This is a genomic window from Jutongia hominis, from assembly GCF_014384965.1.
GTDB classification, from domain to species: domain Bacteria; phylum Bacillota; class Clostridia; order Lachnospirales; family Lachnospiraceae; genus Butyribacter; species Butyribacter hominis.
This window is the reverse complement of the sequence record NZ_JACRSW010000027.1, coordinates 230687-288357: the sequence shown is the minus strand read 5'-3', so window position 1 is coordinate 288357 and position 57671 is coordinate 230687. Positions and strand designations below refer to the sequence as shown.

Sequence of the window (57671 nt, the reverse complement as noted above, 5' to 3'; positions counted from 1 at the left end):
GGTACACCAAGTGAAACAGCATGGGGCAACCCAACTATTTCGGCTAATCTGATCAAAGCAGTCAAAAACGCAGGATTTTCTACAATCCGTGTTCCTGTTTCTTATCTTAGCAAGATTGGCAGCAATTCTAATTATACGATTGATTCTGCCTGGCTGAATCGTGTCAAAGAAGTAGTTGATATGTGTATCGCAAATAATTTATACGTTATTATCAACATGCATGGAGACGGTTACAATTCTGTACAGGGTGGATGGCTTTTGTGCAACGGTTCTGACCAGACAACGATCCGTAACAAATACAAAGCCTGCTGGAAACAGATTGCAAACAAATTCAAAAACTATGACCAGCATGTTGTATTCGAATCAATGAATGAAGAATTTGACGGTACTTATGGAACACCAAACACAACATACTATGCAAATATCAACAAATTAAACCAGATCTTTGTTGATACTGTCCGTCAGACAGGCGGCAACAATGCAAAAAGATGGTTAATGATTCCGGGCTGGAACACAAATATTGAATACACAGCCGGAAACTATGGTTTCTCATTACCAACAGACAACTACCGTGACAGCAGTATTTCTTCCAGCGAAAAACGTATCATGATCTCTGTTCATTATTATGATCCATGGGGCTTCTGCGGAGAAGAAAGCACAACCGCTACACAGTGGGGAAGTAAAGCCACGAACAGTTCTAAAGTTGATAGCTGGGGCGATGAATCTTATATGAAAACAAACTTTGAGAAGATGTATAACAAATTCTCAAGCCAGGGATATCCTGTCGTCATTGGTGAATATGGTGCCATTGACAAATCTTCTATTGATTCCCGGAACACTGCATGCCGTGCCGATTTTGCAACAAAAGTCTGCACCTATGCCAAGAAATATGGTATGGTTCCTGTCTGGTGGGACAATGGTGACACAAACAAATATGGATTTGCTCTGTTTAACCGCTATACAGCAGCCGTAACACAGTCTGCAATCATCAAAGCGATCACAACAGTATATCCAAAATCAAGCAGCTCATCATCTTCCATTGATACAAGCAAAACTTATATGTTAAAGAACGTAAATAGTGGTATGTATCTGGATGTATCCGGTGCTAAAGCAGTAAACGGCACTAATGTACTTCAGTATACAGCTTCAAAAGCAAAAAATAATAACACATGGAAATTCGTTTCTAACGGAAATGGTTATTATTACATTTATTCACAACTTGGAAACGGTTCTACATTCCTTTTAGACGTTGCCAATAACAGCAGCGCAAATGGTGCTAATATCGGCATCTGGTCAAATACAAATTGTAATGCACAGTTATACAAGATTGTGAAAAACTCAGACGGAAGTTATAACATCTATACAAAATCTTCCGGTAACAAGAGCTGTATCGAAGTTGTAAATGCACTCACAACAAAAGGGGCAAACGTACAGCAGTGGGTATACAACGGACACAACTGCCAGAAATGGTACTTAGAAGCTGTCAACTAATTTTTCAAAGATATATTTGTAACGTATAAAAAATAACTTTGCAAATCAAACTGCACATAGACAAAATGTTTATGTGCAGTTTTTATCTGCATTAAAAATCATACCCTGTCTTTGCACAAACTGTTTTGTACATGCCAAAAACACTTTTTCTTTTCTTCTTATCTTTTTTATTGTATACTATCCTTTGTTACTGAACTAAAAGACAATGTTTTATAAAAACTTACTATTATGATCATACTTTTATAGAAACCTAGCAGGAAGAATTCGTTTTTTTAAGATACCAAAAGTACATATCACTTAGAAAAGAGGACTATTATGCAAAATAACAAAGAATTTCTAGCAACTGAACCGATCGGAAAATTACTGTTAAAGCTGGCAGTTCCATCTGTCATCTCACAGCTTGTTAATATGCTTTATAACGTGATCGACCGTATCTATATCGGTCATATTCCCGGAGATGGAAGTCTTGCTCTTACCGGTGTTGGTGTTTGTATGCCAATCATTCTGGTCATATCTGCTTTTGCTGCTCTGATCGGTTTTGGCGGAGCGCCAAGAGCTTCGATCTTTATGGGCAAAAACGAAATGGAACAGGCAAAAAAGACACTTGGAAACTGTTTTTCTTTTCAGATCATTATTTCTGTGATCTTAACCGCATTACTGCTTTGCGGCAATCGTTTCTTTTTAATGGCATTTGGTGCAAGTAAAAACACAATCTCTTATGCCGTTGATTATATGAATATCTATGCTTTAGGAACGATTTTTGTACAGCTTACACTCGGCATGAATTCTTTCGTTACGGCACAGGGCTTTTCAAAAACCGGAATGCTTACAGTTGTGATCGGTGCTGTCTGTAATATTGTGCTTGATCCAATCTTTATTTTTGGATTCCGTCTTGGTGTAAAAGGTGCAGCATTGGCTACAATCCTTTCTCAGGCAGTTTCCTGTATCTGGGTGATCCATTTTCTTTGTGGTAAGAAAACTTTTTTGCGTATCCAAAAGAAATATCTCCGACCGGAAGCAACGATCATCCTTCCATGTCTCGGATTAGGCATCTCTACTTTTGTGATGCAGGCAAGTGAAAGCGTGATCTCCGTCTGCTTTAATGCTTCTTTACTCCGATATGGCGGAGATGTTGCAGTCGGAGCTATGACGATCTTAACAAGTGTAATGCAATTTGCCATGCTTCCTTTACAGGGAATCGGACAAGGTGCACAACCGATCACAAGCTATAATTATGGAGCAAAAAATGTCGATCGTGTCAAAAAAACGTTCAAACTTCTGCTTGGTATCTCGCTGGCTTACTCTGTTTCTTTCTGGGTGATCTTGCAATGCTTCCCTGCTCTTTTTGCCGGAATTTTCACTTCTGATGCTACTTTGGCTGCCTTTACCGCAAAAGCTCTGCGCATATATTGTGGCAGCCTTTTCCTCTTTGGAATCCAGATTGCCTGTCAGATGACTTTTGTTGCGATCGGCAGTGCACTTTGCTCTGTGATTGTAGCCGTTGTGCGTAAATTTGTCCTTCTGCTTCCTTTGATCTATCTGATGCCGCATCTGATTTCCAATAAAACAAATGGTGTATATTTTGCAGAACCGATTGCAGATCTGATCGCAGTCAGCTTTACTGCCATTCTTTTTGCATTCCAGTTTAAGAAAGCATTACAAAAATGCAAGACAGACAGATAGCATATAACCGTCCGTACATAACTTTTATAACGCTTCAAAGTCCATTGCCATCATACCGTATACAATGCTATATAGCATTACCATCAGTCAGAAGGGGGAATCAAAAATGGAAACGACAACACGTAACGAAAAAACACGTCATGAAATGGTGATCAGCAACCCGGATGTAGATGTACGTTTCTATTTATCAAAAGACGAAGGAAGTTATGTTACACCACATTGGCATGACAGCTTAGAACTTGTCTACGTGATCAAAGGCTGTGTTACATTAAACCTTCCGCATGGAATCAGCCAGACAGCACACAGCAATGAGTTCTTTCTTGCTAATCCAAGAGAGATCCATTCTGTATTATCAGAAAAAAACGAGGCTTTGGTCTTACAGATTCCGCAAAAATTCTATGAAAAGTTTCTTTCTCCCCAGTCTTTATACCATTTTGCTGTCAATATGCACCCGGAGAATACAATTGAACAGACCAAATTAGAAAAGATCAAAAAAACCTTTCTCGATCTTTTTATTACTTATGATATCCGGCCGGAGGGCTATCAGCTTCGGTTTTACAGCCTTCTGTACGATCTTTTATTTACATTAGTACATTCCTATTCCCAAAAGATCCAGCCTTCGGAATACACTCATCAGACAAAAATGTTTCATCGCATGAAAGATATCATGGATTATATTGACAAAAACCACCGGAATGCAATCTCTACTTCCACAATTGCCAATCACTTTTCCTACCATCCCGATTATCTTGCACGCTTTTTTAAAAAATATATGAACTGTACGATCACAGATTATATCTATGCGATCCGCATTCATTATGTCGAGCAGGATCTGATCCAGACGCAGCTTCCGATTGCACAGATTTTTGAAGTGCATGGCTGTTCGAACCACCATCTTGCCATGAAATATTTTAAACAACAATGGGGATGCACACCAAGCCAATATCGTAAAAACATACGTTAATACACTCTTTTTCTCGTCAATATCGCAAAAACATGCATTAATACACTCTCTTCCTCATCCATGTCGTAAAAATATACATTAATATCATTTTTTTCCGTCTTTTTATTCTCAAAAAATCGGAATCGTACCATTCACACCTCTGAATCCTCTCTTTTCAACATCGTTTTTCTCCGCTATACTAACCATAGAAACTATCAGACGCAGCCTTTAGACATTTTAACTTCTTATCCTGACAGCAGGAATACTACAATGTCAGCAATTCATAGTATGTATGGATCGTGTTTCTGTTTCATTTTTACTTTTGGGAAGACACGTTGTCTGGTTAGAATATCTGATTTTTTAAGCTTTTTTGCTGATTGGGCGCGGGTCATAACTATAGGGGCGACTCAGTCTGAGTAGCATTGTTGTTTGGGACACGCTCCCGCTTCGCAAAGCCACGTAGCGCACACGTAGCATTGCAAAAAGCAAATACACTTTTTGCAACGCAAGTGGCGACGGTCTTTGAGATTCCCAAACAGCAATGTACATCAGACCGGCCTTGCCCCTATATCAGATGAGAGCGCCCATAATCAGAGCAAAAAAGCAAAAAATCTTAGATATCCTTAGCAGGCAGGAAAGTGCCCCAAAAGTAAAATGAAACAGAATACACGAACAGATACATAACATGCTGACACTGACAGGATCCCGGTTGTCAGGATAAGAAGACGATACGGCAGAGCAGGCTGCGACGGATGAATATGAAAATTGATCATAAAGGAGGAAAACGATGCTAAGAAATCCGATTTTGAAGGGCTTTAATCCCGATCCGTGCATTTGTAAAAAAGGTGATGATTATTATATTGCGGTGTCTACTTTTGAGTGGTTTCCCGGTATTCCGATCTATCATTCCAAAGATATGAAGCATTGGGAGCTTTATACCCATGTATTGACTGATGACAGCAATCCTGATTTAAAAAAACTGCCTTCCGCAAAAGGAATCTGGGCACCATGCCTGACCTATTGTGAAGAAGAAGATCTGTTCTATGTTGTCTATGGAGTAATGAATTCCATGAATGCCAGATATTTTGATGTGGATAACTTTGTGATCACAGCTAAGAATATCGAAGGTCCATGGAGTGAGCCGGTTTATTTGCACTCTTCCGGATTTGATGCATCGATCCTGCATGATGATGATGGCCGGAAATATATTGTCTCACTTGACTGGGAAACAAGAGAAGGCTATGAAAAGCCGGGTGTGATCGCCATTTCGGAATATGATCCGGTCAAAAAAGAGATCATCGGCTATCCAAAAAGGATCTGGAAAGGCGGTACAGACCGAGGATGTATCGAGGCTCCTCATCTGACAAAGAGAAACGGTTATTATTATATTATGTGTGCAGAAGGCGGCACCGGCTATAACCATTGTGTGACCATGGGACGTTCCCGCAATGTCTGGGGACCATATGAAGGCGATCCTAAAAATCCGATCGTCACTTCCAACCCTGTAGTTTCTAATGAACGTCATGATCCTGATCATTTGAAACCGAAATATTTCAACCCTGATACAATGTTACAAAAAGCCGGACATGGCAGTTATGTTGAAACTTCTCTTGGTGAAGTATATCTGGTTCACCTTTGTGCAAGGCCATTCCGACCGGAACTTCGCTGTACGCTTGGACGTGAAACAGCGATCCAGAAGATGAAATGGACCGAGGATGGATGGCTTCGTATGGCAGATAGCAGTAATATCGCAAAAGAATATTGTGAAGAAAGTCAGTTACCGGATGTTTTGGCCAAAGAAATCCCGGATTTTGATGATTTTGATGATGACACACTTGGCAACTTCTACTATGCACCACGAGTCATGCCGCAAAGCTTTGCCGATGTCACAGCACGAAAAGGCTATGTCCGTCTGCGTGGTCAGGAATCCCGCACCTCTCTGAATAAAGTCAGCATTCTTGCCCGTAAATTGACAAGTGTGTATGCTGCGATCACAACAAAAATGGAATTTGTACCGGAAGTTCACCAGCATTCTGCCGGATTGATCTTATATTATGATAATATGAATTATATCAACCTGCGTAAATATTACAGCGAAACATTAGGTCAGAGTGCGATTTCCATTATCGCTTTAGAAAACGGAGAAAAGACAGAATTTGTCAATACACGTATCGGTGTTGAAGATGTTCCGATCTACTTCCGTCTGGAAATCGAAGGAAAACATTCTCAATTCTATTGGAGTTACAACGGAAAAGAGTATAACAAGATTGGTATTCCGTTTGACACAACGAAGTTTTCCGATGAATATTGTAAATACGGTGAATTTACCGGAACAATGGTTGGAATCACCTGTGCTGATCGTGTAAAGCATAAACATTATGCAGACTTTGATTTTTTAGAATACAAAGCTGATGAAAACCGGAATGTAGAATAAAAAGCTGCCAATTTCTTTTTTAAGCATTTTACAATAATCTTTTAAAAGATTTTGTAAAATGCTTTTTTATGGAATAGGAAAATGCTCGTACAGTAGTGGTATATCAACAAGAATTGCTTTAGCAATTCTTGGAGTGCAAAGCGCTGGCTTTGCACTTTTTTATGGAATAGGAAGTTGCTCGCACAGTAGTGGTGCACCAGCAAGAGTGTCAGATCCTGATATTTCATGTTCTGCCTCATTTCCTGCTGATCTTACCCATTTCCCGATAGTATTTTTCTTTTTCCTGATACATTTTCCGGTCTGCTTCTCTTAACAGGTTATCAAATGGTTCTTTTGCATTATGACGATATGCAAATCCAAAAGACATACTGATCTTTTTCAATTCCTGATACATGTTTAACTTCTCGGTATATTGCTCGATCTGCTCCGGCTTTGCCCCCATCAATATGACAACAAATTCATCACCGCCAACCCGGTATACATTCTCTGTTTCAAAACACGCATTTAAAATCTCCACTGCATCACAGATATAGCGGTCACCAAATCCATGCCCCTTCGTATCATTGATCTTTTTTAATCCGTTCAGATCACACATCACGACCATCATAGACTGTTCCTTATCAAATTCTGTATCATAGACCCATTGCATAGCCCTTCTGTTCTTACAATTGGTCAACTGATCATGTGTTGCACTTCTTTCTACCACTTTTGCATAATCACGAAGACGGATCATCATAGAAATTACAAATTCCATCATATTGATCAAAACAGAAGTATTATTCATATAAGCTGCCGGTGGATTATCCACCCCATAGAAACCGATATATTTTCCGTTGATCTCGATTGGTCCCGTTACCAGTGTTTTAATTCCTTGTGGTTTTAAGATCTGATACATCGGTTCACTGACTTTTCTATATTCTTCCAGATCTTGGATCATAATATTATGCGATTTCTCATACTCCCGAAACCAGACTTCCAATGCCCCATCATAAGGTACATTCTTGAGATTATCAATTTCCTGTGTTACACCTTCCCGACACCATTCATATGTATTATCATAAGTGCCATCTCCGTTATCCTCAAAAATATAAGCACGGTCGGATTTCAGATTTTCACAGATATACTTTAAAATCTGATTTATAATATGTTCCGGTGATTCTGCTGACGATGCGTAACGTATCATGTCTGTAATAAATTTCTCATGATTAATTTTTCCCATAGCAAATCCTCCTTCTTTTGTATCTGATTTGTATTCTGCTTTTAAATCCGTACTATCATAAACTAACACTCATCATATTATTACTGTTTTGCAAAAGATTTTCTTTGGAAACATCGTACTGATTCCTGTTTATAAAATGTTTTTTGAATATTATACTGCTACCGTTTTGCGAAATACTCTTTTTTTGATAAAATGATACGCTGCCATCATCGAAACTCCGGTGATCACCCATGAAATCGGATAAATGATCAATAACACCCAGAATGTATGATAAATCCGGCACACTGTTGCGATCCATATCAGACGTAACACACAAGAGCCGACACAAGTGATCACAGCAGGGAGAAGGGAATGTCCGAGTCCCCGCATGGCACCTGCACTGATCTCATAAACAGAGGTCAGAAATTCCAGTGTCGTTACGATCAAAATTCGCTGTACCGCAAACCGGTATACTGCCTCATCGGTTGTATACAAATGTAAAAAGAAGTCTCTTCCCAGCACAAAAATGCAAGATAATGTTCCACAAAAAAGAATGGAAAAGAGCATGGATAACCGAAAGATCTTTTTGCATCTGTCTTTTTGACCGGCACCATAGTTCTGACTTGTAAACGTAACTGCTGCCTGTGCAAAGGCATTGACCATAAAATACGAAAAGAACTCATAGTTTAATGCTGCTGCCGATCCTGCGATCGCATTCGAACCAAAGCTGTTGATTGCACTCTGGATACACACATTAGCGATTGAAAACATCATTCCCTGTAGTCCTGCCGGGATGCCGATCAGCAATATCTTTTTTAACTGTTTGGATGCAATCTTTAACTTCTTTATATCCAGGCGGATCGGTTCCGCTTCATGCAAAAGAATATATATAATAATACCGGAACTGACCATATTGGATATGACGGTAGCAATTGCTACCCCTGCTACACTAAGATGAAACACAATGACAAGAACCAGGTTTAATACAGTATTTACAATACCGGCTGCGATCAGACTGTATAATGGTCTTCTGCTGTCTCCGATACTTCGTAAAATGGAAGAGCCAAAATCATATAACATAATAAAAGGCATTCCAAGCAGATAGATTCTCAAATACAATACTGCCATCTGTATGACATCTTTTGGCGTTCCCATCAAAAGAAGTACCGGTCTGGCAATAAACTGTCCTGCGATCATTACAAAAAGACCGCTAAGAACAGCAACCACGATTGCTGTATGTACCGCAGACTGAATGCTGTCTTTCGCTTTTTGCCCTATATAATGTGCGATCACAACATTTGAACCGAGCGAAATACCGATAAACAGATTGATCATCAAAGAGATCAGAGAGCTGTTGCTTCCTACCGCTGCCAATGCCCGACTGCTGGCAAACCGCCCAACAACTGCCGTATCAACCGAATTAAATAACTGCTGCAAAATACTGCTTGCAGCTAATGGCAAAGCAAAGATCAGAATTTTATTCCATAAAGAACCATGTGTCATGTCCATTGTTTTTCCATTGGTCATACTCATTTTCCTTTCTCTTTATCGCAATATTTCTTTTTTTTGTCAGTTTGACAATATATTTTATTTTACCATACAACAGTTCTAATGTCATATCCAAAAACAGCATAAAATACACAAATAATGGAATATTACACAAAAGAAGGACCTTAAAAAGGATGCCTGCTTACCTGGCACCCTTTCTTGGATCATTCTCCCGATTTTTTATTCTCTGTAGCTCCTCATAAAACCGGTAACTGTTTTTACCGTTCTGTTTGACATAATACAACGCCTTATCCGCTTTTATATAATATTCTTCAAAGTTTCCTCCCTGTCTACACATGCACAGACCGCAGGACAGGGATGCCGGTGAAGTCTCTGCCGTAACATTTTTTGCCGCACTAAAGCTATCAAACAGCTTTCTTATCCGCACGCTCACCTCTGCTTCTGATGCCTCCGGCAGATAGAACAGAAATTCATCTCCTCCCAGCCGGCAGACCACTGCGTTCTCCATGCACTCTGTGAGCATTGCTCCTACCAGCCTGAGAGCACAATCCCCAGCCTTATGCCCATAGACATCATTGATCTTCTTCAGATTATCCATATCGACAAATCCCAGACAGCCATCATGCTTCTGCATTTTCTCAAGGATCAGCTTTTCACCCTTATGACGCATAGGAAGACCAGTCAGATAATCCAGGCTTTCCCTTGCCTCTCTCTGCCTAGCCAGCTCCAGCTCGCGGATGCGGTCCATTGTCTGGATCAGCGTAACGACCAGCAGGACCACCAGTCCGGTTGCGATAAAGATCCCTGACAGTGACACCACTCGATACACCGCTGTCACCTCCAGCATGACTGCAATCATGGCAGCTACCAGTCCGATCAGCGGAAGCTTGTAATGTTTCGCCGTTCCCTTGATGAGATCCCGGCAAATAGTGATAAATATTGTCAGGAACGTTCCTGCGATCACTAGGTGGGACAAGAACATTGTCGAGATAAAATCTGCGATATTCAGTAGCTGTAAGGCCGTGCATATCACAAAATCCACACAGGTGATACACTCTGCCACATGATAGATCTTCCGGTACCTTCCCTGCTGCACACTGTCAATATAGAACATGATCGGAACCGGGCAGAGCATCACAACGAAGAAGCACATATTCGACAGAATAGAAGCATTGGAAACAAACAGCTGGCGCAGCTTCGATTCTCCCAGCATCCACACCGCTCCAAAGATAAGGCAGCCCCACATAACTGAGTCTACCTTACTCTCTTTATTTAACATTGATGCCACTGACATATTGCTGCAGAAACTGTTTCTTTCCACATGGTCTTCCAAAATAATATCCCTGCAGATAATCAACCTTCATTTCTTTCATTTTCAGAAGCCATTCTTTTTCCTCGATGCCTTCTGCGCATATCCTGACGTTAATACTATGTACCATGGAGATGATATTTTTATATAATTCATAATCCCTGTCACTGTTCATCGCCTTGTCAGTAAAATCCCTATCCATTTTCACGTAACTTGGATTCATATCACGGATACAATGAAGATTCGAATATCCTGTTCCAAAATCATCAATCACAAAGGGAATCCCATTCTTGTCCAGAGTTTTACGGAATTTACAGAACGAAGGTGTCATATCCATAAATCCGCTTTCTGTCATTTCAACACATAAGCATTCCGGCTGTAATGAATATTTTTGAATTGTATCCAGAATATCCCGCTCCACATTGCCTTGCAGGATCTGAACATAGGATACATTTACATTCATCCGGAAGTCAGGAATATATTTCTGCATTTCACAGCACATTGCTGCAGCTTCGTTCAAAATATATCTTCCAGCGGGAATGATCAATCCGGTCTCTTCCAATAATGGGATAAACTCCATCGGTGAAACAAACTCCCGCCCTTCTTCTGTTATCATGGAAAAACGCATCAGTGCCTCTGCTCCAATGATCTGTTCGGACTGACAGTCCACGATCGGCTGGTAGTATACTTCAAAACCATCATAATGGTCCACAATAGCATTACGAAGTGTTGCTATGATTCTTCCTTTTCGTAAAAAGACCTCATAGTCATCCTGGTCAAAAACATAGTATCCATTTTTACCCATGCTTTTTGCCTGTTTCAAGGCAAATTCAAACTTTTTGCGGCATTCTTCGGTTCCCTCACAAAATGTTGCTGCATCTATAACACCAATAGAAATAGAAAATATAGCTTCATAATTTTCGGCTACTATGAAATTATGAAGTTTATCTGTAATCTTTTCTTTCAGTGCCACAGCGTCTTCTGCAGAGGAAGCTTCCAAATCCACGATCACATACTGATCCGCTACCAGATGGTAAATTCTCTGCTTGTCTGAAAGGCATTCCTTCATACAGCCGGCTACACTTTTCAGGATATAATTACCATAATCAGCTCCCCTGGAGCCATTGATCGCTCCAAAATCATCAATTCCTATATGCATAAAAAATCCCCTGGTAATGGGTTCTTTTTGTGCACGCAGATAAGCAATGAATTCCGGACCGCCAAGTAGTCCTGTGACATTATCGGCTCTTCTCTTGTTGCCGGTCTCATTCAGACACCCGACCAGATACTCTACCTTTCCATGCTGATCATTGATCACGATACCACGGCAGTTAATCCAGACCGGCATACCTTCTTTATCAAGCCACCTGTAATGAAGATTATGTACCATTTCTCTTCCTTCGCATATATCCGCAAGATGCTTTGCAAGCATCCTGCGGTCTTCCTCATATACTACCTTCATAACTTCATTTGCAGCATCTGTCAGAACATTTTTCGACATTTTAAACCGTTTCACAGCTGACTGTGAAATCTCAAAGGTATTATTCTGCAGATCAAATATATACAGGTAATCATCCATACATTCTGTAATGATCTCAAATAAGATTTCTGCTGTCTGCTCTCCAAACACTCTAAATATATCATTAACCACAACAAGTACCTTCCTTACGACAACTTCACTCTATTCCTGCCATTTTCTAGAATAGCTTAAAGATATTCACACGGTCATGCATCTTGGCTGCTCCCTCTGCCAGATTAATACTGATCGCAGTATTCTCTTCAGAGGCTGCAGCATTGCCCTGTACTACGCCGGACAGCTGTTCAATTCCCTGACCGATCTGCTCCAAAGACTCTGCCTGGGAGTTGGCTTTCTCCATGGTGTTCTCTGCAATCTCTGCAAAGGACTCCATATCTGCAATGATCTGATTGAATGATTCTGCTGTTGTTCTTGTAATCGTATTGCCCTTTTCGATTTCCACTAAGGTCTTATCGATCAAATCTCTTGTATTTACAACAGATTGTGCACTGTCTGCTGCCAGCTTGCCGATCTGATCTGCCACTACTGCAAAGCCTTTTCCTGCTTCTCCTGCTCTGGCAGCTTCAATGGAAGCATTCAGGGATAACAGGTTGGTCTGGGATGCAATATCCTCGATATCTGTGATAATATTACCGATCTCCTTGGAGATTTCTGTGATGTGCTCCATTTCCATCAGCAGATCGTTCATTTTTTCTTTTTCTTCGTTCGCTTTATTTGCAGAGGCTTTTACACGTGAAGATGCGCTCTGTGTTTCCTTCGCTGTATCTGCCGCCAGATCCACGACCGTATCAATGGTGGCATTCAATTCCTCGATGACTCCTGCCTGCTCTGTTGCACCGTCCGCCAGGGATTTTGATGCATTTTCCACCTCGGATGCATTCGATGATACCTGTTCTGCCAGATTGCTGATCTCGGTCAGAGTACTGTTAAACCGTTTCAGAATATACAGCAATGATACCTTCAATTCCGAGAAATCGCCTAGGAAATCTGTAATATCATCACCATTTCTGGTCAGGTCACCCTGCGCTATTGCCTTTACCTCCACAGAGATCTCGCTGACATAATCTGCCAGAATGCCCATGGCTTCTTTCAGATTCCTGATGGTATCGCCAAGCTCATCCTCTGACTCATAGGTAAGCATTTCAACATTAGACAGTTCACCCTTGCGCAGGCTGGCAACTGCTGCGTCTATCTGTTCTACCGGCTCTGTAATGGAATTGGTAATGATCTTGCCGATCAGTGTTGTCACTACAGCAATCGCAAGACCCGCTGCCACGATCACAACAAATATGATTATGGTGCATACATTTGCCATGGTCTTTGCCCAATCTAATTCTACCTGGAACTCATTACGCAGTGAAGTTAATTTCTCAGTAAAAGACGTATATTCTTTATACGCCTCTCCGATCATCAGCTTCGCTGCTTCCTGCTGCTTCCCCTCACGGCTCAACTGCAAAATTTCATCTGAAGCACTCCTGTATTCTTCCCATGCAGCGCTTGCCACTTCATAATCCTTCTGTCCTTTTTGGGCATCGCTGTCTGCAGATATGATTGCATCCAGATTCGCATCGTTATCCTTGATCTGACTCTCCAGCTTCTGAATTTCTTTTTCGCAGGAGTTCATGATTGCTGCATCCGATTCTACCAAATGCTGATACTGTTTGATTCTGTATTTCGCAGTCATTGTCTCTAAATTCTGCAGATATTCCAATGACGGAGACCAGACCTCCGTGATCTTCTCTATATTTGAACGGATCACTAATGTCGAGATCAGTGCCACCAACACTAAAAAAGCCGTCATAACAAGCACTGTCAGTCGATATACTTTTAATTTTCCTGCAACCTTTAAGTTAACTATACGCTTTTTGATCTTTTCCATGATAGTTTTCCCTTCCTTTGTAAATTCATATTTATTTATCCATAAACAGATATAATATAGCATACTTTATCGAAAAATTCTATTAAAAAACTATTAAAGTTTTTTCCACTAAATATTAGTGGTTCTATTGCTAGAAACCGGTGAAAATTAATCTAAATTCTGTCTCCTGGATGAACACTTTTCACAATGCTGATTTTTATTCTATTTTTAGTTTATTGACGTGAACCTAAATTACGCTTCTTGCATAGTTGTTTATTTTCATACATATCGGAATCTGCCTTATCCAGTAACATCTGCAGCGTGTAGGTTCCTTCATCAGTTGATTCAAATGTTCAGAACAATGCTTTCAGATAACACTGAACTTTCAGACGAAAAAATCAATGAATTGGCGAATGCATTTATGGATGCACTTCCTACTATGATGAAAATACGACTGCAGGCTACATAAAGGCTGAACATTGACAACTGAATAACTGCCAGATATTGAATTTTCAAGGTACATAGCTAAAATTTATGTGCGAGGTTTGAGTTATAAATACAAATCTACTCTCGGCTGTATGCTTTGCATCGCCTCATTCGATTGTTTGTCTTGCTCTTTCAACTTATCAGGATCATTGGCATCGTTTGGATCATCTGCCTTAGAAACACCTGTCTGTTCTTCTTTTGCTGCTTTCTGCATACTGTCAACAGCTTCTGACAATGTCTTTTGCTGCATCGTGGCTGCCTGCTGCTCTTTCTGTGAAAGACTTTCTATCGCAGCTTCTTTTTTCTCTGTGCTGCCACCTCTTGCAGCATCCATTTTAGCCTCCTGTACTAAAACATCCTTTTTACCTTTTAATGACGTTGCAACACTTTTTTGTGCATCCGACTGTTTGACAGAGTTATCCGCACTGATCATTGCTTTCATGCTGTTTTGTGATAAACCGGCTGTTTCCGTATTCGGATCATCCTGTCTTTTTGCAACCATATCATCGATTGAGCTGCCCTGCTGGTGCTGCTCTCTTCGTACTTCAATCTGATGCTGTCTTAATTGTTGTTGCAATGATGCGATCTCTTTTTGAATTTCCTGTCTCTTCTTCATTTTATCTTCCATAGAAAGATCTCCATTTGAAGAAATCTCCTGTAACTTCTGCTGATCCAGTGCAATCTGTCTTTGTAAATCTTTCGTATATGCATCCGTTTGTGTATTATCATTCTGACCGATGCTTCCGGCCTGTCCGGCACCGATTCCATTGCTTCCGTTTATTCTCATAAGCTCTCTCCTTCCCTATCCGGTTATATTATGATCCGGAACGTTTTCTTACCAATCTGCCATACCGGAATATTATATCGGTATATTGCAAATCTATCTATCATAAATATCGGCAATCCATAAGAATTCTTTACGAAAACGCAATTGCTTTAAGCATTTGTCAACGTTTCGAAAATATTACTGCCCTTTTTACAAAGCCATTTCAAAAGCAAAATGCAAAGCACAGCAAGTACAACATCTAATCCAGCTAAAAAAGAAAGTGCCTTCACTTCAAAATATTTATAGAGTAAATAATAGATAAAACAAAATGCTGCAACAATGATCCATCCGCCAAATAATGCTGCCGTAACACTCATTGACTGTTTGACCGGTACCGTCTCATTCGTCCATTTCAGATTTGGTGCTTTTAAGTTACAAGTCAACCCAAAAGCTGCCATCATAATAATAAACAAAACTACCGTTAATGGGAGCAGAACAACAAAAACTGCTGCAGGCTTTAAGATCCATTCCACACAAATAATAAGAAATGTCGTTGGAATCAGGTTGAATATGATTTGCAAGCCAAGCTTTGCCTTTAAGACCTGCCAGCCTGATACCGGAAGCACCTGTAAGATCCAGATGTTTTTTCCTTCCAGAGAAACAGACGGAGCTGCCATATCGTTCATTGTTGTGATCATACAGATTGCTGCTGTTGCGACCAGAGCAATCCGGTCCTCATATCCAATAAACATCATAAGAAGCGAATCGACTGTTCCCTTTTTTACAAGCAACATTACAGCCGCAAAAAGAATAAATACGATTCCCAATCCGCAATTCAACATATAGATCGGACTTTGCGTAAAACGAAAAACTTCTTTTCGCAGCAACGCCCGTGGAATAGAAGCTGTATGTGCTTTCTTTTCCACATAAACTGCCTTTTTATTTCCTTTGTTTGCAATGGATAATGCCAAAAAGCTTTTTTGTAATATAAAATAAATAACAGCAAATAATACAAGCACTGCAAATGCAAAGAAAAGAAACGCATTCCATTTCCCTTCTGCCGCAAGTCCCATCTGGTATAAAGGATATGCGATTCCTTTCACTTTATCTGCCATCCCTGCCGGATCAAGAAGTAATGTCTGCATCATGTTTCCTGCACTGCCGCATACATAATAGTAGGCAGCAAAGAAAGCCAATGAGATCAAAACAGTAATGATCTTCTGGTTCTTTAATTTACTGCTGACGAAAGCAACGATCCATCCTAAAACACAGGATAATGTCAAAATAAAAACAGAAAGCAGCAATATGATCAGAATGCAGCAGATAACGACAGAAACATCAGGTGACACATGCATAAAATAAACGATCATAGCAGGTACCATAACCAAAAGTTCATACATAAGTCCCATTGCATAGACTCCAAAAAGACGTGCGATCAATATACTTCGTGTCGGAAGAGGCAGTGAAAGCAGCAGATCATTATCTTTTGCCTGATAAAGACTTGCAAATGTATTAAAAACACTGCCAAACACACCAAGTGACATTCCGACAATTCCCATCAATGCAATATAAAGCCATCCAAAACCGTCCTCAACCAACGGACCACATAAAGAAGCTGCCATATTATAAAAAATAACTGCCAGAAAACCAAACAGAAAAACATAGAAGAAAACATACAATAGCAGCCCCTTTTTATCTCTGTTCTTTCCGGTCTTTTTGTCCTGATAGATCCAGGAGAATACTTCCATCAATTGTTTTTTGATCAATATTTTTGTCATTATTTCTCCTCCATCTCCAAAAAGACTTCTTCTAAGGAAGCATCTCCTTTTACTTCTTCCATTGTACCGGAACAAATCAGCCTGCCTTCTTTGATGATCGCTACTTTATCACAAAGCTTTTCTGCGACTTCCAAAACATGTGTTGAAAAAAAGATTGCAGTTCCGGTGGCACAAAGCTCATGCATAGTCTCTTTTAATAAATGAGAAGCTTTGGGATCCAGTCCGACAAAGGGTTCATCCATAATGATCAGCTTTGGTTCATGTATCAAAGCTGAAATGATTGCTAACTTCTGCTTCATTCCATGCGAGTACGCTGAAATCGGCTGTGCGAGATCCTGCGTCAGTTCAAACATATCTGCATATTTGTGAATTCTTTCCTGACGATCATTCGCATTCACTCCAAAAATATCGGCAATAAAATTCAAATAACGGATTCCTGTCATAAAGTCATACAAGTCCGGATTATCAGGAATATAAGCTAATTTTTTCTTACATTCTAAAGGATTTTCTTTGACAGATATGCCGTCAATCTGTATATTTCCCTCTTCAAAATTCAAAATGCCGCAGCAGGCTTTGATCGTTGTTGTCTTTCCTGCTCCATTATGACCGATAAAACCATAAATCTCACCCGGTCGAATATGTAGTGACAGATCGTCTACTGCTCTTTTCTCTCCATAAATTTTTGTTAACCGTTCAATTTTTAACATAATCCCCTCCATAATTGTTACAGATTGCAATTGTCAGGCTGATTGAGTACATCCGTCAGCCGGTTTGGCACCGCCACGGACGACAGATCGTCATGATCTTCTATATCATCCAGCTATTGATATAGTGACTTTTCGCAAATATCATTCTCCCGGACTGCTAGAAATCACTTTGCCGGTATTCCAAAGCATGATCGTTCTTTTTGCTGCATCCAGTCTTTCTTCTTCGGAACGGAAATCAATTGTCACGGAATGACAGCCGCATTCGAGGCACATGACATAATAACCGCATCCACACTCTTCTTCTAACAAAGCACCGCCATCACATAATGGACAATCATTAATTTCTAACTGTTCAATCTGTTCTTTACTATTCATTCTATAACCTCTTTCTGTCATTGACTGACATCACATTTTTTATCATACTTTAAATACTGCTGTTGTCTGCCAATACCATTATTTTTTCTTTGTTTTCACTATGCCCTTCGTCTGTCCGACTGTTTTTAATAGTATCATAAATTTACTTTCCATGCAAAAAAGCCATTTGGAATTTCATCCAAATAGCTTATGTATACCCGATAAGATAAATGCGATCATAATGTAATTTGCAATTTTTATGCCTGCTCCATCTGACGAGTCTGCTTTTTGAAGAACACAAAATAGAACATCACATTTAAGAGAATGCCACAGCAGGTTGCGATCGGTGCTGCCAATGCTATCTTAGTAAGACTGGCATTAGGCTGTATACTCATAACATAGGCAAGCGGCAGACGTACCAGCAATGTCTGGATCAATCCCTGTGTCATAACCCATACTGTCTTTTCATAACCATTAAAGAATCCGACCATGCTAAACATGATCGCTGTAACAATCGTTTCAGGTGCAAAACCTATTAAATAATCTGCTCCTTTTTGAATAACGGCTGTATCTGTTGTAAAAACAGAAGTTAAAATATCACCAAAGTTCCATACACAGGAAAATACGATTACACCAACAACCAATCCAACACCCATTCCCGTAAGCATGGACTGTTTTGCTCTTTTGTGCTTTCCGGCACCGACATTTTGTGATACAAATGATGCCATGGATTGCATCAATGCACTTGGCACAAGCATGGCAAAACTTACGATCTTACAAGCCACGCCATATCCCGAAGATGCCTCTAAACCAAGCTTATTGATAAATGCACACAATGCCAGGAAAGACATCTGTGTTAAAAATTCCTGAAGTGCTAAAGGCAGACCTACTTTAATAAAACGCTTGCATTGTTTGTTGATCCTAAAATCCTGTTTTTGGATCTTAAAATCGTATTTCTTTCTTTTCAATATAATAATGGCAAGTACCACACTGACAGCCTGTGCCATAACCGTTGCAATTGCTGCTCCGGCTGCATCAAGCTGAAAACCTGCCACAAAGATTAGATCACCGATAATATTTACCGCACAGGCAACCGCCACAAAGATTAATGGTGATTTACTATCACCAAATCCCCTAAAGATTGCAGCTAATACATTATATGCAACAATAAAAAAGATACCGCCTCCACATATTCTGACATAGACAGAAGTGAGCGTAAGTGCTTCTTTAGGTGCCTGCATCAAAACGGCTAACGGCTTTGCAAACGAAATCATCACGACAAAAAGTACCAGACAGATGATCGTAAAAACCGTAATTGCTCCACCAAGTAGTTCACCGATCTGTCCAAAGCTTTTTTCTCCAATATATCTTGCGATCAAGACCGTAATACCCATTGCAAACTGTATGATCACAAAAGTAACCAGATTTAATATCTGACTGCCTGTCGATACGGCTGATAATCCGGCTGTCGTTCCAAATCGGCCTACCACCAGCAGATCGACTGCGCCGTATGCTGCCTGCAAGATCAACGCACCCAGAATAGGCATCATAAATGGAATTAATTTTCCTAAAATACTTCCCTGTGTAAAATCTGTTTTATCTTTCCGGTTCATTTTACTGTCTCCTCCTCATTACTTCATATAATTTTTCTATCGTTTTGATCATGATATCTGCATCCCGATCGGATATCTCATCAAGCTGTGCGCTCAATCCGCCAAAATACCGATCAACATATTCATCGACTAAATCTCTTCCTGCTGCGGTAATTTTAATCTCAACCACTCTCCGATCGTTTTCTACCGCTTTCTTTTCCACAAAACCAAGGCTTTCCATATCTTTTATCGTTTTAGTAACACTCGGTCTTGGCAGACCTAACTCATCACTAATATCGCTGACTTTGATATGATCTGTTTTTAATTCCAGCTTCCGTATCGTATCCAGATAATGAATATGCGATGGTGTCACACCATTTGGTAATTTAGGAAGCAGATCTCTTGCACGCTTTGCAAGATAACAGGCATCCATTACTTTTTTTATCTTATCTCTGGTCATATGCCAATACTCCATTTCTTTTTAATGTACTCTCGGAATTTTCTAAACGAAATATTTCGAGATGGATTTTTGTTATACAATGACATTTTTGCAGTGCGTACACGGTGTGTACGACGAGAAAATGGAAGCAGTATATCGAAAATCCAGCCGAAAGGGTTCGTTTGAAGAAGATACCGAGAGTACATTTTATTCGCCAAAAGTAATTATCGCATATAGTTACATCATGTAATTACTTTGTATAATAAACATATCTGTTTTCTTTTTGATTGTCAATAATTTTTTGAAAATTTACAAAAAGAATTTGGTAACCGGTCACCTGAAAGAAAATGTCTCTCTACCCTTTATGCAAAAACAAAAATGCTAACCGGCTCTGTCTTTCACCAATCAGCATTTTCATTCATTTCTGTATTCTATTTCATTGCTTTATACGATTTTAAAAATCCTATTCCATTTCCTCGATACAACGCACAAATGCTTCTCCCATGTCTTCTTTCACTGAGATATCATGTGCCTGAAGTACCTGCGTCAATGCAGACAATGTGTTCTTTACATCTGTAACATTTGCATTATTGCCCATATGACCGATACGCATCAGCTTTCCTTTCAGATCACCTAAGCTTCCTGAAATGATGATATGATGCTTCTCTAACATTTCATCCATGATCTGCTTGTCGGTCAATCCATCCGGCACATAAAATGCCGTTACCGTGGAAGCATAACCGTCTTCCAGATACAGCTTCACTCCTGCCTCCGATAATGTCTGGCGGACTGCTTTTGCGATCACTTTATGACGCCAAAAACGGTTTGTGTCACGTTCCACGTCTTCTAAAGCAGCACGAAGTCCATAGATATCACTGATCGGCTGTGTATAAGGGAAATGCATATCTTCGTAATATGTTTCAAATGTCAGTAAATTTGCATAAAAAGATGCAATCGGTGTCTTTCTTTCGTGCATTGCTTTTCTTGCTGTCTCACTTACTGCAACCATCGTCAGTCCCGGAGGTGCTGACAGTGCTTTTTGTGAGCCACCGCAGCAGATATCAATCTGTGCTTTATCAATGGATAATTCATCACCAAACATTCCGGTTACAGAATCAACGACCGTCATAATGCCATAAGACTTTAAAAGCGGGCAAAGTGTCTCTACCGGATTTAAAATTCCACTCGGTGTATCACTATGAACCAATGTAGCATATTTAAAATCATGATCTTTCTCTAAATATACCTTCAACTCTTTTGCATCGATCGGTCTGTGATAATCAAAGCTTACTACAACTGCTTCTCCCTGATATAATTCGATAAAATCAGCAAAGCCTTTTCCATAGACACCATTATCAAGTACCAGCACACGGTCTCCCTTTTCTGTCATGGAAGCACATGCTGCTTCTAATCCAAGGATTCCTTCTCCATTCATAATATAAAATGTACTTTTGGTGTCTAATATCTGTGCCATCTTTTCACAGGTTTCTTTATAAAAATCAAAAAATCTTTTATCTACAATAGGACTGCTGACATTGTAGGAACGCACTTTTCGTACATTTGGTGCTACCTGTGTCGGTCCCGGTGACATTAATGTAAGATCCTTGATATCCCACTCCGGGTATTCTTTTTTCTCACCTAAAGCTAATTTTTCTAATTCCATGTTTCCAGCCTCTTTTCCTTTGTCTGCTCTTTTTTAATTCTTTGTTGCACGCATTGCTTTCTGAATCGCTACTGTAATCGGGATTGCAATAATACCGGCTACTACAATCTGTACAATATTTCCCGGAATAGATGCTGCCGGTGCGAGAAGTTTGCCATAAATGATCACTTCTGCAATATAATATCCGACAACTTTGATCACAACAGCAGCCACAACGGCAGCTATCTGGAAAGAAATGCCTCTTGTCTCATATTTTCCTTTTGTGATCAGGCCATATGTAAATCCGATCAATCCACAGATTACAAATGTAAACGGTGCCCATGCAACCCATCCGTTTAACAGGTCAAATAATCCAAGACCAAATGCACCGGTAACCGCTCCTTCTTTTTTACCAAAAACAGCAGCCGCTACGAAAACAGGTACATTTCCGAGATGAACCAGTCCGCCATTTGCTGCCAGGAACGGAATGCGGACATTGATATATGTTGTTACTACAAAAGTCATTGCTACAAATACTGCCATGATCACTAATCTTTGTACAGAAATCGCAGCACCTTCTGTTGTTGTCTGCTTATCATTTGTCATTGTCTTATTCATAATCTTCCTCTTTTCCGAGATGTTTACCTATACAGACAGATACAAAATCTTTGCCTTCATATAAGAAATCCTCTCTATGTTCTCTTTATTCTTAATGACTATAAGACAATTCTGATATTTTTAAAATAACCAGTTTTCATAAAATATACATGGTCAGTTTGTCTGATTTCCTTTCAGAACCGGATTATTCGCAATTCGTATCAGCAAAGGAATGACCATGATCACCCAGGAGATCGGTTCTGACCAGATGATCGCCCAATATCCAAGATAAGGTGTTAAAAAGACAGCTACAAGCACCTTGCACAAAAGTTCTAGTGAGCTTGATATCACCGGAGTGATCGAATCACCGATTCCTTGCATGGCATTTCGCAAAATGCATATCACAGCCGGAATGAAATATAGGATCGTGTTCATACGCAGATATAACGATGCAGTAGCAATGACTTTTACCTGCGTTGTATCCGTGATCAGATGTACCAGAACAGGTGCCACCGTGTAAGCAAGTATGATCATACCGGCACACCATGCCCAGGTGATCCAGATAACCTGCCATAAACCTTTCTTTATCCTGTCATTCTTTCCGGCTCCAAGATTCTGTCCGCAAAATGTTGCCATGGTTGTTCCAAAGACAGAGAAAGGAAGCATAAATACTTCTGTGATCTTTCTTGCCGCTGTATGTGCCACAATATAATTCGTATCCTGTAAAGAATTGATTGCTCCCTGAAGTGCTACCGAACCAATATTGATCAATGAATTCATAAATCCCATCGAGAAACCGATCGACAACATTTCTTTTACCATATCGCGCTTCAGATGGCAGTCCTTCTTTCCAAAAAGCAAAATATCGTATCTCTTTCGCATATAGATAAAACAGCAGGCAAAAGAGCCATATTGTGATAAGATCGTAGCCCATGCCGCTCCTGCTACTCCAAGATGAAAAACACAGACAAATAACAGATCCAGTCCGATATTTACAAACGTTGATGCGATCAGAAACAAAAGCGGTGTCAAAGAATCTCCAATCGCACGGAATAAACCGGCACAGACATTATAAAGCATTGCACCAGTCATACCAAACAGAATGATCCGAAAATATTCTACGGAAAGATCTAACAGATTCTTTGGTGTTTGTAATCCAACTAATATAAATCTAAGAAGACTCACACTCACAATTGTAAAAATGAATGCCATTCCGATGCCAAGTATAAAGGTAGCTGCAACTGCTCTTTTTAAGTTATCATGATCTTTAGCACCAAAATAACGTGCCACAATGATCGCAAAGCCATTTGTCATTCCGAGCAAGAATCCAATGATCATATTATTCAGAGAACTTGTAGCACCAACTGCCGCCAAAGCTTCTTCTCCTAAAAAGCTCCCCACGATCCTGGTATCTGCCAGACTGTAAAAAAGCTGAAAAATATTACCAACTGCAATAGGCACAGCAAAGCCAAGTAACAAAGGTAATATCTTTCCTTTTGTTAAATCTTTCACTTTTGTACTCCTGTTCTTCTTAATATTACATTAAGCCTTTTCTATCATATTGTTAAATTTTGCATTGCATCCTTTTTATCCGTTATCAAAACATCCTTTTTCCATACATACCCGGTATCATCGCCGGCAAAAAGAACAAAAAGAAAGAAAATGCCTGCTAAGCAGTCGCTTTCTTTCTTTTTCTATAAGTATTTAATTAAAATCGGATTAGCGGTATGTACGAAATAATCCAACTACTTTTCCAAGGATTTCAACCTGATCGACTATGATCGGATCTAATGTATCATTCTCAGGCTGTAAACGGTAATGTCCGTCTTCTTTGTAAAAAGTCTTTACCGTAGCACTGTCTTCAACTAAAGCTACCACAACTTCTCCGTTTGATGCAGTATGCTGTTCTTTTACTAAGATACGGTCACCATCAAAAATGCCGATATTGATCATGCTGTCGCCACGGACATTTAACATAAATGCGTTGCCAGCCGGCATATCTTCCGGCAGGATCGGGAAATATCCTTCAATGTTCTGCTCTGCATAAATCGGTTCACCTGCTGCAATCTGTCCGATCACAGGTACATTAATGATCTCCCGGCGTACCAGATTGAAGTCATCATCTATAATCTCGATTGCACGCGGTTTGGTCGGATCACGGCGGATATACCCTTTCTTTTCAAGCGTTTCTAAATGGGCATGCACAGATGAAGTTGACTTTAAATGTACCGCTTTACAGATCTCACGAACAGCCGGCGGGTAGCCTTTGCTTAATATCTCATCTTTAATATATTGTAAGATTTCCTGCTGCTTAGCAGAAATTTTTTGATTTGGCATACGAATCCTCATTTCTTTTTAAACTGTTGTTTATTATACATTTTTATAAGCATATCACATGAACACATATTTGTCAAACAAACGTTCGTCAAATATTTCATACCTTTTTCTTCCGTTTATGCATCTTATCGCATCGGATTTTTATTCCTCTAATGCAGCAGGATCGATCTGTCTTCCATCGCTCCAGATTCGTTCCAGATCATAGAAAAGTCTGTCATCCTGATGAAATACATGAACAACGACATCGCCATAATCCATTAAAACCCAGCTGCTGCTCTTATTACCTTCCAATCTTTTTAATGAAAATCCGGCTTTTCCCATCTTTTCCTGCACATTATCAACCATTGCCTGAATCTGTGGTGTACTCATTCCACTTGCAAGGACAAAATAATCTGCCATGACAGAAATTGATGAAATGTCGATCACACAGATATCTTCTCCTTTCTTTTCATCTAATGCCAGATATGCTGTCTTTGCCATTACTTTTTGTTCGTTCATTGATTGTCTCCTTTTTATCTTGCTTTGATCACTGCTTTATAATATTCATATGCCTGCATCGAATTGGTATCGATCTTATCTTCGTCCTGCGTTTCTTTCAGATAGGCAATTGTATTTTTTAAGATCAGATACATTGCCAGATCCAGATCCTCAAAAGCCGCTTTCCGGATCTGTTCCATACCCGGAAGCATTTTACGGTTTGGTTCGATATAATCTGCTATAAAGATAATCTTTTCTAATGTATTCATTTCCGGTTTTCCGGTCGTATGCCACCGAATTGCTTCAACAATATCCCGATCATCAACACCATACTTCCGGCGAGCATAACAGGCACCCAGCTTAGCATGCAACAATGATGGTTGTCTTTTTTCTGCATCACTGATGGTAATCCGGTTCTTTCCACATTCTTTTTGCATCTCACCGTCTGACATATATTTTGCACAATCATGCAGCAGTCCTGCATAACCGGCTTTTTTGATATCTTCCCCAAAGCACATTGCCATTGCCTGCGCAGTGTAACGAACGCCCAAAGTATGCTGGTAGCGTTTCTTTTTTAATATCTTTTCTAACTCTTCCTGTATATTGATCATTTCATCCATTTTGTACACTTCCTACTCTATTGATAATAATGATTTTTCTGAATATATTGCCAGACTTTGTCCGGAAGCATTGCTTCAACGCTCTCACCCGCTTTTAACTTTCTTCGAATCTCACTTGAACTGATTGCAAACTGTTTCATCGAAAGTATATGGAATTGTCCATGATATTGTCTGGTCAATTTTCTTGCCTGCTCTTGCATCTTTTGTACATCGACACCATCTCTGCTGACAGTAAGGATCACTGCATCTTTTGCAATTACTTCCGGATGATACCAGTTAGAAAAGCTAAAGAATGAATCCGCTCCCATAATAAAATACCATGAAACATCAGGGTACTCTTTCCGTAAAAGTTCTAATGTTTCTGCTGTATATGTTGTCCCATTCCGCTTTAATTCAAAATCCGAAAAACAAAAACGTTCTTCTTCTTTTATCGCAAGCCGGACCATATCGGACCGGATCTTTTCTGACAGAATCGTCTGCCGGTCTTTGTGAGGCGGATTTTTACTCGGCATAAACCAGACTTCATCAAGTTCTTTTTGTTCCATGGCAACGGATGCCATCTGAAGATGTGCCAGATGGATTGGATTAAATGTTCCACCCATAATTCCAATCTTTTTTTTCATAATGTCCTCATTTTTAAGTTATCTTTCTTAAAATGGAATCAAAAAACAAAGCTAATACTTTCACTCTGAAAATTGTTTTATTCCTCAGCTATTTTCTCTTTTTCTTAGCTTTTTCCATGCGCTTTTTCTTTTCTTCCTTTTCAATATTCTTCTTATACAGTACAATCTTTTTACCGATCACCTGTACCACTTCCGAACCGGTACGCTCAGCGATCAGATTGGCAAGTTCTTTTGGATCATCCGCACAATTTTTTAATACACTCACCTTGATCAGTTCTCTTGCATCTAATGCATCTCTGACAGCGTCAGTAAGCTGTGGTGTTAAACTTGCTTTTCCTATCTGGAAAATACTGTCTAATACCATTGCCTGTGATTTTAATTCTGCTCTTTCTTTACTTGTCATATATTACTAATCCTCTCTATTCCTTTTTATCTTATCAATTCGTATCAGGCGAATGAATGCCTTAGCTTATGATTTTACCATAGGATCGCCTAAAAATCAATTTTTACCGCTTCATAGTGATATAGTCTGATATAGCGTATTCAATTAATCTCCCTTTCCGAATAAATCTTTGCATATTGCCTGTGCATTTTTCATATATATCAATAAGTTTTCCCCTATTGTGTGCTGACAGGTACAGAAATGGAGTTCCTCATGAAATTTATCATAAAACGTTTTACAATGTTTCTTCTTCTCTTATCTCTTATCATCACCCAAATCTCTGTAGTAACTGCAACAGGTCTTTCTTCCCAGACTGCTTCTACACCAAAAGAAGGAACCGATGATCCTCTTGCAATCACCGCAAAGGCTGCGGTCCTGATCGAAAATAACAGCGGACGCATTCTATATCAAAAAAACAAAGACAAAGAACTAATCCCGGCAAGTATTACTAAGATTATGACTCTTTTATTGATCTTTGATGCGATCGACCAGAAAAAGATCTCTTTAAATGATTCCGTCAGCGTCAGTGAATATGCTTCTAAAATGGGTGGTTCACAAGTCTTTTTAGAACCCGGGGAGACACAGACGGTACAGACAATGATCAAGTGCATCAGTATCGCCAGTGCCAATGATGCAGCTGTTGCCATGGCAGAACGCATCGGTGGTTCTGAACAGGCTTTTGTAAAAATGATGAATACAAAAGCCAAACAGCTTGGAATGAAGCATACACATTTTAAAAATTGCAACGGACTGGATGATACGATCGAAAGCGGACATTACAGCAGTGCTTATGATGTCGCTTTGATGTCAAGGGAACTTGTCACGAAGCATCCTGAGATTTCAAACTATTCCACTATCTGGATGGATGAGATCACACATAAAACAAGACTTGGTGAAACAAAGTTCGGACTGACAAACACCAATAAACTGATCCGTACTTATCAGGGCATCACAGGCTTAAAAACCGGCTCTACTTCAAAAGCAAAGTATTGTCTGAGTGCAACTGCAAAAAGAAACGGAATCAGTCTGACTGCTGTCGTCATGGCTGCTCCCGATCATAAGATCCGCTTTGCCCAGGCCGCAAATTTACTCGACTATGGTTTTGCAAATTGCAAAGCATATCATGAAAAGCAGGATGCAATTCCTTTAAAAAAGCAAAAAACAGCACATTCTATTGCCGGGGAAGTTCTTCCACGCATTGAAAAAAACTTTACTTATACGATCACCCAAAATGAAAACCCTAAAGATATCAAAAGAAGCATCCAATACAAGAAAAACTTACAGGCACCGATCAAAGAAGGAGATGTGATTGGCAAAATCACTTATACTTTAAACGAAGAAACGATCGGTACTCTACCGATCGTTTCTGCCCAGACTATTAAAAAAGCTTCCTGCATGGATTATATCCGACATGTATTCGGCAAATTTCTTTTTCAAGCCTGATATATGCTATTTTTCTTTGTTTTCAAACGTACCATACTTAAAGTTATCTTTTCCATCGTACTTAAAGATAAACTTATTCAATGCTTCTGCATTTGCAGAGGATGATAACGATGTACTACCTGCATCGTGCATAACAAGACACGAACCAACCTTAAATTCCCCACTCGCAGATCCACGATAATAGCCATTGATCGGAATCTGAAGCTGATGGATCTTCGTTGTACCCATTGTTACAACATCCTTACCATACTCAATGATCTTATCATTCGAAAGGTCTGTCGTTACATTCTTCAAAAGTTTATTTGCAAGTTTTAACCAATCTGACATTGGTAAGGATTTAACTTTGTCAAAAACTGCATTGATCACAGTTCGCTGTCTCCAGGTACGTCCATAATCATCACGAAGTCCATTGATCGTGGTACCCTGCTTACGGATACGACAATATCCTAATGCCTGACTTCCGTTTAATGTCTGCTTTCCGACTTTAACATCACGATACTTTTTGTTACGGATATAGTTAGTAGAATTCAGATACGATACTTCTGATTCCGTTAATTCCACTTCTACACCACCGACTGCATCAACAATATCCTGAAATGCCTTAAAACCGATCTCTACATAACCATCTAATTCAATATTAAAGTTCTTTGCAATCGTTTTATATAACAATTCAATACCACCAAACGAATTAGCTGCATTTAATTTATTATAACCATGTCCCGGAATTTCAACATACAGATCTCGCATCAAAGAAGTTGTCTTTAACACATTGTGTTTCATATCTACCGTCGCAATGATCATTGTGTCTGTCAGACCGGAAGCATTATAATTGGTTTCTTTACGGTAATCATTACCAATGACCAAAATATTGATCACATCATTATCTGAATTAACATGAATTCCTTCCAGATCTACATTCTCCAATACCGTGTCATAATCTCTGTTTACATTACTCATGGTACTGTTAAAGGTCACCTGTGCTTTAGCAGCAAAAAAACCGACAACACCACTTGCTACAAGCAAAACACCCATAACAATTTTTTTCCACATAATTTCTATTCCTCATTTCCGAGCGATCCTTTTTAGGACTCTGAAAAGAATCCCGCATTCTCATATCTTCCTGCTATACTCTTTGCGTTCGCTCTGCTACAAACAGTATAGGATTTCTAATTACATTTACCTGCTTGAAGAGGAAGAAGATGATTTGTACTTAAATTCTCCCTTTCCGTTATACTGGAACACAAACTGCTTAATCGCTGCTGCATTTGCTGACGTATCATAAGCAGAAGACACACCATTCGTCGGAACCAGACTCCATCCATCACTGTTTGGAAATTCTGCCTGATGTCCATCACGATAATATCCATTCATTGGAATTTGCAGCTGGCATACATCTGTTGTTCCCATCATGGCAACGTCCTTAATATATCCTAAAATTGTATCATTATCAAGGTCTGTTTTAACATTATCGAAAACTTTATTTGCGACAGCGATCAATTCTGACAAGGAAAGTGTTTTCATTTTCTTAAAAATTGCACTCATCAATGTTCTCTGTCTCCAAGTACGCCCATAATCATCTGTCAGACCGTTTGCCGTTTTAACCGGCACACCAAGACGGTTCTTGTCCGAACGGATACGGACATAACCCAGTGCCTGTGCACCATTCAATGTCTGTTTACCTACTTTTAATTTTTTTCGGTTTTTTGCTCCATGCACATAGTTCGTATCTTTCAGATAGTTTGTCTCAGACTCTGTCAGCTCTGCTTCCACACCGCCGATCTTGTCTACAACCTGCTGAAATGCTTTGAATCCAACCATCGCATAGCCATCTAACTTGATATTAAAGTTTTTTGCGATCGTCTTGTACATATTTTTCACGCCACCACGGGCATATGCTGCATTCAGCTTCATGTCCTCATTATTACTTGCAATACGTACCAAGGTATCTCTCATTAATGAGGTAAGCTTGATCGTATTGTGCTTCTTATCTAATGTGGCGATCATCATAACATCTGTCAGCCCGCCAAAATCTTTTCCATTTTCCTTTCGCAGATCGTAACCGATCAACAAAATATTAACAATCTTATCATCTGAATTGACATGAATGCCATCCAGATTCACATCTTTTAATACATTATCTTTATCTCTGGTAATATGATTCAGAGAAGTGTTCATTGTACTTTGCACTTTCGCTACACCGAATCCGGCTGCAATACTGATAACAAGTGCAACACCAAACACTATTTTTTTCCACATATACTTCCTCCCAATCACTCCTACTGCGTTTTTGTATAGCTAATATGCGTTTTTGCATAAGATAGGTTCGATTATAGCACTTCCTGACAATTTTTACAAGACGAAAGACAAAACAAACACCAACATAAAACGGAAAACAAACTTCGGCACAAACAGTACTCAGCGTTTGTTTTCCATTTTGCAGCTCCAGTCAAATTTTATTTTTCATCCACCACCTGGAAGATATAAAACTTCAGATAATACGATTCATTGGCTGCCCATAGGATCGGATGATCCGGAGCCTGCGTACGAAATTCGATCTGTCTTAGACGTTTATGGACATTTGCTGCCGCCTGACTGATCGTTTTGGTAAAAAGTTCATATGTCATAAAATGTGAGCAGGAGCAGGTTGCTAAAAATCCGCCATCCTTAATCAGCTTCATTGCACGAAGGTTGATCTCACGGTAGCCTTTGACTGCATTTTTCACGGAATTACGTGATTTTGTAAAAGCCGGTGGATCTAAAATGATCACGTCAAACTTCTCTTTTGCTTCTTCTAGCTGTGGTAATTTTTCAAAAACGTCCACACATTCAAAATGAACCGTATCCGATAAGCCGTTTAAAATTGCATTTTTCCTTGCCTGCTCTACACCAAGTTCTGATGCATCCAGTCCTAAGACACTTGTCGCACCTGCCTGTCCTGCATTCAATGCAAAAGAACCGGTATGCGTAAAACAGTCTAATACCTTCGCGCCATTGCACAGCTTGCGGATCGCCTGACGGTTATACTTCTGATCCAGGAAAAAACCAGTCTTTTGTCCGTCCTTGACATCAACTAAATATTTCACACCATTTTCAACGATCTCTACTTCTGTATCAAAAGGTTCCCCTATAAAACCTTTGAAACGCTCCATTCCTTCCTGTTTACGGACTTTTGCATCACTTCTTTCGTAGACACCACGGATCACAATGCCGTCTTTTTGCAATACCTTCTTTAAGATCGTAACGATCTTTTCTTTATAGCGGTCGATACCAAGTGCAAGAGATTCTACAACAAGAACATCCGAAAACTTGTCGATCACAAGTCCCGGCAAAAAATCCGCTTCTCCAAAGATCACACGGCAGCTGCCGGTATCTACTGTCTTTTTACGATACTCCCATGCATTCGTGACACGCATTTCTAAAAAATCATCATCAATTTCCTGATCTTTTTTTCTGGTCATCAAGCGGATACGGATCTTTGAATTGCGATTAATAAAACCTTTTCCCATCGGATATCCGTCAAAATCATGTACCGTTACAATATCTCCGTCTTCAAAGCTTCCGGCAATCGATGCGATCTCATTATCAAACACCCACATGCCTCCGCTTTTTAAAGTCCGTCCTTCACCTTTTTTTAATGTTACAATTGCTTCGCTCATTTCCAATCTCCTATTTCTCTAGTTTTCTTTTTTTGCAAATACGATCCGCATCATCGTTCCTTTTCCTTCTTCGCTATCCATTTCCAAACGGGCATGAAGCTGCACGATGATATGCTTTACGATCGCAAGTCCAAGTCCTGTGCCACCTGTTTCTTTTGACCGGCTTTTATCAACACGATAAAAACGTTCAAAAACACGCTCCTGGTATTCCATGGGAATACCGATTCCATTATCTTTTACTTCAATATACTTTTCTTTATATTCATTTTCTCCCACTAATACTAACACTCTTCCGCCTTTTTTATTATAGCGGATCGCATTATCACATAAATTATATAAAAGTTCATTAATCATCTCTCTGCTGGTCTCTAAGATACAGGGTTCTCCGGCAATCCGGATCGTTACTTCCATCTTATCGGCCTTGACCTGAAGCGTATCAACACAATTTTGTGCCAGTTCATAGACATCAAGCTTTTCTGTCACGATCTCCATATGTACTGCATCCAGTTCTGACAAACGAATGGTATCATTGATCAACTGCAATAACCGGTTTGCGTTCCGATGGATCTCACCGGAAAAATGGATTACATCTTTTTCGGATGCCATTCCGTTTTCCATGATTTCCGCATAACCTGATACTGCCGTCAACGGTGTCTTTAATTCATGTGATACATTTGCGGTAAACTCCTGACGCATATCTGCGTTTCTTCGTATATCTTCATGCTGCCTGCGAATCATAGCAATAAATGGCTTTAGTTCTTTATAAACATCTGCTTCATCAATCTGATCAATATTTTTTGCCATCAATTCTACCGGCTGTATGATCGCTTTCGTCAAAAGATTGGATAAAAAGATGCATACTGCAATCACACATACAAGCACGACAAACATAAACGGAAAAGAGCTTAAAAAGACACTCATAATACTTTTGACATCTTTTGCAACTCGAAGGACATAACCATTATCTAATAAAATTGCAAAATATACCGTATCTTTTTGCATTGTGTCAGATTGTCTTTTACTATATCCTTCTTTTCCCTGTAAGGCTTCGTGCACCTCAATACGTTTTTTGTGATTGCCCATCTTACCTGCATCAAAAGCAGAGTCAAAGCAGACGGAGCCATCCGGTGCGATCAAGGTCACACGGTAACTTTTTTTTTCAACCTGATATTGTACATTTTGGGGATCTAAGAAAGCATTTGTGCCTTTAAATGCATAGGCACATGCCCTGAGATCGTCATATGCTTCCGTACTAAGGATCCGATAATTCACAAGATTTGATAAAATCATCATTAACAAAATGGAAATCACGGAAATGGCGATCATATAACGTTTAATCTTTTTCTTCATCTTTCAATCCTCTATTCCATACGATATCCGACATTTCGGATCGTTTTGATGCGGCTGCCGGATTCTCCAAGCTTTTTGCGTAATGTTTTGATATGCATATCTAATGTTCTGGATTCCCCTTCATAATCAGTTCCCCAGATCTTTACCATGATATCTTCTCTTTGTAATACAATTCCAACATTATTTAAAAAATATTTTAGTAATTCATATTCTTTATAGGTAAGTTCAATATCCTGCCGGTCTACTGATACTCTGCGTTTCTCATCATCCAGTTCAATATTTCCTAAAGTGTACAGCCTGGCATCATTAAACCGGATTGTTCTCCGAAGCAATGCCTTAACACGTGAGATCAGTTCCATCACACCAAATGGTTTGACCAGATAATCATCCGCACCGATATCGAGTCCTTTTACTCTGTCAAGTTCAGAAGTTTTTGCTGTTACCATTAAAACAGGAACTCTTCTGGTATCAGAGCGTTTACGAAGCTTTTCTACTGTAGTCAGCCCATCTTCGTCCGGTAACATCACATCCATCAGAATGATATCGGGCATTTTTTCATTGATACGCTTCCAGAACTTTTTCGTATCTTCAAACTCTTCTACTGTATAACCTGAATTTTTTAAAGAAAAACTTTCTATTTCTCTAATATTAATATCATCCTCTACTATATACACTAAAGCCATCGTTTTCTCCTTATCTGCCACAGATTACAGATCTGTCTGCCTATACGATCTGATAGACTGTAAACCATGGCAACCTATTTTTTACTTTATAACTTTTACCATATCTTTCTGTCTATTTTATAATAGGCTGCATATGGTTTCAACAACCTATGCAGCCTATTGGGACAAAATCAAAATATAAACCGGTCTGACCTGCCGGAAATCTTTTTATATGCAAGTCATTCCATTTTCTTTTATGGAAGTTTAAATTTCTTACGATAATAACGATATCGTTCTGTAAATTCAGGATCTTCATTTGCTTTTAAACTATCCAGATATTCGTGTGTCTCATAACCATCCTCTTTTGTCTGGATCAGACAGACGGCAATGTTGGAACAATGATCGGCAATACGTTCATAATTCGTTGTAATATCAGATAAGATAAATCCAAGTTCAATTGTACATTTACCTTTGCGAAGTCGTTTGACATGCTTTTTCTTTACTTCATCATTTAATGTATCAATAACTTCTTCTAAAGGCTCTACCTGTGTTGCCAACTCTACACTCTCTGTTTCAAAGACCTGATATGTCATAGACACAATCTCACGGATTGCTTTCTCATAAATATTCAGTTCTTCTTTTGCCTTATCAGAGAAATCTTCTTTCTTTCCATGAAATTCTTTTGCACTATCCATCAGATTGCACGCATGATCGGAAATTCTTTCAAAATCACCGATACAATGTAACAGCAGTGATACGGTCTGTGAATCCTTCTGTGACAGATCTGCATTACTCAGTTTCATCAGATACGTTCCCAGTTCATCTTCATAATGATCTACCTTATCTTCTAATTCTGAGACTAATTTTACTTTTTCTTTATCATAGTTCTTAAAAAGATCGATTGCCTTATTTAGTGCACCTACCGAATCCTGTGCCATCTCTACTGCTGCTTTCTTTGCCTGGGCAATTGCAAAAGAAGGTTTTTCAAGGAAACGCTCATCAAGTAAAGCAAGTCCATCCTTTTTTTCTTCTGTCGCATCATCACGGATCGTCCATGTTGCGAGCTTAACCAGTCCGTTTCTAAACGGAAGAAGGGACACAGTTGCAACAACATTAAACAAGCTGTGAATAACGGCAATACCCGTCACATTTGCAGCCTGGTTTAAAAAATGGAACGGATAAACCACATTGATCAGATAAAAGACAGCCATAAAAAGAACCGTTCCGATCAGATTAAAATAAAAATGAACAAATGCTGCTCTTTTTGCATTCTTTGTTGCACCAATACCGGAAATCAGTGCCGTAACACAAGTTCCGATATTCTGTCCCATGATAATAGGCAATGCAGATGCATACGATACCGAACCTGTCAGACAAAGTGCCTGTAGGATACCAACCGATGCGGAAGAACTCTGGATGATCGCTGTAAGCACGGCACCTGCAACGACACCGAGTACCGGATTTTCAAACATCAAAAAGAGATTCTTAAAACCATCAAGCTCTGCAAGCGGCTTTACTGCGCCGCTCATTGTATCCATTCCGATCATCAGGATTGCAAAGCCTGCTAAGATCGAACCGATGTCTTTTTTCTTATTGCTCTTTGTAAAAAGTAAAAGACAGACTCCGATCAGTGCAAGGATCGGTGCAAAAGAAGATGGTTTTAACATCTGGATCACAAAATTTTCACCTTCGATACCGGTCAGACTTAAGATCCAGGATGTAATTGTTGTACCGATATTCGCACCCATGATAATACCGACAGCCTGCTTTAATTGCATGATACCGGAATTAACAAATCCGACTACCATAACCGTTGTCGCAGAGGATGACTGGATCACTGCCGTAACACCGGCTCCAAGCAATACTGCCGTAATCGGCTTTGCTGTAAATTTTTCTAAGATCATTTCAAGCTTTCCGCCTGACATTTTTGCCAATCCGTCGCCCATGATATGCATTCCGTATAAAAATAATGCAAGACCACCGAGCATTGTTAATACATTAAAAAAATTCATGGCACATTCCTTTCACCACATATTCCCTATGGATTTCATAAATAGTATAAGCACATTTTGGACTTTATCTTTTATACCCGCCTATTTTGTGCATGGTCAAAATTGCAGTTTTAACCACAATATATAGAATATATTATTTTAACCAAAAAAGCAAATACTATTTATCGCGATGAGGGTACTAGTTTTTGCTAATAATTTTTGTCATGTTTTCCGGTGATGGAAAAAACAACCCATTCCGAAATATTTACGGCATGATCTCCGATACGCTCAAAGTATTTTGCAATCATTAAAAGATCTGCTGCCTCTTCCCCATGGTCTTCTTCTTTGCGGATCAGCTGAATCACTTCTTTTTTTGCCTCTAAGAAAAGACTGTCCACAATATCATCATGTTCAAGCACCTCTTGGGCACGATCCAGATCTTTATTGACATAGGCATCAATACTGCCGACAAGCATAACCGTTGTTTCTTTTGCCATTTCATGTAATACTTTCAGATTCACATTTTTATTATTCTTAGCAAGGCAGATCGTTATTTCTGAAATATCTGCCGCATGATCTCCGATACGCTCCATATCCGTGATCATCTTTAATGCAGAAGACACCATGCGAAGATCGCTTGCTACCGGCTGCTGATGTAATAAAAGTTTCAGGCAGAGCGATTCAATCTTCTTTTCCTGTTCGTCAATCTCACTATCTGCTTCGATTGCCGCCCTTGCAAGCTCTGTATCCCGGTTATTTAAAGCACGGATCGCGTTTTCAATCGCTTTTTCGATCATGCTTCCCATTTCGATCATATCATCTTTTAATGTTTTTAACTGGCTTTCAAATACATCTCTCATATTCATCCTCATTTCTATGCTTTTTGAATCTTACTTTTCGTAACTTTTTCTATCCAAAACGTCCTGTAATATAATCTTCTGTCTTCTTGTTCTGTGGCATCGAGAAAAGCTGATCCGTATCGGTATATTCTACCATTTCACCGAGCAAAAAGAAGGCTGTTTTATCCGAAATTCGCGTTGCCTGCTGCATGTTATGAGTTACCATAATGATCGTATATTCTTTTTTTAATTCCATTGCGAGATCTTCTATACGCGAAGTTGAGATTGGATCTAATGCAGATGTCGGTTCATCCATCAAAATAACTTCCGGCTCAATTGCTAAAGCACGGGCAATGCAAAGCCGCTGCTGCTGACCACCGGACAGACCAAGCGCTGACTTTTTCAATCGGTCCTTTAATTCATCCCATATTGCCGCCTGACGAAGTGACTTTTCTACGATCGCATCCAGCTTTTGTTTGGAACGTATTCCATGAGTACGTGGTCCATAGGCAATATTGTCATATATACTCATTGGAAAAGGATTTGGATTCTGGAAAACCATTCCTACTCTTTTTCGTAAATGATTGACATCCATATCACCATAAATATCCTCACCATTCAGCTGTACATCACCGGTAATGCGACATCCCGCCACCAGATCATTCATACGATTCAATGTCTTTAAAAATGTGGATTTTCCACATCCTGACGGTCCGATAAATGCAGTGATCTTCTTTTGCGGTATATCCATGCTGACGCTTTTTAGTGCATGAAAATCTTTATAATATAACTCTAAATTATTTACATGAAATTTTACGCTGTCATCGACTGCTGTCTGTGCAGCATCCACTGTTTTATCCAAAACTATTGTATTGTCCATAATCATTCCTCATTTCTTTAATCATTCTCAGCATTCTTTGCTGATAAACGTCTGGCAACAAAATTTGCAAGCATATTGATCAGCATTACAAATACCAAAAGAACTACTGCTGTTGCAAATGCCTCGTTGGTATGCAAACCTTCATTCGAAAGCAGATACATATGTACAGACAGTGTGCGGGCCGAAGCAAACAGATTGTTTGGTACTTTCGCCATCGTACCTGCTGTATAGATCAATGCTGCTGTTTCACCTACAATTCGTCCGGTCGCTAAGATCACACCGGATAAAATGCCGGGTACTGCGGATGGAAGAACGATACGAAAAACCGTTCTAAGTTTACCGGCTCCAAGTCCAAAACTTCCCTCCCGGTAACTTTGCGGCACCGATAACAAAGCTTCTTCTGTCGTTCGCATGATTGTTGGAAGAACCATGATCGCAACGGTCAGAGAACCGGACAATAACGATAATTGCATTTTTAACACTCCGACAAAAAAGATCATACCAAACAGGCCATAGACGATAGACGGAATGCCTGATAATGTTTCTGCTGTCACACGGATAAATTTAACTATACGATTGCCTTTCTTTGCATATTCCACCATATAGATTGCAGCAAAAATGCCAAGCGGAACAGAAATGACTAATGACAATGCAGTTAATAAAAATGTATTGATGATAGACGGAAGCATGGATACATTGTTTGAATCATATGTCCATGAAAATAATTCCGGTCTTAAGTAAGGAACACCTTTGATCAATATATATAATACAAGATATACAAAAGAAGCTGCAGTAAGCAACGCTGCAAGTATTGTAATGATCCATACCAGTAAAGAAAACGGATGTTTCAGATATGAATGAATCTTTTGTGAAAATGTGCTGACATTGATCGCACCTTTTTTGTCTTTTGTAAGTGTGGCATTTTGTTCCATACTATGCTTCCTCCTTTCTCTTTAGTAAAGAAAACAGGGAATTGATCAACAATATGAATACAAAAAGTACAACACCGGTTGCAATCAGTGCTTCCCTGTGAAGTCCCGTCGCATACCCCATTTCAATGACGATATTGGCTGTCAGTGTTCTTGCACCTTCAAAGATACCTTTTGGCATACGTGGCTGGTTTCCTACTACCATGATCACTGCCATGGTTTCACCGATTGCACGACCTATCCCCAGTACGATACCTGCCATGATACCGGATTTTGCGGCCGGTAATACAGTTCGGAATACACTTCTTTCATGTGTAGCACCAAGTGCTAACGCACCCTGATAATATTTATCCGGTACTGCCCTGATTGCGGCTTCTGATACATTAATGATCGTCGGTAATATCATTAATCCAAGTAAAACAGCGGCTGTCAGGATGGACAGACCATTGCCTCCAAACGAATCACGGAACTGTTCTCTTACAAATGGTACAATGACCATCAAACCAAAGAAACCATATATAACAGAAGGAATACCTGCTAAAAGCTCCACTCCTGCCTTTAACGGACGATATAACTTCTTCGGACAAAACTTTGCCATAAAAGCGGCTGTCAGAACACCGATCGGTACACCGATCAGAATTGCTCCTGCCGTTACATAAATACTTCCTACGATAAATGCAAAGATTCCATATTGGTTGCTTCCCGGCTTCCAGATATCACCCAGCAGAAAATTACCTACTCCGATCTTTCCAATTGCCGGCATACCATTTGCAAACAGGAAGATGCATATGAGTGCAACGCATAATACAGATACACAGGCACATATGAAAAACAGGATTTCCATTGCCTTTTCTGCTATATTTTTACTTTTCATGTCATTTCCTCATTTCTCTTTTTGAAAAACTGTGGCATTTTCTTCCACAGTTTTTTCTCTATCTTATTCATTTCTATCTTTCCGACCGGATCGTTATTTTTGTATCCGATTTTTTAGAAAGACGTACTTTTTATTTCACATCGCTCCAGTCTGTAATCTCACCTGTATAGATCTTTTTTACATTGTTGATAGAAATATCATCTAATTTGTTGTCTTTGTTTACAATTACAGCAATACCATCCATTGCAATAGCTGTTGATGTTAAACCGGCGTCTTTTTCAGAATCTTCTAACTCTCTTGAAGCCATACCGATATCACATGTACCTTCTGCTGCTGATGTCATGCCTGTAGTAGAATCACTCTCCTGTACTTCAATCTGTGCACCACTGTTGATCTTCTGATATGCTTCTGAAAGTTTTTCCATAACCGGTGTTACAGAAGATGAACCTGCAACGACGATCTTTCCTTTTGCATTGTTCGAAGTGAATTCTTTCTGGTCATCAATTGCGATATAACCATTGCCTTCTACTACCTTCTGACCATCCGGACTCATAATATAATTAATGAAGTCCTGAGCGACTTTGCTGACATCACCTTTTGTTGCAATGTTAAATGGTCTTGAAATTGTATATGTACCTGATTTGATATTATCCGCCGTTGCTTCCACGCCATCTACTTTTAACGCTTTTACGCTGTCATTTAAAGCACCAAGCGATGTATAACCAATTGCATATTCATCTCCTGAGACAGTTGTCATCATTGTTTCTGTACTCTTTGCAATGTTTGCATCTGATGTTGTATTGTCCACTTTATTTCCATCAGCATCTTTTTCCTGAATTCCTGTCAATTCAATAAAAGCACCTCTTGTACCGGATCCATCTTCTCTTGAAACAACTGAAATTGTCTGTGATGCACTCTTGCTGTCCTTTTTTCCTGATGATCCGCATCCTGTAAGCATTCCTGCTGCACATACTACGCTCAAACCGATTGCTGTTAACTTCTTTACTCTCATATTTTTTCCTCCTTTAGCACTTCTTCGTGCTGTTTCCATGAAAAATGCCATCTGTTTTTACGGCTCTTTTCTTTCATGGCTCTGGCTTTTCTTTGCCACTCATTTATTTTACAGGTACTATGATAACGAACGAATGTAAAATGCACTATCTGTCCAATGTATAATCTATGTAAAATCGCAGTAAAAAAGTGCAAGGTCAGCACCTTGCACTCCAAGAATTGCTAAAGCAATTCTTGCTGGTATACCACTACAATACATGCGTTTTCCCATCCACTTAAAAAAGTGCAACGTCGGCACGTTGCACTCCAAGAATCACTTCGTGATTCTTGCTGGCATAACACTACTGTACGAGCATTTTCCTATAAATTAAAAAAGTGCAATTAAAAAAAGAATAATACAGGCTTTTGTTACATAATTATGTATCAATTAGTATGTATGCTGTCACTTGGCCATGGGCTGCATGCAAAACGGAGGCTGTCTTTTTATGAAACATTACTCTAAGATCTTATCTGTTCCAAAAAGAGAGGATCCCATCCCACAAACGCCAAAGACAGACTTAGATCGTGAGATTCACAAAATAAGCACGTTTATCAAAACAGGTCTTTTCACACTGTCGGTGATCACACTTTCTGCTGTTGCGATCGCACAAAGCCAATATAAACTGAATCATTCCTCTACAAAAGTTACGAATACTTCTATCATGCACCCAAAAGAACTCCCGATTTATTGTGTTGACCGCAAAGAAAAGATCGTTGCCCTTTCCTTTGATGCGGCCTGGGGAAATGAGGATACCGGAAAGATTCTTTCTATATTAAAGAAGAAAAAAGTACATGTCACTTTCTTTATGACCGGTGGCTGGATCGAGAAATATCCCGATGATGTCAAAGCAATCCAAAAAGCCGGTCATGAACTTGGCAATCATAGTGAAAACCATAAACAAATGTCAACCTTATCTTCTGAACAATGTAAAGAAGAAATCATGAAAGTACACGAAAGAGTTAAAAAATTGACCGGAACTTCTATGAAAGTGTTCCGGCCACCTTACGGGGATTATAATGATACGTTGATACAGACCGTCAATGCCTGTGGATATAAGCCGATTCAATGGGATGTAGACAGTCTCGACTGGAAAGATTACGGACCTGACTCCATTCTAAACACCGTATTGAACCACAAACATCTTGGAAACGGTTCTATCATCCTGTGCCATAATGGGGCAAAATATACCGCACAGGTGCTTGAACAATTGATCGATGGTTTACAAAAGAAAGGATATCGTCTGGTTAGAATGTCTGATATCATCTATCAGAAGAATTATGAGATCAATACAGAAGGAAGGCAGATCTCGCTATCTGCAACGCCAAAAGAAAGTGCACCGGGCAACACACCTGTTTCTTCTAACTTCAAAACAGAGTAACGATTTTTACTCCTCCTGTCTTTTGTTGTATCTGTTTTAATGCTTTATACCTTACTGCCCGTCTCTGGCTGTATCCGTTCCGTGCCTTTAAGCCTTGAAAGCATATACTCCTTTTTGCAAACGTTCCATTCCGTCTTTGACAACAGCAAGCGGGCAGGCAATATTAATACGGACATACGATGCGCCATTTCCACGATACTGTCCTCCGGCTGTGATATACAGGCCGGTCTCTTTTCGTATAAAATCACATAGTTCCTGTGCGTCCTTTGTCAAAGCAGATACATCTACCCACAAAAGATAGGTTGCACCGGATTTTGTAAGCTTTAACTCGGAAAGGTTTTCTGCTAAAAATTCTGCCACATATTGTTTGTTCTTTGCTAAATAGACATTGAGCTGATCAAGCCATTCGCCTCCTTTTGTCAGGGCTGCTACCGTTGATTCGATTGCAAAACAGTTCGGTTCTGCAACTTCATCTGAATTCAGTCCACGATCCATCACAGCACGAATCCCCTCATTGGGAATATAGACTGCTGCCGACTGAAAGCCTGCCAGATTAAATGCTTTGGACGCTGCAATGCATGTAATACTGTTTTGTGCACATTCTGCTGATGCAGCCGCAAATGGTACATATTCTGCCTGATTTAATGTCAGATCACAATGGATCTCATCCGATAACACAACAACATGATGTTTTTTACAAAGAGAACCGATCTTTTGTAATTCTTCCCCGGTCCATACTTTTCCAACCGGATTATGTGGATTACAAAGGATCATTAATGTGGTCAACGGATCAGAAAGCTTCTTTTCCAAGTCTTCAAAATCCATCGTATATTCCTGATTGTTACATTGTAACGGGCATTCTAATACATGTCTGCCATGATTTTCTACCGAATGAAAAAACATATCATAGACCGGTGTCGGGATCACAATATTGTCTCCCGTGTTTGTCATTCTTTTTACAGTCGTACTGATTGCAGGGATCACACCGGTTGTAAAGATCAGACTATCTTTTTGTAAAGAAATGTTATGACGTTTCTTCCACCAGGACTGATACGCCGTATACCATTGATCCGGTATGATCGAATAGCCAAACACTCCCGTTTGCGCTCTTTGTATGACTGCCTGCGTTACTTCGGGAGCCGTTTGAAAATCCATATCCGCCACCCACATAGGAAGTTCGTTATCTGCTACATCCCATTTTAGGGAACCTGAATTTCTGCGGTCATTGATCTGGTCAAAATTATAATTCATATTCTATCGTTTCCTTTCTGTGTTGTTTTTATTGGCATACAAAATTATTTCATTCGAAGTTTTTTGAAACTTTCTTTTTTCTTTCTATTGTATTCTGTTTTTTGCTTTTTCCCACCATCGCACTTTAAAAAGACGATATAAGAAAATACTGCCTCTAAAGATCAATTCAATGCACATCGCAAACCACATGCCACGCAGTCCCATGGAAAGGGACAACAGATACGACAATGGCATACGAACCAGCCAGATACTTCCAAAGTTCATCAGACTTGGTACAAACGTATCACCGGCTCCGCGCAATGCACCGGATGCTACGATTGATGCCGCATACATCGGTTCGGCAAACATTTCAATACGAAGTATCTTTGTTCCTAATGCAACTACTTTAGCATCGGCTGACAACATTGCCATAATATAAGGAGCCGCAAAGAACATGATCACAGCCATCGCTGACATAAGCACCATACCGATCATCGTACTGATCTTAGCAAAATATTTTGCTACATTTTCTTTCTTTGCACCAATCCCTTGTCCTACCAGCGTCGTTGCTGCATCCGCAATGCCATATCCGGGCATATAACAAAGTGCTTCTGCCGTAATACCAAACGAATTTGCTGCAATCGCTACAATACCAAGCGGTGCAACAATCTTTGTGGAAGTGATCTGTGCCGCACAGACTACAAAATGTTCAAAGCCTACCGGCAAAGAGATCTTAATGGCTTTTCGCAGATAACCTTTCTGAAAGCAGTCTTTTCTGATATGCATCTTATGAAGTGAAAATTTTTTGATCCAGACACAGTAAAATAAAACGACTGCCACAAAAAGCTCTGCTGCCGCTGTTCCCAATGCCGCACCTGCCACCCCCATATGAAGTCCGGGTAAGACAATCTTTACCTTTCCCATATACAAAACATGGCTTGGAAAGATAAAAAATGCATTAAAGAGAATATCCAGAAAACATTTGAGCGAATTTAAGATTCCCGGTGTTTTCATATTGCCGCTGCATTGTAAAATTCCGCTTGCTAAAGAATTCAATGCCGCAACCGGTAAAAAAGCAGCATAAATAAAGAAGTAATCAGAAGCATTTTGGTGGATCCTCGGATCAGCACCAAGCAGCCGCGGCAGACTTCCCGAAAGAAATGTTCCGGCAAACATCAAAAACACTGCCCACATAAGGACCGCAAAAAGGGCCTGCCCTACGATGCATTTTGCTTTTTCCTTCTTCCCGGCACCGATCGCGTGAGCAACCTGTACCGAATAACCGGTTGTCAAAGCATAGGCAAGACTTCCAAACATCCAGCAGGTTGTCGAAACCAATCCAATCGCAGCAGAACCGTCTGCACCAAGCCGTCCGACCATAGCTGCATCAATATATTGCATAATGATCGAACTGATCTGTGCCATAATAGACGGAATACTAAGCATCAAAACAAGCCTTACACGTTTCGAGAACGAAAGTTCTTCACCTCTTTTGATGTATTCTGTTAAATCAATTTTATTTTTCCCCATATCACTGCTTTCTCTGAATGATCGTTGTATCTTCCGGTTTCATCTCATCATTATCAAAAATAATCTCATTAATATGATCGGCAATGATCCTTCCATGGATTGGATTTTTGACGCTGTCAATATTGCTGTTGATCTCGACATCTACGGTTGAATATTCAAATGCAAGATTTGTATTTAACAGCTTACAGTCTTTCATAACAAGATTTTCCATATAACAGAATCCCTGCTCACTTTCAATCGTACAGTTGATCAAAGTCACATTTTTTGCATTCCAGCCAAAATATTCTCCGGATACAAACGAATCATATACCGTAATATTTTCGCAATTCCAGAATGCATCTTTTGATAACAGATGCGAATTGCGGATCGTTACGTTCTTACATCCGTCAAATGAGTAGTTGCCATCCAGCGTCAGTCCTTCAATCTCCATATTGCTGCTGCCCATTGCAAAATAATCTCCTTTTGCACTCATACCATGGATCGATACGTTATCGCAATTCCATAAAGTCTCTGTCGCATCTGTAAACACAATATTTTCCAATGCAACATGATGACATCTTCTGATTCCCTTTGGTGCAACATAAGTAATATTTTTCATCTTCAGATCATCTGTATACCAGATGCCGGCTCTTGCCATTTCAAACAGTGTGCTGTCTGTTACTGATACATGTTTACAATACCAAAGCGGATATTTCCATTGAAACATACTCTTTCTGATATCAAGATTTTTACTCTCCTTTAATGGAGATTCTCCATCTAAAAATGTACAATTTTCAATTTCCAGATCACTTACCTGAAATAATGCACGTTCACCTGTAAATCTTTGTTCTGTATATTTTTTCATAATATTCCTCATTTCTACTATTGCTTATACTATCAGTTATAGTATTTTTCTAATCTATTTTTGTAGATTATCACCATATATCTGCTTCGTCAACCTTGAAGTATACTTAAGATTTGTGTATTTTTACAAAAATATTCATTTATATCGCCAAATCTCATAAAGTGTTGTATAATATGGTGTCGGGGATATTACAATATCCCAAATAAATAAAAATTAAAATAATTTTTATAAAGGCATTGTTTCGATGCCAGAACGAGGAGACTTATGAGAATTATTATCGTTGGATGCGGTAAAGTAGGACGAACTCTTACCGAACAGTTAAGTGATGAAAATCATGATGTAACAGTTGTTGATACCAACCCACAGGTTGTACAGGATGTTACAAACAATTTCGATGTCATGGGAGTTGTAGGAAACGGTGCCAGCTATCTGGTTCAGATGGATGCCGGTGTGGAAGATGCAGATCTTTTGATCTCCGTTACCGCTTCAGACGAATTGAACCTGTTATGCTGTCTTTTTGCGAAAAAAGCCGGAAACTGTAAAACAATTGCGCGCGTGCGCAACCCACTTTACAGCCATGAAGTTAATTTCATCAAAAAAGAACTCGGTCTTTCCATGATTATTAATCCGGAATACGCAGCAGCGACAGAAATCGCACGTATCCTGCGTTTTCCATCTGCGATCAAGATCGATACATTTGCAAAAGGACGTGTCGAACTGATGAAATCAATTATTGATCAGAATTCTCCTTTGTGTGGCGAATCATTGAGTAATGTTGCAAAAAAGATCAAAGCAGACGTCTTAGTCTGTGCTGTTGAACGCGGCAAAGACGTTGTAATCCCTAATGGTGATTTTGTGTTTGAAGAAAATGATGTGATCAGTATAGTGGCTTCTCCTACGGAAGCACGTGATTTTTTTAAACAAACCGGTGTCGAAACACACCAGGTAAAGAATGCTCTGATCGTTGGCGGGGGCACGATTGCCTATTATCTTGCAGAACAGCTTCTCAACATGGGCATCCGTGTTAAGATTATTGAAAAAGATTATAAACGCTGTGAAACATTGAGTGAATTGCTTCCTTCTGCTATGATCATCCACGGAGATGCTGCAAACCAGGATGTATTGTTTGAAGAAGGCATTGAACATTGTGAGGCTTTTGTATCGCTGACCGGTATTGATGAAGAAAATATCTTCCTGTCTTTATTTGCACAACAGTCATCAAAAGCAAAGATCATTACAAAGATCAACCGTATTACATTTGATGAGATCATCAATAATTTCCATTTAGGAAGTCTGATATATCCTAAGTACATCACTTCTGAATACATCTTGCAATATATCCGTGCGATGCAAAATTCGCTTGGAAGCAACATAGAAACACTCTACCGTATTATTGAAAATAAAGTAGAAGCCTTAGAGTTTCATATTGGTGAAGATGTCATGATCCCGGATGAAACCTTAGAAAATCTGCCGATCAAAAAGAATATCCTGATCGCTGCGATCAACCACAATGGTAAAACAATCCGTCCAAACGGTCACTCTAAGATCCATGCCGGTGATAATGTGATCGTTGTTACTACTCTGAAAGGATTACAGGACATTGATGATATCTTTGAAAAATAGAGGAAGCAAAAATGAATTATTCAATTATTAGTTATATTTTAGGATGGGTTCTGACGATCGAATCTATCTTTATGTTTATTCCATGCATTGTTGCTGCGATCTACCGTGAAAAAGAAGGCTTTGCTTTCCTGATCGTTGCACTGCTTTGTCTGGCAATCGGACTTCTTCGTATCCGAAAGAAAACAAAATCGCAGGTTTTTTATGCCAAAGAAGGCTTTGTCACGGTTGCGTTAAGCTGGATCATTATGAGTATCTTTGGTGCTCTGCCTTTTGTGATCAACCGGGATATTCCAAGCTTCACAGATGCTCTGTTTGAAACAATCTCCGGCTTTACAACAACCGGTGCAAGTATATTAAGTGATGTGGAAGCACTCAGCCATTGCAGTCTGTTCTGGCGAAGTTTTACACACTGGATCGGTGGTATGGGTGTTTTTGTCTTTCTTTTGGCAATTCTTCCGCTGACCGGTGGATACAATATGCATCTGATGCGTGCAGAAAGTCCCGGACCATCCGTAGGAAAATTTGTTCCAAAAGTTCGTGAAACAGCTAAAATCTTATATGCGATCTATATAGTCATGACTTTAGTTGAGATTATTTTACTTCTTTTTGCAGGAATGCCGCTTTTTGATTCTCTGACCGTTTCTTTTGGTACAGCAGGTACCGGCGGTTTTGGAATTAAAAACACAAGCATTGCAGATTATAATATGGTCATTCAGGCGATCATATCGATTTTTATGATCCTGTTTGGTGTCAACTTTGGTGCCTATTTCCTGCTTCTTGGAAATAATAAAAAAGACGCATTTAAATTAGAAGAAGTACATTGGTATCTGATCATTATCGCCAGTGCAGTAGCGATCATTACGATCAATACAAAAGATATATTCCATAACCTATTTACTGCTTTTCATCATGCACTCTTCCAGGTTGCTTCTGTGATCACGACAACCGGATATTCTACGACTGATTTTGATCTCTGGCCACAGCTTTCCAGAGCGGTTTTAGTCATAGTTATGTTTATCGGAGCCTGTGCCGGAAGCACCGGTGGCGGTATCAAGGTATCCCGTATCATTATCTTAGTTAAATCCGTAAAACAAGAGTTAGGTTACTTTATCCATCCAAGAAGCGTTAAAGTCATCAAGATGGACAACAAACCGTTAAGTGCAAAAAGTATCCGTGGTGTAAATGCATTTTTTGTAACCTACACTTTGATCTTTGTGGTATCTCTGCTCATCATTACTTTTGATAATTTTGATCTGGTTACAAACTTTACTGCTGTAACAGCAACCTTAAATAACATCGGTCCCGGTCTGAAATTAGTCGGACCTACCGGAAACTTTGGTATCTTTTCGCCGGTTGCTAAGTATATATTAATGTTTGATATGCTCGCCGGCCGCTTAGAGCTTTATCCGATCCTGCTTTTGTTCACACCATCGGTTTGGAAAAAACATTAAAAGATATCACAATGTTCCCATTGTAAATCCATAATATCAGTCGTTTTGATCTGCTTTCCCGAACCAAGCACGATCTTTTCTTCATAAGGAAGAAGACGACTGATATTTTCTTTTTCCGTAACATATCGTCCACCTTCTTTTTTTGTATCTTCTATAAAATATGTGATCTGTACTTTTATCTGTTCTTCCTTATGTGCAAGCAGCCATTGTAACTTCCGGTCAAGGTTCTCTTTGCTGTCTTCATCCAGAACAATACGCTGCGATGTCTGTCTTGCCGTTTCTCCAAGTGCTTCTTCATATCCGGTCAATGCCGCAAAAGGGGCGAATTGTGCTGCTCTGTTTTGTACTGACATTCTCGGATGCCGTAACGATGTCGGATGCTCTAAAAAAAGAATATCTTCATACGAATCTTTTTGCATGTTATGTCCTCTTTTCTATGCTTTGTGTCCTCCGATCTGTCCATTACGTTCGATCGTTGTACCACCTTCCTGTAGGTTCATTCCCTTTAAAATTGCATTTTTCCCAAATTTATGCTTTAATTCGATTATTGCTTCTTGCATTTTGCGTTCTTTTTCTAACTGTTCCTTCTCTTTTTCATTCTGTTCTTTTTCTTGTAACATGGAGAAAAGATCTAATTGTTCAAATTCCTGTTCCTTTTGTACTTTCGACTCTGCGATGACATGATTGGCAGTGAGCGTTACTCTTCGTACAAAAAGAGTCGGATCAATGATACGATCAAACAATTCCATCACAGCTGCAATAATCTTTTGAGTTGATGTCGTATATAGTCCTAAATTTGCCGTTCCATGAGCATGTTTGGGAATCTTTCTGCCATAACGGTCTGTTGTGATTTCTCCCTGATATGCATTCTCTTTGTCTTTTAAATTTTCGATATCATATCCTACTGTCAAAACCATCTGGTTGGTGGCAAGCCTTTTTTCAACCAGATCAAGAACTAAGAGTTCTGTCATTTCACGAACAATTAATTTAGCTTTCTCATATGGATAAGGGGATTTTAGAACCTGTCCTGAACCAAGACTGTTATTTTCCGGTGTATACGACTTGATCTCAGCAATCGTACATGGTTCATATCCCCAGGCATGATCGATCAAAAGCTCGGCATTGACACCAAACATCTTGTAAAGCAGTTCTTCATTATAAAAATCACCATCTTTTCCGATCGAACAGCGTGCAATATCGCCCATTGTAAAAATCCCGCAACGTTCAAGCTTCCTGGCATAGCCCCTTCCTACACGCCAGAAATCCGTGATCGGAGTATGGCTCCAGAGATTTTTGCGGTAAGTCAATTCATCCAGCTTGGCAATCCGCACACCGTTTTCATCAGGCTTTTCATGTTTTGCCATAATATCCATTGCAATTTTACACAGATAAAGATTGCTTCCGATTCCGGCTGTAGCCGTAATCCCGGTGGTATCATAAATATCCTGAATGATCTTTTGCGTTAGCTGTCTTGCCGTCATTTCATAAGCTTTCAGATAATCTGTCACATCTAAGAATACCTCATCAACAGAATAGACATGCATATCTTCCTCAGAGATATATTTCAGATAGATCTGATAGATCCGGGTGCTGTATTGCATATATAATGCCATCCGTGGTTTTGCAACAATATAATCGAGTGCGAGCGTTTTGTTCTTTTTTAATGCAATACTATCATCTGATGATCCGGTAAAGCTATGTTCTTTGATCGCATTTCTTCTTTGTGCATTCACCTGTTTTACTTTTGCAACAACTTCAAAAAGTCTTGCACGCCCCGGAATGCCATATTCTTTTAATGACGGAGAGACTGCAAGACAGATTGTCTTTTCTGTACGGGATGCATCTGCTACTACCAGATTTGTTGTTAAAGCATCTCTGCCTCTTTCTACGCACTCTACAGACGCATAAAAAGATTTCAGATCGATTGCAATATATATTTTCTCTTTTGCATTCTCTATTTTTGCTTTTTCCATCCTCATATACATTCCTATTCTTCTATTTTATTCCTCTTGCAAACGCTCCTTTTCCCTGTCAATAAACATAATGATAAAAGACACACAAAGCAGGATCACACTTGTCAGGATTGCATGCATACCTAAATAAGAAATAGCTCTGTTTCCTAATATCGCACCCAGGATAAAACAACCAATGATTCCAAAATATAAAAAGGTATTTCTAAGATTCTGCCAATCCTTACGGCTGATATAATCACAGAAATTCTGTGTCGCACTTCGCAAGTTGCCAATGCACATCGTTGTCGCTATACCATGACCATGAATCTTACGAAAACTTTCGACCTGTATACCACAGGCAAGAGAAGTCAGGCTGTTTGCGAGCAAGTTCATTGACAGTGGAATAAAAGATACTCCAAGTAAAATAACCGCTTCAAATAACACCGACAACTGTCTCCAATGCAACTTTGTACTTCCTTTGGTACGCACGATATCCGCAAGCATGATGCCGGCAGTAAAAGCAAGGATTGGAAAGAAATAATGTAATGCCATGTTCCATCTTCCACCGGAAAGATAAATACCAAAAAGCAGCATATTTCCGGTCTGCGCATTTGCAAAAACCTTTCCTCTTGCCATATATGAATATGCATCCATAATACCACCGGACAAAGCCAGAAGAATTCCAAGTTCAATTGATTCTGATGTTTGTTTTGCTTTGCTCAATGTTCTACACCTGCTTTCCGTTTTTTTCTGTTATATATTGCTGCAACATACCACTGACTCTGTGATATACTCTCTGTACCTCTTCAAAATAAGGCTCATATCCACTCATATCCATTCCGCGAAGCTTTTCTGTTAATGCGGAACTGACTTCAAAAAGATCCGTAAGTCCCAGATTCAGACAGACCCCTTTTAGCGTATGAACAGCACGAAATGCACTTTGCACATTCTTTTCTTCTAAAGCTGTGGCGAGCTGTACAAAACTTGGATCCTGCAAAAATTTTATTAAAAAGCGTTCTACCAGGATCTCGTTTCCTATTCTCCCTGTCACTTCTTTATAATCTCCTCCTGCACAACTATAAAATTCGCTCAAAGTCATTTTTTATTTTCTCCTTCACTTTTTTATCCATCGCTTAACACGATTTTATACACAATTGATTCCCGGTATTGAATCATTTATGTACCTGCATTTTTAATATCGCTGTAACAAGCTTATTTCTATCTAATGGCTTAGCCAAATGCTCATTCAGTCCTGCCTCATAACTTCGTTCCACATCATCAGAAAATGCATTGGCAGTCATCGCAATAATAGAAATCTCTTTTGCATCCTTTCGATCCATGGACCGGATACATTGTGTTGCTTCCAGCCCATTCATAACAGGCATCATAATATCCATCAATATCAGATCAAAAGTACCTTCTTTCGATGCTCTAAAAAGATCGACCGCTTCTTTGCCATTCCATGCTTTTGTGATCGAAACACCTTCCTTTTCCAGCATAAACTCAACAATTTCCATATTTAATTCATTGTCTTCTGCAATCAGAATATGATATCCTTCCAAAAGCTTTCGTCCTTCCGGAAGTGTTTTGATCATCTTTTGAATGTTAGAATGATCCACTTGCAACGGAATGGAGATCCAGAATGTTGTCCCTACATCAACTTCGCTTTCAAAATGCATGGTTCCTTCCATCTGTTCAACCAACTCTTTTACAATAGAAAGCCCAAGGCCTGTCCCGGTATAAGTAGCATGTGCTGCTGCATCTTCCTGCGTAAATGGCTCAAATGCTTTCTTTTGAAATTCTTTGCTCATACCACGTCCGGTATCTTTACAAATCATGATAGTGTTCAACTTGTCAGTATTCTTTTGTTCAAAATTCCATTTTACTTCAACCAAACCATTTTCTTTATTATATTTTAACGCATTACCAATGATATTTTGTAAGATCTGCTGTAAATGCAATGGACTTCCTACCAGATATGGAATTTCTTCCGGAATCTTTTCCCACTCTATCCGTACACCATATTCTCTGGCACGAATATCTAACATCGGCTTGATCTCCTGCACCATTTGCTGCAAACAAAAGGATTTATTTTCTAAGCGGATTGCACCAGACTCTAACTTATTCATATCCAGTACATTATTGACCAGATCTAAAAGGAAACCGGAAGCATCCATAATTTTATTTCGGCAATCTTCCTGTTTTTCTTCATTGCCAATATAATGTCTGCTGATCTCAACCATACCACGGATGCCATTGATCGGTGTGCGGATATCATGACTCATACGACGCAGAAAATCCGTCTTCGCATTATTGGCTCTTTTTTCCTGCTCCATTGATTTGCGAAGCTGCTCCTGATAAGTAAACTCTCTCTTCTTTTCTTCTGTAACATTACGAAGCAGCAGAATAATGGAAATTAATTTGCCTTTTTTATCATAATGCTGTGGGATTGCAATAGACAGATACCAGTTTTTATCTTTGCCTTCAAACCATTTTGAAATATACGGCTGCTCACCAATTCTTTGTTCCATTGTGTGCATATCCAGAAAATCAGTAAACTCCTCTTTTTGTGAATCAACAACAAATACTGTACACAACGCATGAACCAGCTCATCAACAGAACAGTCTAAGTCTGAATTAACAGACTGTTTGAAACGTTCCGAAATTTTAATGCTTTCCCATTTCTTTTCCTTTAAATGGATTAAAAGATTTATGACATAAATACTATTAACTGCACTGATAATACGATACTGCTTCTGTATCTCATCAAAATTACCTTTCAAAAAATGCTGATATAACAGTAAAACAATTAACAGAAAAACACCAAGCACAGCCATACTGTATGCAATTACTGTCCGTCTGTTTTTATACATAGAACTGCCGGGAAAGAAGACATAAATATGATAATTCTTTAATCTGGAACCGGATCCATACCAAACCTTCGTTTTCACAACCAGCTTCGTCATACTAATATCATTCTTATTATGACTATTTTCATGCAAGGCTTTACAAAACTTCATCGTCTGCTTCTTTAAACGTCTGTTATTTGTACTTAATACCTTTTTCCCATTTGTAATAACTACTGTACCATCCAGTTTTAAATTGCATTCTTCAAACAAAGATGCCAATGTAATTTCACTACTGCTCTCAGATGATGTACCGGCCTTTTTATACGAGACTACCATTCCATGTGCCCGCTTTGTAGAAGTTGCCACAAAATCATATTCCTCATTTTTTCGTCTGATACGACTGATATATGACTTTTTTGAATATTTTAATACATCATTTACATTTTCATCATTGATCACATCTTTCCATAATGTATAACAACCTTTAGATCCGATGCTGCTTTGCATCACAATCCTGCCTTTATGATCCAGAATCATAGCACCGGCTAAGCGTTGTTCCTGCACATATTCGTTCAATCGGTTGTGATCAAAACCTTTTTCCTGATCATATACGCGACTTAATTCAGACGTCTTATCTAACAGACGGATCAGACTTTTTGTCTGGTCATTCAAAATCATGTTATCATAGCGTTTCAGCGTTTTCTTTACAATAGAAATGCTCTTTTCCGATACATTCTGTGCCGTTCTGTTATCATAACCTGTCAAACCAACATATTCAACTCCAAGGACTATTATTCCAAAAACAAAAGCAATCCAAAAAAAATTCCAGCTAAAGATACTTCTTTTTTTCTGACGTTCTTTCATATCATAAGCCTCCAGATACCATTTCCTATGTTTTGCCCTTGTTGGATCATATTTTTATGATGCTTCTTTTTGCTCGCCTTGATAAAAGATATCACGGTCGAGTGCATCATTTTGTTTTGCAACAATTGTTGTACATACTGCATCACCTGTAATATTGACTGCGGTACGTGTCATATCCAGAATACGGTCAATCCCCATGATCAGACCAATCGCTTCTACCGGAAGATTTACCGTATTAAATACCATTGTCAGCGTTACAAGACCGACACTTGGAATACCTGCAGTGCCGATTGAGGCCAATGTTGCGGTACCAATAACCATCAGATAGTCTGTCAGATCCAGATGAATATTAAATGCCTGTGCTGCAAATACAACTGCCACGCCCTGCATGATCGAGGTACCATCCATGTTGATCGTTGCACCAAGCGGTATTGTAAAAGATGAGATCTTTTTCGACACCCCCATCTTCTTTGCGAGTGTGTCAATCGACATAGGGATCGTTGCATTCGAGGTCGCTGTTGAAAATGCAAATTCCATAACCGGGAAGAATTTCTTAATAAACAATAATGGATTGAGTCCGGTAAAAACTTTTAACAAAGCCTGATATACAATAAAACATTGTATACCTAATGCAATCAACACAGCGATCATATATTTTAACAATGGCTGAAATGCTTCGATACCAAGCTGAGAAAATGTCTTGGCGATCAGGCAGAACACACCGATCGGTGCGACTTTCATGACGATCATCGTCATTTCCATCATGATATCATTAAACTGACTAAAAAAATTCTTAACCGTCTCTACTCTATCTCCCATCTTTGCTAAGATCACACCAAGGATCAATGCAAAAAGGATCACCTGTAACATCGTTCCTTCACTTAATGAATTAAAAATATTACTTGGAATGATATTCAGAAAAGTATCTACAATATTTGTAGACTGCGTTGCACTTTCTGTTGCAACGGTACTGCTCTTATGAATCTTTGACATATCAAGACCGATTCCGGGATTGATCACATTTGCTGTTGTTAAAGCTACCGTAACAGCCAATGCCGTTGTACAGATATAAAAGCCTAATGCTTTGGCACCAACGTTTCCTAACTTTTTCGTATCTCCAATCGCCATACTGCCACAGACCAGAGAACAAAGCACCAAAGGTACAACCAGCATCTGCATCAGACGAATAAATCCCTGACCGATCAGCTGTAAGATTCCATTTATCACGATCGTATTTTTAAAATAGCTATCCGGCACTGCATAGTTTAAAACAAAACCGGTAATCGCACCAAATAACAAACCAAATAAAATCTTTGTTGTAAGTCCGACTTGTTTTTTCTCTTTCTTTTCTTCTCTATTCTCGTTATTCATTATGCCATCTCTCCAATTTCTTTCAGATATTTTTTCAATGAGTCTCTCCATTCCGGAAAATCATAAATATCGGTAAGACTCAAAATGAAATTGTTTAATACTGCATTAACCGGACGGACAGCAGAAAAATCCGATTGTTCGTGCGGTACTTTCTGAATCGTTACATCCAGTCCTGCTAAAGATGCAATTTCTTTTGCAAACTCATATCTGCTGCAGCTGCCTTTGTTTGTTGCATGATACGTTCCATACTCACTCGTACGGATCAGTTTTAAAATAAAATGTGCAAGATCATTCGCATTTGTCGGAGAACCGTAATGGTCCTCAGCGATCATCAGATCATCACCTGCTTTTGCATTCTTCAAAAAGCCCGTAACAAAGTTATCTCCATAACCATAAACCCATGTACTGCGTATAATAAAATGCTTATGCGTAAATTCTTTGACATAATTTTCTCCGGCAAGTTTTGTCTTTCCATAGACTGTCTGTGGGTTTGTCATATCAAACTCGGAGTATGCTTTTTGTTCTAAACCGTCAAAGACATCATCGGTTGAGATCTGAACCATCTTTGCATTGACTTTTGATGCAATGATACTTAAATTTCTTGCTCCCATTGCATTGACTAAGAAAGCCTGTCTTTTATCTTTCTCACAGGCATCGGTATTTGTCATACCGGAACAGTTAATGATCACGTCCGGACGGTTCATTTCTCCAAAACGTAATACTTCTTCATTATTTGTAACATCCAGATCATCCTTATCAGTATCTAAGATTTCAAATTCCAGTTTATTTACTACATGATTAATGGCCTTGCCAATCTGACCATCGCATCCACATATCCAGATTTTTTGCATGGTATTCCTCTTTCTCTTTTTTTCTTTTTCCTTTTCTGATCAAAAAAAATTATAGTGCACTAATTCTGTTATTTTAACACAGATCTATTCTTTTTTCCAGTTTTGCTTCTGACCGCTGCCACTTCCCGGTTTTTCAAAAATCCTTTTGTCTTCTGTCTGCAAACTTACATTTCTAACGGCATCAATGCCTGATATTCTCTTGGTGTAAAACGATGATAGATCACATGGCCTTCCTCTTCATGGAAACAGTAACGATAGATGTTATTGGCATCGTTTTCAAACCAGACCGCATAATCAAAATCATTATCTGTCACATTCTGCACCCTGATCTGATCCGAGTACTTCTTAAAAACAGCTAAGATCTGTTCTTTGTTACAGTCATGTCTTCTTAAAAGTTCTAAAAGATCTCTAAGGAATCCATTATCTGTCACATTCCGATCAATATAGCATACACCCTGTACCGGTACCGTGATCCCATACCGGCTTTTATTCCTTTGAAAAACAACCTCACCTAACGGATCTTTGACTTTCTTTGCAAAATTTTGTAAGCATTGATCCATTTGTTCTTCGCCTAAATCCGTATCCAGCAAATGGTTCAATGCCTCGATCGGATAATAAATGGTCACCGGATTTTTTTCAAAACCAAGCTTGATCTGTGATTCTTTGATCACATCCATAATATTCTTTTTTAAATCCTCATATAAAATATCTGCATTCTGTTCTGATCGTTCCATTTTATCGAGCTCCTTTTTATTATCCTGTCAGCTTTTTTATCGTCATGCCGGCTTTCTTACTGACATCCGTTTTTTCTGACAAAAGTCTGTTCCAAGATCAGACGATTTACTCTCTTGCAAAATCCTGTTCGATCGATGCGATCGCCACCGCACCGTCTGCTACTGCGGTAACAACCTGTCTTAAGCTTTTACTTCGTACATCTCCTGCCACATAAATGCCGTCTGCACTGGTGCGACAGTCTTCGCCTGCTTCTACATATCCTGCCGGATCTTCTTTAACAAGATCCTTGACAAGACTGCTTTGTGGTTCCATACCGATTGCAATAAAAACACCCGAAAGCTCGATCGTTTTTGTCTCACCTGTCTGGTTTTGCTTCAGTTCTACTGCCTCTACTTTATTCTGACCACAGATCTTTGTCACTTCATAAAAAGGCATAAATGTGATATTTTCTTTCTCCAGCACTTTGTTTTGTAAAACTTTTGCTCCTCTTAATCCG

General features: G+C 39.3%; 50 protein-coding genes (2 of these 50 running past the window's edge). 8 read left to right on the top strand and 42 right to left on the bottom strand.

From position 1 onward, the window contains the following. From H8700_RS06805 to H8700_RS06790, 4 genes are all read left to right on the top strand, one after another. A protein-coding gene (locus H8700_RS06805; RefSeq protein ID WP_249304539.1) for a cellulase family glycosylhydrolase crosses the window boundary here: on the top strand, nucleotides 1-1491 show its 3' portion. The gene continues 189 nt to the left of window position 1, outside the view; only the last 1491 of its 1680 coding nucleotides appear in the window; its start codon lies off the left edge, out of view; it ends in the stop codon at nucleotides 1489-1491. A 315-nt stretch (nucleotides 1492-1806) separates the two neighbouring features. Continuing rightward, nucleotides 1807-3174: an MATE family efflux transporter gene (locus H8700_RS06800; RefSeq protein ID WP_249304537.1), complete on the top strand. Its 1368-nt coding sequence runs from the start codon at nucleotides 1807-1809 to the stop codon at nucleotides 3172-3174. A gap of 106 nt (nucleotides 3175-3280) precedes the next feature. Next, nucleotides 3281-4138, top strand: coding sequence for an AraC family transcriptional regulator (locus H8700_RS06795; RefSeq protein ID WP_022140750.1), 858 nt, complete (start codon nucleotides 3281-3283; stop codon nucleotides 4136-4138). 766 nt (nucleotides 4139-4904) lie between these two features. Next, a complete protein-coding gene (locus H8700_RS06790; protein WP_249304535.1) occupies nucleotides 4905-6551 on the top strand; it encodes a glycoside hydrolase family 43 protein in 1647 nt (548 codons plus the stop codon). Between the two features lie 235 nt (nucleotides 6552-6786). Here the strand turns inward: H8700_RS06790 and H8700_RS06785 are convergent, their stop codons facing one another. The 19 genes from H8700_RS06785 to H8700_RS06695 form a co-directional block, all read right to left on the bottom strand. Next, on the bottom strand, nucleotides 6787-7770 hold the full coding sequence (locus H8700_RS06785) for a sensor domain-containing diguanylate cyclase (RefSeq protein ID WP_249304532.1): 984 nt from the start codon (nucleotides 7768-7770) through the stop codon (nucleotides 6787-6789). A 150-nt stretch (nucleotides 7771-7920) separates the two neighbouring features. Beyond that, complete coding sequence (locus H8700_RS06780; protein WP_249304530.1) at nucleotides 7921-9282, bottom strand: MATE family efflux transporter; 1362 nt, start codon at nucleotides 9280-9282, stop codon at nucleotides 7921-7923. A gap of 157 nt (nucleotides 9283-9439) precedes the next feature. After that, the gene (locus tag H8700_RS06775; RefSeq protein ID WP_249304528.1) at nucleotides 9440-10471 is read right to left on the bottom strand and encodes a GGDEF domain-containing protein; all 1032 of its coding nucleotides are present in this window, start codon (nucleotides 10469-10471) and stop codon (nucleotides 9440-9442) included. 55 nt (nucleotides 10472-10526) lie between these two features. Further along, nucleotides 10527-12218: an EAL domain-containing protein gene (locus H8700_RS06770; protein WP_249304526.1), complete on the bottom strand. Its 1692-nt coding sequence runs from the start codon at nucleotides 12216-12218 to the stop codon at nucleotides 10527-10529. Between the two features lie 46 nt (nucleotides 12219-12264). After that, nucleotides 12265-13983, bottom strand: a complete 1719-nt coding sequence (locus tag H8700_RS06765) for a methyl-accepting chemotaxis protein (RefSeq protein ID WP_249304524.1) — start codon at nucleotides 13981-13983, stop codon at nucleotides 12265-12267. 529 nt (nucleotides 13984-14512) lie between these two features. Then, nucleotides 14513-15235 carry a FlxA-like family protein gene (locus H8700_RS06760; RefSeq protein ID WP_249304521.1) on the bottom strand — a complete coding sequence of 241 codons (723 nt, stop codon included), beginning with the start codon at nucleotides 15233-15235 and terminating at the stop codon, nucleotides 14513-14515. Between the two features lie 149 nt (nucleotides 15236-15384). After that, on the bottom strand, nucleotides 15385-16992 hold the full coding sequence (locus H8700_RS06755; protein ID WP_249304519.1) for a putative ABC transporter permease subunit: 1608 nt from the start codon (nucleotides 16990-16992) through the stop codon (nucleotides 15385-15387). Beyond that, the gene (locus tag H8700_RS06750; protein WP_249304517.1) at nucleotides 16992-17699 is read right to left on the bottom strand and encodes an ABC transporter ATP-binding protein; all 708 of its coding nucleotides are present in this window, start codon (nucleotides 17697-17699) and stop codon (nucleotides 16992-16994) included. The genes H8700_RS06755 and H8700_RS06750 overlap by 1 nt, the downstream gene beginning before the upstream one ends. Nucleotides 17700-17840: 141 nt before the next feature. Beyond that, on the bottom strand, nucleotides 17841-18074 hold the full coding sequence (locus H8700_RS06745; protein ID WP_022140533.1) for a Lar family restriction alleviation protein: 234 nt from the start codon (nucleotides 18072-18074) through the stop codon (nucleotides 17841-17843). 236 nt (nucleotides 18075-18310) lie between these two features. Continuing rightward, nucleotides 18311-19666, bottom strand: a complete 1356-nt coding sequence (locus H8700_RS06740; protein ID WP_249304514.1) for an MATE family efflux transporter — start codon at nucleotides 19664-19666, stop codon at nucleotides 18311-18313. 1 nt (nucleotide 19667) lies between these two features. Continuing rightward, entirely contained in the window at nucleotides 19668-20105 is a 438-nt protein-coding gene (locus H8700_RS06735) for a MarR family winged helix-turn-helix transcriptional regulator (protein ID WP_022140531.1), read from the bottom strand. A gap of 442 nt (nucleotides 20106-20547) precedes the next feature. Then, nucleotides 20548-21747 (bottom strand): pyridoxal-phosphate-dependent aminotransferase family protein, encoded by a 1200-nt coding sequence (locus tag H8700_RS06730; RefSeq protein WP_249304512.1) that lies wholly within the window; start codon nucleotides 21745-21747, stop codon nucleotides 20548-20550. A 33-nt stretch (nucleotides 21748-21780) separates the two neighbouring features. Further along, nucleotides 21781-22344, bottom strand: a complete 564-nt coding sequence (locus tag H8700_RS06725; protein ID WP_249304510.1) for an ECF transporter S component — start codon at nucleotides 22342-22344, stop codon at nucleotides 21781-21783. Nucleotides 22345-22497: 153 nt separating this feature from the next. Continuing rightward, entirely contained in the window at nucleotides 22498-23835 is a 1338-nt protein-coding gene (locus tag H8700_RS06720) for an MATE family efflux transporter (protein WP_249304508.1), read from the bottom strand. Between the two features lie 207 nt (nucleotides 23836-24042). Next, nucleotides 24043-24660, bottom strand: coding sequence for a transcriptional repressor LexA (gene lexA, locus H8700_RS06715; RefSeq protein WP_022142017.1), 618 nt, complete (start codon nucleotides 24658-24660; stop codon nucleotides 24043-24045). A gap of 141 nt (nucleotides 24661-24801) precedes the next feature. Continuing rightward, complete coding sequence (gene rsfS, locus H8700_RS06710) at nucleotides 24802-25158, bottom strand: ribosome silencing factor (protein WP_022142016.1); 357 nt, start codon at nucleotides 25156-25158, stop codon at nucleotides 24802-24804. A gap of 14 nt (nucleotides 25159-25172) precedes the next feature. Beyond that, the gene (gene yqeK / locus H8700_RS06705; RefSeq protein ID WP_249304506.1) at nucleotides 25173-25757 is read right to left on the bottom strand and encodes a bis(5'-nucleosyl)-tetraphosphatase (symmetrical) YqeK; all 585 of its coding nucleotides are present in this window, start codon (nucleotides 25755-25757) and stop codon (nucleotides 25173-25175) included. Nucleotides 25758-25774: 17 nt separating this feature from the next. After that, a complete protein-coding gene (nadD, locus tag H8700_RS06700; protein ID WP_249304505.1) occupies nucleotides 25775-26380 on the bottom strand; it encodes a nicotinate-nucleotide adenylyltransferase in 606 nt (201 codons plus the stop codon). 88 nt (nucleotides 26381-26468) lie between these two features. After that, nucleotides 26469-26783: a YhbY family RNA-binding protein gene (locus tag H8700_RS06695; protein WP_022142013.1), complete on the bottom strand. Its 315-nt coding sequence runs from the start codon at nucleotides 26781-26783 to the stop codon at nucleotides 26469-26471. A gap of 252 nt (nucleotides 26784-27035) precedes the next feature. Here H8700_RS06695 and H8700_RS06690 point away from each other — a divergent pair, with 252 nt between their 5' ends. Beyond that, nucleotides 27036-28265, top strand: a complete 1230-nt coding sequence (locus H8700_RS06690) for a D-alanyl-D-alanine carboxypeptidase family protein (protein ID WP_249304503.1) — start codon at nucleotides 27036-27038, stop codon at nucleotides 28263-28265. A 6-nt stretch (nucleotides 28266-28271) separates the two neighbouring features. On the opposite strand, the gene H8700_RS06685 is transcribed toward H8700_RS06690, so the two are convergent. The 11 genes from H8700_RS06685 to H8700_RS06635 all read right to left on the bottom strand — a co-directional run bounded on the left by H8700_RS06685 (nucleotide 28272) and on the right by H8700_RS06635 (nucleotide 40458). Beyond that, nucleotides 28272-29315 carry an LCP family protein gene (locus H8700_RS06685; RefSeq protein WP_249304501.1) on the bottom strand — a complete coding sequence of 348 codons (1044 nt, stop codon included), beginning with the start codon at nucleotides 29313-29315 and terminating at the stop codon, nucleotides 28272-28274. A gap of 126 nt (nucleotides 29316-29441) precedes the next feature. Continuing rightward, nucleotides 29442-30521, bottom strand: a complete 1080-nt coding sequence (locus tag H8700_RS06680) for an LCP family protein (RefSeq protein WP_022142010.1) — start codon at nucleotides 30519-30521, stop codon at nucleotides 29442-29444. Nucleotides 30522-30718: 197 nt separating this feature from the next. After that, nucleotides 30719-31921, bottom strand: a complete 1203-nt coding sequence (locus H8700_RS06675; RefSeq protein WP_022142009.1) for a class I SAM-dependent rRNA methyltransferase — start codon at nucleotides 31919-31921, stop codon at nucleotides 30719-30721. Between the two features lie 18 nt (nucleotides 31922-31939). After that, on the bottom strand, nucleotides 31940-33271 hold the full coding sequence (locus H8700_RS06670; protein WP_249304499.1) for a sensor histidine kinase: 1332 nt from the start codon (nucleotides 33269-33271) through the stop codon (nucleotides 31940-31942). 11 nt (nucleotides 33272-33282) lie between these two features. Next, nucleotides 33283-33954 carry a response regulator transcription factor gene (locus tag H8700_RS06665; RefSeq protein ID WP_022142007.1) on the bottom strand — a complete coding sequence of 224 codons (672 nt, stop codon included), beginning with the start codon at nucleotides 33952-33954 and terminating at the stop codon, nucleotides 33283-33285. A 233-nt stretch (nucleotides 33955-34187) separates the two neighbouring features. Beyond that, nucleotides 34188-35945: a Na/Pi cotransporter family protein gene (locus H8700_RS06660; RefSeq protein ID WP_249304497.1), complete on the bottom strand. Its 1758-nt coding sequence runs from the start codon at nucleotides 35943-35945 to the stop codon at nucleotides 34188-34190. Between the two features lie 188 nt (nucleotides 35946-36133). Beyond that, entirely contained in the window at nucleotides 36134-36784 is a 651-nt protein-coding gene (gene phoU, locus H8700_RS06655; RefSeq protein WP_249304495.1) for a phosphate signaling complex protein PhoU, read from the bottom strand. 49 nt (nucleotides 36785-36833) lie between these two features. Beyond that, nucleotides 36834-37643 carry a phosphate ABC transporter ATP-binding protein PstB gene (gene pstB / locus H8700_RS06650; RefSeq protein WP_249304492.1) on the bottom strand — a complete coding sequence of 270 codons (810 nt, stop codon included), beginning with the start codon at nucleotides 37641-37643 and terminating at the stop codon, nucleotides 36834-36836. Nucleotides 37644-37660: 17 nt separating this feature from the next. After that, nucleotides 37661-38575: a phosphate ABC transporter permease PstA gene (pstA, locus tag H8700_RS06645; RefSeq protein ID WP_249304489.1), complete on the bottom strand. Its 915-nt coding sequence runs from the start codon at nucleotides 38573-38575 to the stop codon at nucleotides 37661-37663. Nucleotide 38576: 1 nt separating this feature from the next. Further along, nucleotides 38577-39446 carry a phosphate ABC transporter permease subunit PstC gene (gene pstC / locus H8700_RS06640; protein ID WP_249304487.1) on the bottom strand — a complete coding sequence of 290 codons (870 nt, stop codon included), beginning with the start codon at nucleotides 39444-39446 and terminating at the stop codon, nucleotides 38577-38579. 130 nt (nucleotides 39447-39576) lie between these two features. Further along, a complete protein-coding gene (locus tag H8700_RS06635; RefSeq protein WP_249304485.1) occupies nucleotides 39577-40458 on the bottom strand; it encodes a substrate-binding domain-containing protein in 882 nt (293 codons plus the stop codon). Nucleotides 40459-40942: 484 nt separating this feature from the next. Here H8700_RS06635 and H8700_RS06630 point away from each other — a divergent pair, with 484 nt between their 5' ends. After that, a complete protein-coding gene (locus tag H8700_RS06630; RefSeq protein ID WP_249304483.1) occupies nucleotides 40943-41875 on the top strand; it encodes a polysaccharide deacetylase family protein in 933 nt (310 codons plus the stop codon). 87 nt (nucleotides 41876-41962) lie between these two features. Here H8700_RS06630 and H8700_RS06625 read toward each other — a convergent pair whose 3' ends face one another. The 3 genes from H8700_RS06625 to H8700_RS06615 form a co-directional block, all read right to left on the bottom strand. After that, the gene (locus H8700_RS06625; RefSeq protein WP_249304480.1) at nucleotides 41963-43126 is read right to left on the bottom strand and encodes a MalY/PatB family protein; all 1164 of its coding nucleotides are present in this window, start codon (nucleotides 43124-43126) and stop codon (nucleotides 41963-41965) included. A gap of 84 nt (nucleotides 43127-43210) precedes the next feature. Continuing rightward, nucleotides 43211-44635 carry an MATE family efflux transporter gene (locus tag H8700_RS06620; protein WP_249304478.1) on the bottom strand — a complete coding sequence of 475 codons (1425 nt, stop codon included), beginning with the start codon at nucleotides 44633-44635 and terminating at the stop codon, nucleotides 43211-43213. A gap of 1 nt (nucleotide 44636) precedes the next feature. Continuing rightward, on the bottom strand, nucleotides 44637-45479 hold the full coding sequence (locus H8700_RS06615) for a DUF3737 family protein (protein WP_022141997.1): 843 nt from the start codon (nucleotides 45477-45479) through the stop codon (nucleotides 44637-44639). A 264-nt stretch (nucleotides 45480-45743) separates the two neighbouring features. On the opposite strand from H8700_RS06615, the gene trkA reads away from it, so the two are divergent. Continuing rightward, a complete protein-coding gene (trkA, locus tag H8700_RS06610) occupies nucleotides 45744-47102 on the top strand; it encodes a Trk system potassium transporter TrkA (protein ID WP_022141996.1) in 1359 nt (452 codons plus the stop codon). A gap of 11 nt (nucleotides 47103-47113) precedes the next feature. Then, complete coding sequence (locus H8700_RS06605) at nucleotides 47114-48553, top strand: TrkH family potassium uptake protein (RefSeq protein ID WP_249304476.1); 1440 nt, start codon at nucleotides 47114-47116, stop codon at nucleotides 48551-48553. Here H8700_RS06605 and H8700_RS06600 read toward each other — a convergent pair. The 9 genes from H8700_RS06600 to trxB all read right to left on the bottom strand — a co-directional run. Then, nucleotides 48550-48972 carry a hypothetical protein gene (locus H8700_RS06600; RefSeq protein WP_249304473.1) on the bottom strand — a complete coding sequence of 141 codons (423 nt, stop codon included), beginning with the start codon at nucleotides 48970-48972 and terminating at the stop codon, nucleotides 48550-48552. The two genes, H8700_RS06605 and H8700_RS06600, sit on opposite strands and share 4 nt — an antisense overlap. Nucleotides 48973-48987: 15 nt before the next feature. Then, a complete protein-coding gene (locus H8700_RS06595; RefSeq protein ID WP_249304470.1) occupies nucleotides 48988-50526 on the bottom strand; it encodes a Y-family DNA polymerase in 1539 nt (512 codons plus the stop codon). A gap of 27 nt (nucleotides 50527-50553) precedes the next feature. Beyond that, nucleotides 50554-51228: a YoaK family protein gene (locus tag H8700_RS06590; protein WP_249304468.1), complete on the bottom strand. Its 675-nt coding sequence runs from the start codon at nucleotides 51226-51228 to the stop codon at nucleotides 50554-50556. Between the two features lie 4 nt (nucleotides 51229-51232). Next, the gene (locus tag H8700_RS06585; protein ID WP_249304466.1) at nucleotides 51233-51604 is read right to left on the bottom strand and encodes an Hpt domain-containing protein; all 372 of its coding nucleotides are present in this window, start codon (nucleotides 51602-51604) and stop codon (nucleotides 51233-51235) included. A gap of 73 nt (nucleotides 51605-51677) precedes the next feature. Beyond that, nucleotides 51678-54218, bottom strand: coding sequence for a PAS domain-containing hybrid sensor histidine kinase/response regulator (locus H8700_RS06580; RefSeq protein WP_249304462.1), 2541 nt, complete (start codon nucleotides 54216-54218; stop codon nucleotides 51678-51680). Between the two features lie 54 nt (nucleotides 54219-54272). After that, a complete protein-coding gene (locus tag H8700_RS06575) occupies nucleotides 54273-55589 on the bottom strand; it encodes a dicarboxylate/amino acid:cation symporter (protein WP_249304460.1) in 1317 nt (438 codons plus the stop codon). Next, on the bottom strand, nucleotides 55589-56440 hold the full coding sequence (gene rfbD / locus H8700_RS06570; protein WP_249304457.1) for a dTDP-4-dehydrorhamnose reductase: 852 nt from the start codon (nucleotides 56438-56440) through the stop codon (nucleotides 55589-55591). Before rfbD ends, H8700_RS06575 begins: the two co-directional genes overlap by 1 nt. A gap of 164 nt (nucleotides 56441-56604) precedes the next feature. Then, nucleotides 56605-57174 carry a DUF3877 family protein gene (locus H8700_RS06565; RefSeq protein ID WP_249304455.1) on the bottom strand — a complete coding sequence of 190 codons (570 nt, stop codon included), beginning with the start codon at nucleotides 57172-57174 and terminating at the stop codon, nucleotides 56605-56607. Between the two features lie 106 nt (nucleotides 57175-57280). After that, nucleotides 57281-57671 carry the 3' end of a thioredoxin-disulfide reductase gene (trxB, locus tag H8700_RS06560; protein WP_249304453.1) on the bottom strand. The gene runs 530 nt beyond the window's last position, so the window shows 391 of its 921 coding nt (coding positions 531-921); the start codon falls outside the window, past its right edge; the stop codon is at nucleotides 57281-57283.

Coding starts and splice junctions, on each gene's coding strand:
- H8700_RS06800 (WP_249304537.1), top strand. CDS start 1,807: ATGCAAAATAACAAAGAATTTCTAGCAACTGAACCGATCGGAAAATTA.
- H8700_RS06795 (WP_022140750.1), top strand. CDS start 3,281: ATGGAAACGACAACACGTAACGAAAAAACACGTCATGAAATGGTGATC.
- H8700_RS06790 (WP_249304535.1), top strand. CDS start 4,905: ATGCTAAGAAATCCGATTTTGAAGGGCTTTAATCCCGATCCGTGCATT.
- H8700_RS06785 (WP_249304532.1), bottom strand. CDS start 7,770: ATGGGAAAAATTAATCATGAGAAATTTATTACAGACATGATACGTTAC.
- H8700_RS06780 (WP_249304530.1), bottom strand. CDS start 9,282: ATGAGTATGACCAATGGAAAAACAATGGACATGACACATGGTTCTTTA.
- H8700_RS06775 (WP_249304528.1), bottom strand. CDS start 10,471: ATGCTGGGAGAATCGAAGCTGCGCCAGCTGTTTGTTTCCAATGCTTCT.
- H8700_RS06765 (WP_249304524.1), bottom strand. CDS start 13,983: ATGGAAAAGATCAAAAAGCGTATAGTTAACTTAAAGGTTGCAGGAAAA.
- H8700_RS06760 (WP_249304521.1), bottom strand. CDS start 15,235: ATGAGAATAAACGGAAGCAATGGAATCGGTGCCGGACAGGCCGGAAGC.
- H8700_RS06755 (WP_249304519.1), bottom strand. CDS start 16,992: ATGACAAAAATATTGATCAAAAAACAATTGATGGAAGTATTCTCCTGG.
- H8700_RS06750 (WP_249304517.1), bottom strand. CDS start 17,699: ATGTTAAAAATTGAACGGTTAACAAAAATTTATGGAGAGAAAAGAGCA.
- H8700_RS06745 (WP_022140533.1), bottom strand. CDS start 18,074: ATGAATAGTAAAGAACAGATTGAACAGTTAGAAATTAATGATTGTCCA.
- H8700_RS06740 (WP_249304514.1), bottom strand. CDS start 19,666: ATGAACCGGAAAGATAAAACAGATTTTACACAGGGAAGTATTTTAGGA.
- H8700_RS06735 (WP_022140531.1), bottom strand. CDS start 20,105: ATGACCAGAGATAAGATAAAAAAAGTAATGGATGCCTGTTATCTTGCA.
- H8700_RS06730 (WP_249304512.1), bottom strand. CDS start 21,747: ATGGAATTAGAAAAATTAGCTTTAGGTGAGAAAAAAGAATACCCGGAG.
- H8700_RS06725 (WP_249304510.1), bottom strand. CDS start 22,344: ATGAATAAGACAATGACAAATGATAAGCAGACAACAACAGAAGGTGCT.
- lexA (WP_022142017.1), bottom strand. CDS start 24,660: ATGCCAAATCAAAAAATTTCTGCTAAGCAGCAGGAAATCTTACAATAT.
- rsfS (WP_022142016.1), bottom strand. CDS start 25,158: ATGAACGAACAAAAAGTAATGGCAAAGACAGCATATCTGGCATTAGAT.
- yqeK (WP_249304506.1), bottom strand. CDS start 25,757: ATGGATGAAATGATCAATATACAGGAAGAGTTAGAAAAGATATTAAAA.
- nadD (WP_249304505.1), bottom strand. CDS start 26,380: ATGAAAAAAAAGATTGGAATTATGGGTGGAACATTTAATCCAATCCAT.
- H8700_RS06695 (WP_022142013.1), bottom strand. CDS start 26,783: ATGACAAGTAAAGAAAGAGCAGAATTAAAATCACAGGCAATGGTATTA.
- H8700_RS06690 (WP_249304503.1), top strand. CDS start 27,036: ATGAAATTTATCATAAAACGTTTTACAATGTTTCTTCTTCTCTTATCT.
- H8700_RS06685 (WP_249304501.1), bottom strand. CDS start 29,315: ATGTGGAAAAAAATTGTTATGGGTGTTTTGCTTGTAGCAAGTGGTGTT.
- H8700_RS06680 (WP_022142010.1), bottom strand. CDS start 30,521: ATGTGGAAAAAAATAGTGTTTGGTGTTGCACTTGTTATCAGTATTGCA.
- H8700_RS06675 (WP_022142009.1), bottom strand. CDS start 31,921: ATGAGCGAAGCAATTGTAACATTAAAAAAAGGTGAAGGACGGACTTTA.
- H8700_RS06670 (WP_249304499.1), bottom strand. CDS start 33,271: ATGAAGAAAAAGATTAAACGTTATATGATCGCCATTTCCGTGATTTCC.
- H8700_RS06665 (WP_022142007.1), bottom strand. CDS start 33,954: ATGGCTTTAGTGTATATAGTAGAGGATGATATTAATATTAGAGAAATA.
- H8700_RS06660 (WP_249304497.1), bottom strand. CDS start 35,945: ATGAATTTTTTTAATGTATTAACAATGCTCGGTGGTCTTGCATTATTT.
- phoU (WP_249304495.1), bottom strand. CDS start 36,784: ATGAGAGATGTATTTGAAAGCCAGTTAAAAACATTAAAAGATGATATG.
- pstB (WP_249304492.1), bottom strand. CDS start 37,643: ATGGACAATACAATAGTTTTGGATAAAACAGTGGATGCTGCACAGACA.
- pstA (WP_249304489.1), bottom strand. CDS start 38,575: ATGGAACAAAATGCCACACTTACAAAAGACAAAAAAGGTGCGATCAAT.
- pstC (WP_249304487.1), bottom strand. CDS start 39,446: ATGAAAAGTAAAAATATAGCAGAAAAGGCAATGGAAATCCTGTTTTTC.
- H8700_RS06635 (WP_249304485.1), bottom strand. CDS start 40,458: ATGAGAGTAAAGAAGTTAACAGCAATCGGTTTGAGCGTAGTATGTGCA.
- H8700_RS06630 (WP_249304483.1), top strand. CDS start 40,943: ATGAAACATTACTCTAAGATCTTATCTGTTCCAAAAAGAGAGGATCCC.
- H8700_RS06625 (WP_249304480.1), bottom strand. CDS start 43,126: ATGAATTATAATTTTGACCAGATCAATGACCGCAGAAATTCAGGTTCC.
- H8700_RS06620 (WP_249304478.1), bottom strand. CDS start 44,635: ATGGGGAAAAATAAAATTGATTTAACAGAATACATCAAAAGAGGTGAA.
- H8700_RS06615 (WP_022141997.1), bottom strand. CDS start 45,479: ATGAAAAAATATACAGAACAAAGATTTACAGGTGAACGTGCATTATTT.
- trkA (WP_022141996.1), top strand. CDS start 45,744: ATGAGAATTATTATCGTTGGATGCGGTAAAGTAGGACGAACTCTTACC.
- H8700_RS06605 (WP_249304476.1), top strand. CDS start 47,114: ATGAATTATTCAATTATTAGTTATATTTTAGGATGGGTTCTGACGATC.
- H8700_RS06600 (WP_249304473.1), bottom strand. CDS start 48,972: ATGCAAAAAGATTCGTATGAAGATATTCTTTTTTTAGAGCATCCGACA.
- H8700_RS06595 (WP_249304470.1), bottom strand. CDS start 50,526: ATGGAAAAAGCAAAAATAGAGAATGCAAAAGAGAAAATATATATTGCA.
- H8700_RS06585 (WP_249304466.1), bottom strand. CDS start 51,604: ATGACTTTGAGCGAATTTTATAGTTGTGCAGGAGGAGATTATAAAGAA.
- H8700_RS06580 (WP_249304462.1), bottom strand. CDS start 54,218: ATGAAAGAACGTCAGAAAAAAAGAAGTATCTTTAGCTGGAATTTTTTT.
- H8700_RS06575 (WP_249304460.1), bottom strand. CDS start 55,589: ATGAATAACGAGAATAGAGAAGAAAAGAAAGAGAAAAAACAAGTCGGA.
- rfbD (WP_249304457.1), bottom strand. CDS start 56,440: ATGCAAAAAATCTGGATATGTGGATGCGATGGTCAGATTGGCAAGGCC.
- H8700_RS06565 (WP_249304455.1), bottom strand. CDS start 57,174: ATGGAACGATCAGAACAGAATGCAGATATTTTATATGAGGATTTAAAA.